This is a genomic window from Xanthomonas melonis, assembly GCF_020783655.1.
Taxonomy (GTDB): Bacteria; Pseudomonadota; Gammaproteobacteria; order Xanthomonadales; family Xanthomonadaceae; genus Xanthomonas; species Xanthomonas melonis.
This window is the reverse complement of sequence record NZ_JAJGQH010000021.1, coordinates 1-57,671: the sequence shown is the minus strand read 5'-3', so window position 1 is coordinate 57,671 and position 57,671 is coordinate 1. Positions and strand designations below refer to the sequence as shown.

Annotated in this window: 34 protein-coding genes and 1 pseudogene; 18 read left to right on the top strand and 17 right to left on the bottom strand. The window is 63.5% G+C overall.

Annotated elements, in window-relative coordinates:
• Nucleotides 1-90: 90 nt before the first annotated feature.
• Entirely contained in the window at nt 91-1,257 is a 1,167-nt protein-coding gene (locus LL964_RS18780; protein WP_104588224.1) for a class I SAM-dependent rRNA methyltransferase, read from the bottom strand.
• Nucleotides 1,258-1,521: 264 nt separating this feature from the next.
• On the opposite strand from LL964_RS18780, the gene LL964_RS18775 reads away from it, so the two are divergent.
• Nucleotides 1,522-2,478 carry a TerC family protein gene (locus LL964_RS18775; RefSeq protein WP_104588223.1) on the top strand — a complete coding sequence of 319 codons (957 nt, stop codon included), beginning with the start codon at nt 1,522-1,524 and terminating at the stop codon, nt 2,476-2,478.
• A gap of 331 nt (nt 2,479-2,809) precedes the next feature.
• A complete protein-coding gene (locus LL964_RS18770; protein WP_104588222.1) occupies nt 2,810-3,595 on the top strand; it encodes a rhomboid family intramembrane serine protease in 786 nt (261 codons plus the stop codon).
• Nucleotides 3,596-3,790: 195 nt separating this feature from the next.
• Here LL964_RS18770 and LL964_RS18765 read toward each other — a convergent pair whose 3' ends face one another.
• Nucleotides 3,791-4,891: a glycerophosphodiester phosphodiesterase gene (locus LL964_RS18765; protein ID WP_146092404.1), complete on the bottom strand. Its 1,101-nt coding sequence runs from the start codon at nt 4,889-4,891 to the stop codon at nt 3,791-3,793.
• A 227-nt stretch (nt 4,892-5,118) separates the two neighbouring features.
• Nucleotides 5,119-7,434 (bottom strand): TonB-dependent receptor, encoded by a 2,316-nt coding sequence (locus LL964_RS18760; RefSeq protein WP_104588220.1) that lies wholly within the window; start codon nt 7,432-7,434, stop codon nt 5,119-5,121.
• A 196-nt stretch (nt 7,435-7,630) separates the two neighbouring features.
• Here LL964_RS18760 and LL964_RS18755 point away from each other — a divergent pair, with 196 nt between their 5' ends.
• The 4 genes from LL964_RS18755 to LL964_RS18740 all read left to right on the top strand — a co-directional run bounded on the left by LL964_RS18755 (nt 7,631) and on the right by LL964_RS18740 (nt 15,311).
• Nucleotides 7,631-8,488 carry an acid phosphatase gene (locus tag LL964_RS18755; protein WP_104588219.1) on the top strand — a complete coding sequence of 286 codons (858 nt, stop codon included), beginning with the start codon at nt 7,631-7,633 and terminating at the stop codon, nt 8,486-8,488.
• Nucleotides 8,489-9,115: 627 nt separating this feature from the next.
• Nucleotides 9,116-12,175 carry a TonB-dependent receptor gene (locus LL964_RS18750; protein ID WP_104588218.1) on the top strand — a complete coding sequence of 1,020 codons (3,060 nt, stop codon included), beginning with the start codon at nt 9,116-9,118 and terminating at the stop codon, nt 12,173-12,175.
• A gap of 519 nt (nt 12,176-12,694) precedes the next feature.
• Nucleotides 12,695-13,864 (top strand): STY4528 family pathogenicity island replication protein, encoded by a 1,170-nt coding sequence (locus LL964_RS18745; protein ID WP_104588248.1) that lies wholly within the window; start codon nt 12,695-12,697, stop codon nt 13,862-13,864.
• A 583-nt stretch (nt 13,865-14,447) separates the two neighbouring features.
• Nucleotides 14,448-15,311 carry a phage integrase N-terminal domain-containing protein gene (locus LL964_RS18740; protein ID WP_104588217.1) on the top strand — a complete coding sequence of 288 codons (864 nt, stop codon included), beginning with the start codon at nt 14,448-14,450 and terminating at the stop codon, nt 15,309-15,311.
• Between the two features lie 54 nt (nt 15,312-15,365).
• Here LL964_RS18740 and LL964_RS18735 read toward each other — a convergent pair whose 3' ends face one another.
• Entirely contained in the window at nt 15,366-17,474 is a 2,109-nt protein-coding gene (locus tag LL964_RS18735; RefSeq protein ID WP_104588216.1) for a UvrD-helicase domain-containing protein, read from the bottom strand.
• A gap of 1 nt (nt 17,475) precedes the next feature.
• Nucleotides 17,476-22,362, bottom strand: coding sequence for a helicase-related protein (locus tag LL964_RS18730; RefSeq protein ID WP_228329501.1), 4,887 nt, complete (start codon nt 22,360-22,362; stop codon nt 17,476-17,478).
• Between the two features lie 189 nt (nt 22,363-22,551).
• Between LL964_RS18730 and LL964_RS18725 the strand changes: the two genes are divergently transcribed.
• Nucleotides 22,552-22,992, top strand: coding sequence for a hypothetical protein (locus LL964_RS18725; protein WP_228329499.1), 441 nt, complete (start codon nt 22,552-22,554; stop codon nt 22,990-22,992).
• Nucleotides 22,993-23,067: 75 nt separating this feature from the next.
• On the opposite strand, the pseudogene LL964_RS20185 reads toward LL964_RS18725, so the two are convergent.
• The 12 genes and pseudogenes from LL964_RS20185 to rpmH form a co-directional block, all read right to left on the bottom strand.
• Nucleotides 23,068-23,838: pseudogene (locus LL964_RS20185) on the bottom strand (DEAD/DEAH box helicase); the annotation flags it as partial.
• A gap of 27 nt (nt 23,839-23,865) precedes the next feature.
• Complete coding sequence (locus LL964_RS18715) at nt 23,866-25,764, bottom strand: ATP-binding protein (protein WP_104588214.1); 1,899 nt, start codon at nt 25,762-25,764, stop codon at nt 23,866-23,868.
• A gap of 23 nt (nt 25,765-25,787) precedes the next feature.
• The gene (locus tag LL964_RS18710; RefSeq protein WP_104588213.1) at nt 25,788-28,058 is read right to left on the bottom strand and encodes a KAP family P-loop NTPase fold protein; all 2,271 of its coding nucleotides are present in this window, start codon (nt 28,056-28,058) and stop codon (nt 25,788-25,790) included.
• Nucleotides 28,055-33,037, bottom strand: coding sequence for an Eco57I restriction-modification methylase domain-containing protein (locus tag LL964_RS18705; RefSeq protein ID WP_104588212.1), 4,983 nt, complete (start codon nt 33,035-33,037; stop codon nt 28,055-28,057). The genes LL964_RS18710 and LL964_RS18705 overlap by 4 nt, the downstream gene beginning before the upstream one ends.
• Nucleotides 33,034-35,952, bottom strand: a complete 2,919-nt coding sequence (locus tag LL964_RS18700) for a DEAD/DEAH box helicase (RefSeq protein WP_104588211.1) — start codon at nt 35,950-35,952, stop codon at nt 33,034-33,036. Before LL964_RS18700 ends, LL964_RS18705 begins: the two co-directional genes overlap by 4 nt.
• A gap of 65 nt (nt 35,953-36,017) precedes the next feature.
• Entirely contained in the window at nt 36,018-36,209 is a 192-nt protein-coding gene (locus LL964_RS18695) for a type II toxin -antitoxin system TacA 1-like antitoxin (protein ID WP_104588210.1), read from the bottom strand.
• Nucleotides 36,210-36,413: 204 nt separating this feature from the next.
• A complete protein-coding gene (locus LL964_RS18690) occupies nt 36,414-37,604 on the bottom strand; it encodes a tyrosine-type recombinase/integrase (protein ID WP_104588209.1) in 1,191 nt (396 codons plus the stop codon).
• A gap of 183 nt (nt 37,605-37,787) precedes the next feature.
• The gene (gene mnmE, locus LL964_RS18685; RefSeq protein ID WP_104588208.1) at nt 37,788-39,128 is read right to left on the bottom strand and encodes a tRNA uridine-5-carboxymethylaminomethyl(34) synthesis GTPase MnmE; all 1,341 of its coding nucleotides are present in this window, start codon (nt 39,126-39,128) and stop codon (nt 37,788-37,790) included.
• A gap of 161 nt (nt 39,129-39,289) precedes the next feature.
• Nucleotides 39,290-41,989, bottom strand: a complete 2,700-nt coding sequence (locus LL964_RS18680; protein WP_104588207.1) for a polysaccharide deacetylase family protein — start codon at nt 41,987-41,989, stop codon at nt 39,290-39,292.
• Between the two features lie 76 nt (nt 41,990-42,065).
• Nucleotides 42,066-43,787, bottom strand: a complete 1,722-nt coding sequence (yidC, locus tag LL964_RS18675) for a membrane protein insertase YidC (protein ID WP_104588206.1) — start codon at nt 43,785-43,787, stop codon at nt 42,066-42,068.
• Nucleotides 43,788-43,812: 25 nt separating this feature from the next.
• Nucleotides 43,813-44,250: a ribonuclease P protein component gene (rnpA, locus tag LL964_RS18670; RefSeq protein ID WP_104588205.1), complete on the bottom strand. Its 438-nt coding sequence runs from the start codon at nt 44,248-44,250 to the stop codon at nt 43,813-43,815.
• 38 nt (nt 44,251-44,288) lie between these two features.
• Nucleotides 44,289-44,429, bottom strand: coding sequence for a 50S ribosomal protein L34 (gene rpmH, locus LL964_RS18665; RefSeq protein ID WP_002805908.1), 141 nt, complete (start codon nt 44,427-44,429; stop codon nt 44,289-44,291).
• A 239-nt stretch (nt 44,430-44,668) separates the two neighbouring features.
• Between rpmH and dnaA the strand changes: the two genes are divergently transcribed.
• The 11 genes from dnaA to LL964_RS18610 form a co-directional block, all read left to right on the top strand.
• Nucleotides 44,669-46,000 (top strand): chromosomal replication initiator protein DnaA, encoded by a 1,332-nt coding sequence (dnaA, locus tag LL964_RS18660; RefSeq protein ID WP_104588204.1) that lies wholly within the window; start codon nt 44,669-44,671, stop codon nt 45,998-46,000.
• A gap of 275 nt (nt 46,001-46,275) precedes the next feature.
• Nucleotides 46,276-47,376 carry a DNA polymerase III subunit beta gene (gene dnaN / locus LL964_RS18655; RefSeq protein WP_104588203.1) on the top strand — a complete coding sequence of 367 codons (1,101 nt, stop codon included), beginning with the start codon at nt 46,276-46,278 and terminating at the stop codon, nt 47,374-47,376.
• A gap of 988 nt (nt 47,377-48,364) precedes the next feature.
• Nucleotides 48,365-49,471 (top strand): DNA replication/repair protein RecF, encoded by a 1,107-nt coding sequence (gene recF, locus LL964_RS18650; RefSeq protein WP_104588202.1) that lies wholly within the window; start codon nt 48,365-48,367, stop codon nt 49,469-49,471.
• A 112-nt stretch (nt 49,472-49,583) separates the two neighbouring features.
• Complete coding sequence (gene gyrB / locus LL964_RS18645; protein WP_104588201.1) at nt 49,584-52,028, top strand: DNA topoisomerase (ATP-hydrolyzing) subunit B; 2,445 nt, start codon at nt 49,584-49,586, stop codon at nt 52,026-52,028.
• A 67-nt stretch (nt 52,029-52,095) separates the two neighbouring features.
• Complete coding sequence (locus LL964_RS18640; RefSeq protein ID WP_104588200.1) at nt 52,096-52,932, top strand: CPBP family intramembrane glutamic endopeptidase; 837 nt, start codon at nt 52,096-52,098, stop codon at nt 52,930-52,932.
• A 181-nt stretch (nt 52,933-53,113) separates the two neighbouring features.
• Nucleotides 53,114-53,920: a M48 family metallopeptidase gene (locus LL964_RS18635; RefSeq protein ID WP_104588199.1), complete on the top strand. Its 807-nt coding sequence runs from the start codon at nt 53,114-53,116 to the stop codon at nt 53,918-53,920.
• Nucleotides 53,921-54,200: 280 nt separating this feature from the next.
• Nucleotides 54,201-55,397 (top strand): tetratricopeptide repeat protein, encoded by a 1,197-nt coding sequence (locus tag LL964_RS18630; protein ID WP_104588198.1) that lies wholly within the window; start codon nt 54,201-54,203, stop codon nt 55,395-55,397.
• Between the two features lie 152 nt (nt 55,398-55,549).
• Nucleotides 55,550-56,221 (top strand): energy transducer TonB, encoded by a 672-nt coding sequence (locus LL964_RS18625; protein ID WP_104588197.1) that lies wholly within the window; start codon nt 55,550-55,552, stop codon nt 56,219-56,221.
• A gap of 85 nt (nt 56,222-56,306) precedes the next feature.
• Nucleotides 56,307-57,068: a TonB-system energizer ExbB gene (gene exbB, locus LL964_RS18620; protein WP_104588196.1), complete on the top strand. Its 762-nt coding sequence runs from the start codon at nt 56,307-56,309 to the stop codon at nt 57,066-57,068.
• 46 nt (nt 57,069-57,114) lie between these two features.
• The gene (locus LL964_RS18615) at nt 57,115-57,540 is read left to right on the top strand and encodes an ExbD/TolR family protein (protein ID WP_104588195.1); all 426 of its coding nucleotides are present in this window, start codon (nt 57,115-57,117) and stop codon (nt 57,538-57,540) included.
• A gap of 3 nt (nt 57,541-57,543) precedes the next feature.
• Nucleotides 57,544-57,671: biopolymer transporter ExbD (locus LL964_RS18610; protein ID WP_228329500.1), on the top strand; the 128-nt coding region annotated here is incomplete at its 3' end.

Sequence of the window (57,671 nt, the reverse complement as noted above, 5' to 3'; positions counted from 1 at the left end):
TGTCTGCATTGATCCGTATTCGCCGGCGATGACGCTGCCAGGCGACATCGCGGCCTGCATACGGCAGACCGCGTCTGCTGCCTGGCGCAGCTACATCACGCGGCAGAACACCGCCTTCAGATAGCGCGATTCCTGCACGTGCGCCATGAACGGATGATCCGGGCCGGCGCCGGCCACCTTCAGGATCTGGATGGTGCGCCCGGAGAAGTACGAGGCGCGCCGCAGCATGTCCAGGAACTCCTGCTCGGCCACCAGCCCGGTGCACGAGAAGGTGGCGAACAGGCCGCCCGGCTTGACCACGCCCAGCGCCAGCTTGTTCATGTCCAGATACTTCTTCAGCGCTGGGATCACCTGATCGCGGTCGCGCGTCATCTTGGCCGGATCCAGGATCACCACGTCGTACTGCTCGCCGCGGTTGGCCGCATCGCGCAGCCACGGGAAGATGTCGGCCTGCACGAACTTCGGCCGCACGTTGTTGAGCTTGGCATTGCCCTTGGCGATGGCGATGACGTCTTCATCGATGTCCACGCCCAGCACCTCGGCCGCACCACGCGCGGCCGCATACACCGCAAAGCCGCCGGTGTTGCAGCACAGGTCCAGCACGCTCTTGCCTTCCACCTGCTGGCTCAGCCACTGGCGATTGTCGCGCTGATCGGCGAAGAAGCCGGTCTTGTGCGCACCGGCCGGGTCGGCGCGGAACCTGACGCCGTGCTCGGTGATCACCGCCGCTTCGGTGGTGGTATTGCCGTGGAAATCGAAGCTTTCCTGCTTCTGCACGTGTTCGTCGGCGAAGCTGTGGAAGCGGCAACCCGGGAACTGTTCGCGCAGCGCCTCGTAGATCCACTCGCGGTGGCGGAACATGCCGGCGGCGAAGAATTCCACCACCACCAGGTCGCCGTAGCGGTCCACCACCAGGCCCGACAGGCCGTCGCCTTCGCTATGCACCACGCGCCAGGCGTCGGACACGCCATCGAGCTTGAGCCAGTCGCGGCGCAGGCTCACCGCCGCGGCGATCTTGCGCGAGAACCAGCCCGCATCCACCGGCACCGAGGGGTCGGTTTCCAGGATGCGCACGGCAATGCGCGAATGGCCGTTGTAGAAGCCGCGGCCGACCCACTCCCCGTCCACGCCGACCACATCGACGATGGTGCCGGGTTTGGGCTTGGCGGCGGGCTTTTCCACCAGCTTCTGGAAGATCCACGGGTGGCTGGAGCGCCACGCATTCTTGAGACGGACGACGGGGGCAGGAATATTCATCCGCGCATTGTATCCGGCTGGATTGACGTGCCTGACGCCGGCCCGCAGAATCGGACCCCAGAAGGGGAGTAGCTCCCAGCGTTGTCGCCGTCATTACGAGCCCGCCATGTGCAGCGCTCCGGTGCAACGGCAACCGGCCCGCCCGGTTGCGAGCGAGACCTTCGCCGCGCAGGCGAAGGTCCGTCACCCGGAATCCACGATTTCCGTGTCACAAGACCTCAGCCCACGCGGCTGGTCCAGGTCGTTTCATTTTCGGGATTTCTCATGCAAACCATTGGCAATGTCTGGTTATGGGGTGGCTTCGCGGTCGTGGTGATCGCGGCGCTGCTGGTCGATCTGGTGCTGATGCGCCATGGCGGTGCGCACAAGGTGACCTTCAAGGAAGCCACCTGGTGGAGCATCGGCTGGGTGCTGCTGGCGCTGGCCTTCAACGCCGGCCTGTGGTGGTACCTGCAGGGCAGCATGGGCGATGTGGCGGCGGACCGGATCGGGCTGGAGTTCCTCACCGGCTACCTGGTGGAGAAATCGCTGGCGGTCGACAACATCTTCGTGTTCCTGATGGTGATGACCTACTTCGGCGTGCCCGAGGAACAGCGCCAACGCGTGTTGATCATCGGTGTGCTGGGCGCGATCGTGCTGCGCGCGATCATGATCTTCGCCGGCTCGATGCTGCTGGCCAAGTTCCACTGGCTGCTCTACGTGTTCGGCGCATTCCTGCTGCTCACCGGCATCAAGATGTGGTTCTCCGCCGGCAAGGAGCCGGACCTGGAGGCCAATCCCGTGCTGCGCTGGATGCGCGGGCACCTGCGTCTGAGCCCGCAGTACCACGGCAACCAGCTCAGCGTGATCAAGGACGGCAAGCGCTGGTTCACGCCGCTGTTCGTGGTGTTGATCCTGATCGCGGTGATCGACGTGATCTTCGCGGTGGACAGCATCCCGGCGATCTTCGCCATCACCACCGACCCGTTCATCGTGCTGACCTCGAACGTGTTCGCGGTGCTGGGCCTGCGCGCGATGTTCTTCCTGCTGGCCGGCATGGCCGACCGCTTCCACCTGCTGCCTTACGGGCTGGCAGTGATCCTGGTGTTCATCGGCATCAAGATGATGATCATCGATCTGTACAAGATCCCGGTACTGGTCTCGCTGGGCGTGGTGGTGGCGATCCTGATCGCGACCATCGTACTGAGCCTGCTGCGCCCGCCAAAGCCGGCCGGGCACTGAGGAGCCGGGATTGGGGAATCGGAAATCGTGGCGCAGCCTCCGCTGCTGGCAACCATGCACACCGACCATCTCGACTGGTCCTTGCCCGCCCACCGTCGCGGGACCTTACGCGGCATGGATGCTGCGTAAGAGCTTACAAGGACGTACTTGCAGCGTGTCCCGCGATGGTGGGCGGGCAAGAGCCCTGCTGCCAAGCCGCAGATCGTCCGTGATAACGCGCAGGCCGAGCCGCCACAGATCCGCGCCGGGGCTGGATTATCCCGTCGCCGGGTCTGCTTATCCCACGTTCGTTGGGCTTGTAAAAAACCTGCACGCCGCCATCCGTGAGTGCATGACAACGCATTCGCTCGCCCCCGATCCCGCCACCCAGAGCCGCCTGGACCGCTCGCGGGTGCTGCGTGCCTTCAACTTCAGCCTGGCGGCCGTGCTGCTGCTGGTGGCGGTGTTCACTGCCCAGGGAATGTTCGACTGGCGCGCCTGGGCGGTGGCGCCGCTGCAGGGCGACGGCCTGCTCGGCATCCTCACCGCACCGCTGCTGCATGGCTCGCTCGCGCACCTGGGCGCCAACGCGGCGGCGCTGCTGATCCTGGGCACACTGGCCGGCAGCGTGTATCCGCGTGCCACCGCCATGGCGCTGCCGTTGCTGTGGCTGGGCTCGGGGTTGGGCGCGTGGCTACTGGGCGAGCCCGGCAGCCGTCACCTGGGCGCCAGCGGGATCACCCACGGGCTGATGTTCCTGGTGTTCGTGCTGGGCCTGCTGCGCCGCGACCGCCCCGCGATCGCCACCAGCATGATCGCCTTCCTGTTCTACGGCGGCATGCTGATCACGATCCTGCCGCACGAGGCCGGTGTGTCCTGGCAATCGCATCTGGGCGGTGCGGTCGCCGGCCTGATCGCCGCGCTGCTGCTGCGCCTGCGCGATCCGCAACAGGCCAGGGCGCGCTACAGCTGGGAAGACGAAGACGAGGACGCCAGCTGGGAAGTGAGCCATCCCGACCACGCCATGCTGGAGCCGCCTCCGCCGCGGCAGGTGCCGGTGCTGTGGCAACGCCAGGACGATGGCTCGCAGAGCGTGGTACTGCATTTCCCCCCGCGCGAACGGCCGCCGGGTGCCTGAGCTTTTTCTCAGTCGATCGATCGTGTTGCCCTGCCCTGCGTAGATGCAGAGCCGATCCACGATACAAGCTCGAGGCTCAAGGAGCACATGGGCTTTTTGCATCTGCTCCGATGATCAGTCTGGAAGACATACCGCCGTTAGGCGGCCATGTCCAGAGACAAGGAGCGCGCCCGGGTGCGCTTCTACACGTGCTGCCTAACGCGATGCTGGTGCGCTCAATGCGCGCCGCGCCAGGCCGGGGTCGTCGGCGAACAACGCATCGATGCCGGTATCCAGATAACGTCGCAACTCCGCCAGCGCGCCGGCCTCGTTGCGTTCGGTTGGCGCACCGCCATCACGGTTATCGGCGGCCAGGAAGTAATTTTCCGGTCGAAAGGTGTACGGCTGCACCTGCAATCCAGCCGCATGCGCATCGCGCACCAGAGTGGTCGGTCGAGCCAGGCGCTGCTGCGCATCCAGCGGAATGATGCTGCGCGTGTCCGGCCCGATCGCGTCGGCGTAGCCGGCAATCTGCTTCAGCCCTTCCGGCGTGATCATCTGGCCATAGGTCTGCGGCGCGGCGCCCACACCTGCATCAGGCAAGGGTGTCTGCGCGCCACCCAGCAACTGCAGCAGACCGATGTTGCTGCTGCGCCCGATCTTGCTGCGCAGATAGCGCAGGTTGTTGGTCTCGAACGACTGGATGATCACCGGCGCGGTCCGGGTATAGGTATGCGCATGCACGGTGGCCAGCACCTTGTCTTCCATCGGCAGGCCGAGCGCCCTGAAATAGCTAGGATGCTTGATCTCCGGAATCAGACCGATACTGCGTCCGGTCGCTGCAGATTGCGCCGCGACAAAATCGATGATCTCGTCGAGGGTGACGATCTGGAAGTGCCCATCCCAGCGCGTACCGCGCAGTTGCGGCAGCCGCTCGCGCGCACGCAGGGTCTTCAACTCGGCCAGGCTGAAGTCTTCGGTAAACCAGCCTTCCATCGATTGGCCATCGATGCGCTTGCGGGTCTTGCGTGCGGCAAACTCCGGGTGATTCGCCACATCCGTGGTGCCGCCGATTTCGTTCTCGTGGCGCGCGATCAGCACGCCGTCCTTGGTCGACACCAGATCCGGCTCGACGAAATCGGCGCCATCGACAATGGCCTTGGCGTACGCCGCCAGCGTGTGTTCCGGGCGCAATGCGCTGGCGCCACGGTGCGCAAAGATCTGCACCGTCTTCGCCAGCGGTGCTTCGGCCACCACCGGGCCGCTCATGCCAACCATGATCGCGCCCACCAGCCAAAGACAATCGAATCGCATCATGCATGTCTCCACGAAAGCAGGTACCAGATCAACGGGTGATCGCAAGCCATGCCTTGCCGATGAGCGGTGCCGAATGACGACTGTACACTCCGCACCGCTCATCATCTGCACCGCCCGACACTCACGTGTGAGGTCTTATCACCCGCTGTGAAAATCGTCTACGTCGAAAGACGGTCCGAGATTCGCGCAACCGCGGCACCCGCTTTTGCGAATCCCGAATCCCATCCTCAGAACCTTGCATCCAGCGTCAAGAACACCTGCCGCGGCGCACTGGCGTGGAAGGCCAGCTGACGCCCATTGGGGTCGCTGTTGGCAAAGGCGGTGAGGTTGGAGGCGTAACGCTTGTCGGTCAGATTGGTGACGTTGAGCGAAAGCTTGAGCGCCTGCAACACGCCGACCTGCCCGAACGCGTAGCCGGCGCCGGCATCGAACGCGGTGTAGCCTCCGAAGCCCTGATCGTTGGTATAGGTGTAGAAGCGCTCACCGGTGTACTTGCCGCGCAGGTTGAGATTCCACGGCCCGTAATTGAAGGCCAGCTCGCTGGCGAACATGCGCTTGGGCGTGTCCACCGTGTATTTGCCGGCTGTGGGAATCACCACGCCGTTCTGCACGTAGTTGTCGTCGTAGGTGGAGCGGTTGATCGACGCCGAGTTGTACCACTGCAGATGGCTGGTCGGTTTCCAGATCACCGTCAGTTCGCCGCCACGGCTGCTGACCGAGCCTACGTTGAAGAAGCGCGTGGTGCAGGCCGGGCTGGTTCCTTGCTGGATGCTGGGACAGGGATTGAGCGACAGCAGGCGGTTGTCGAAGGTGACGTCGTAGCCGACCAGCGAGGCTTCGAAACGGTCACCCACGAAGCGGTAACCGGCTTCCAGGGTGCGCGATTTCTCCGGCTCCAGCGCGCCTACGCTGGCATTGAACGAGGCCTGGGTCACCAGCAACGGTCCGCCGGCGCCACCACCCTGGAACGCGGCGATGTTCTCGGCGTAGGAAGCGAACACCTCCTGGCCATCGGCGATCTTGAAGCCCAACCCGACCTGCGGCAGCACCGACTCGCTGGCCTTGAGCGAGCCTGTCGCCACCGGCGCTTCCACCGCAAGCCCCGGCGTGGCGCGCGCGGTCATCTCGGTGCTCGGGCTCTTGATGCCCAGGTCCAGGCTCAGGCGCTCGTCGAGGAATCTGAAGTTGCCCTGCGCGTAGACCTGGCGCGTGGTGATGATGTAGTTCTGCGAGAACAAACGTCGGTTGGGATTCTGAAGGAACTTGTCATCGCTCACCGGACCATCGATCCAGTAGAAATTGCGCTCCACATCGTGGTGGTTGCGCTCGTACCACAGCCCGGCTTCCAGATGGTGCGGGCCCAACTCCCAGCCCAGCGAGGCGATGCCGCCGGTGCGGTTGATCCAGTAATTGGTACTGCGGATGGAGATCGGCAACGCCTGCGGCGTACCCGGATTGGACGCCTGGCCCGGCGACCACCAATGGCCCTGGCCCTTGTTCTCGTGGTGATAGACCTGCGTGTGCAGGCTGATCGCATCGTTGGGCTGGAAGTCGCCGGCCACGTAGAACAGATCATCGTCGCGCAGGGCGCGGCTCTGGTAGTACGCATCGTCGATATTGTCCACACCGCCGCTGAAGCTGCAGCGAGACGGGTTGCGCGTGGCCGGTGCGCAGTACGCCGCCGCCAGGGCGCGGTTCCAGTCGGGCGCGTAGAGATTCCAGTCCCATCCCAGGCCGCGCGCCATGCCGCTCTTGGACAGGTACGCATAGTCCGCCTGCGAGGTGCGCGAGGTATCGGCGAAGGCGGTCAGCTTGCCGCCGTCGAACTGGTACACACCCTTGGCGTTGAACTGGCGCGTGTTGGTCGGCGATTCCGGGCGCGCCCACATGTCGGCCTCTGCATTGATGCCGGACAGATATGCCGAGAACCCGTTGTAATCGCCGGTGTCTACGCGCAGGAAGGTGCGGCGGTTGGCATCCGAACCCACGGTCTGCGCCACCTGCGCGCCGAACACGCTGGACGGATCGGCCGAGTAGTACTGGATGGTGCCGCCCAGGTTGCTGGTGGACGCGGTACCGAGCGCACCGATACCCGAGGCCAGCTCCACACCACCGAAGTTCTCTGCAATCAGCGCGCGGCTGATGTTGAGGCCGTTGTAGTTGCCATAGGCGTTGTCGCCTAACGGCAGGCCGTCCAGGGTGTAGCCCAGGCGCGTGCCGTTGAAGCCGCGCAGGCTGATCGTCTGCGACTCTTCGTTGGCGCCGAAGGCATCGTTGGATTGCACGTTCACGCCCGGCATGCGGTTGAGCAGCTTCTGGATGCTGGTGCCCGGCGGCAACACCGGGATGTCCTGCGCGGTGATGCGCTGCACCTGCCGCGTCTCGCCCTGCCCGATCACCGACACCGCATCGAGCTGCTGCACGGTTCCCGTGGCAGCGGAGGCATCGGCCGCGACATCGGCAGATGGACCGGCGGCCCTGACGACCGGCGACAACAGGAGCGCGGTGAGCACGGCGGCACTGAGTAGATGGGTCTTGGGCATGGGTGACGTGGGGGAGGAGTCAAAAGATGGCGGCAAGCGTGCGACAGCTGTCTTGCGTCGATACGACGGCCAGATGACAGTGCCGCGACACGCGATGCGCCTGCCGCGCCGCCGCTGCGTTGCGCTGGCATGCAGGTGTCATCTGTCCGTCGTAATCTGCGCGCTCTTCTGGTCGTGCTCTGTCGAGGATTTGCCCATGTCCCACCGTATCGCTCGCCACCGGCAACCGACGCTGGCAGGCGTCGCCATCGCCGCGTTGGTGCTGGGCAGCGGCTTGGCAGCTGCGCGGCAACCGGCAGCGCCGGCAGGCACGGTGCTTGCCACCGATGCCCGCGGCTATCTGGACAGGGAACAGATCCCCGACAGCCTGCAGCTGGTTCCGCCACCACCAGCGGACGACAGTGCCGCGCTCGCCAACGACGAGTCCATCGCCAAGGCCATGCTCGCCCTGCGCGACACACCGCGCTGGAAGCTGGCCACACAGGATGCGGTGCTGCGCTTTCCTGCTGCCGCCGGCGCCTTCAGCTGCGCGCTCGGCGTGCAGATCGACCAGGCCGGCACACCGCACCTGCTGCGCCTGCTCGAACGCAGCATGCGCGATGCCAGTACCAGCACCAGCGCCGCCAAGGCACGCTACCAACGCCCGCGCCCGTTCATGCGCAACGCACAACCGATGTGCACGCCCGCCGACGAACCCGGGCTGCGCAAGAACGGCTCCTACCCGTCCGGTCACACCGCCATCGGCTGGACGTGGGGTCTGATTCTCGCCGAGATCGCCCCCGCCCGGCGCGATGCGCTGCTGGCACGCGGCCGCGCCTTCGGCGACAGCCGCCTGGTGTGCAACGTGCACTGGCAGAGCGATGTCCTCCAGGGCCGCATCATGGGCGCCGCCACCGTCGCCGCCTTGCATGGCAATACCGAGTTTCAGAAGGATCTGGCTGCAGCACGCGGCGAGATCGACAAGGCGCGTGCGACGCGGGCCGGGTCACCGGCATCCCAGGCCTGTGATGCCGAAAACGCTGCCCTGCAGACCGTGTTGCCTGGTGTGATGTAAGCGGCAGCACACCCTCGACGCACTGAGCCGTTGCTTGCACGCGCAGTGACAACGACCTGACGGACACGCCTTCGACGCTGCAGGTGTGGGCCGAGCGCGCTGCCTCGGCCCACACCATTCGTTGCTGGGGGCGTCCACACCGCTCTGCCGTGCCCCTTGGCAATCAGCCAGCGCGGCGTCATGCCTGATCGCACTTGACTGCCGTTGTCACCTGGATCGCTCGCTTGCGCGTGCGATCCGCCTGTGCGTCTTCCCGCGTCTGATCACGCGTACCCGCGCCTGTCCCGTGGCACCTGCCCCAGGCTCGCTCAGGCAGTCGATCCAGCAGAAGAATCCCGGGTGCCGGCCACCACAGCCTCGGCCACAGAACCGACGGCGGGGTCAGCAGGCGCAATCGTTCGCTACACGGATGTGCTTGCCGATACCCGGCCCAAAAGCGCTCCCAGGCAAAAGTTCCCCGCTGATGACACGCTCGTAAATCCTGGGTTAATCTTCAGGCGGCCTTCAGAAAGATGACAGTGATTCAGCTTGCTGTGACTTGAAGCGCACCTCCCCCTCAGTTGCTGCAAGGCAGCTGGGTTCCACAGTCGAAGTCGTTGTGAGCGTAGTTCATCAGGAGAGAGAGGAATGACGCGTCCAGGAGTTCGTGGTTCGTTGTCCAGAAGTGTCGCGCGCAGTGCCTTGAGCCTTGCCTTGGGCATGTGCGTGGCAGGTGGCGTGCAGGCGCAGAGTGCGGTGGGTTCCATCTTCGGTAGCGGGCAGCCGGGCGGCACCGTTGCCATCCAGAGCCCGCAGACCGGCATCACCCGCTCGGTGACCGCCGCAGCCGACGGCAGATTCAGCTTCAGCCAGCTGCCGCCGGGCAAGTACGTGGTGACCGCCGGCGGTGTGACGCGGGAAGTCGAGGTCAAGGTCGGTAGCGGCTCGCAGGTCGTGTTCGGAAGCAATGCGACGACCCTCGACAGGGTCAACGTGATAGGCACCGGCGCGCTCAATCCCATCGACGTGTCGTCTGTGGAATCCACCACGGTATTCACCGCCGAACAGCTGATCTCGCTGCCGGTGGCCAGCGATGTCTCCTCGGTCGCCCTGCTCGCACCTGGTGCGACCAGAGGCGATAGCGGGCTGGGTGACGATGGTCTGGGCAACGGTAATCTTGCGTCGTTCGGAGGCTCGTCGGTCGCGGAGAATGGCTATTACATCAACGGCTTCGACGTGACGAACATGCGCACGTTCCTGTCGTTTGCGAGTGTGCCGTTCCAGGGCATCGGGCAGTTGCAGGTCAAGACCGGTGGCTATGGCGCCGAGTATGGGCGCTCGTTGGGCGGCATCGTCAGCATCGTGACCAAATCCGGTTCCAACGACTGGCACTACGGCGGCAGCGTTGAGTGGGCGCCTGACTGGGGTGCGGCAAGAGGGAAAGATGTACGCGACCGCGATCCCGATGCTGCGGATCCGCTCTACCAGTATCGCAGCGACAATCAATTCGACAGTACCATCTACTCTGCTTATGCCAGTGGGCCGATCGTCAAGGACAAGCTGTTCTTCTTTGTCATGGCCGAAGGCCGCGACGAAACAATCGATATCTTCAGAGCGCTCAACAGCGAACGTCGGCGCGATACCACGCCGCAAGGTCTGGTCAAACTCGATTGGTACATCAACGACAGCAATCTGGTCGAATTCACCGGCATCTACAACCAGGCCAAGACCAAGTACGCCACATACGAATACAACCTGGATGCCAACGGCGAGAATCGCTACAACGTCGGGCGCCACGAAGCGCCGATCGAACGCTATGAGATGGAAAACGGCGGCAAGGTCGGCATCCTCAAGTACACCGGCTACTTCACCGACAATTTCACCCTGTCGGCGCAATACGGCTATCTGAGCAATCTGATCAACTCACGTCTGCCGGCCAATCCCGCCGGTGGCGACTGCCCCTGGGCCTACAGTTTCGGCCTGACCACCAGCGTGGTTGATCGGTATATCGGCTGCAATCCGGGCACCATTTCCACCATTGCCGACCGCAATGCCGAACCGGACGAAGACATCCGCAAGGCGTTCCGCGTCGACGGCGAGTGGGTATTGGGCGATCACCGGCTGCGCTTCGGTGTGGACCAGGAGGAGTACGAATCCAGCCACCGCGGGCAGACCTATGCCGGCGGCATCAACTGGGCGTACTACAGGGTCCCCGGCAATTCCGTGGCCACCGGCGCATTCGCCGGCCAGCCCGGACGCACCGTCAACGGTCAACTGGTGCCGCGTGGAGCGCTCTATGCGCGTTCGCGCGTGTTCCAGAGCAGCAGCTCCACCTACGAGAACACCAATAACGCGTTCTACCTGGAAGACAATTGGCAGGTCACCGAAAACTTCCTCGCCGTGCTCGGTCTGCGCGGGGAGAAGTTCGAGAACAAGAACGGCGATGGCATTGCCTGGATCGAGTCCGATTACAAGATGGCGCCACGCCTGGGCTTTTCCTGGGACGTCCTGGGCGATTCCAGCCTGAAACTGTTCGGTACCGCTGGCCGCTACTACATCCCGGTGGCGAGCAACTCCAGTATCCGCGCCACCGGCGCCGAATCGACGGTGTCCAACTGGTACTTCGTCAATGGCTGGAGCGAGGCCGACGGGACACCGGTGGGCCAGGGCGCGCAGATCGGCCAGACCCAGACCAATGGCTCAATGGTCGCCCCCAACCCCGCTTCAGTGGCTTCCACCAATCTTTCTCCGATGTACCAGGACGAAGTGATCCTGGGTGGCCAGCTGCAGCTGACCGAACACTGGATGGCGGGCGCCCGCATGATCCGCCGCGAAGTGAAGTCCGGTATGGACGACACCTGCACGACCAATCCCTGGATCGACTGGGCGACAGACAACGGCTATCCGGATTTCGATCCCGGCTCGGTACCGAGCTGCTACTTCCTGAATCCAGGCAGCGATGTGACCATCAACGTCGATTTGAACGGCGATGGCGAACTGGAACTGGCAACCCTGCCGGCCTCGTATCTTGGCTTGCCGGAGTATCGCCGCCTGCATACCGCACTGGAATTCTTCTGGGAGCGCACTGGCGAGAAGTTCAACTTCCAGGGCTCGTATACGTTCGCCAGAACACGCGGCAACGTCGAAGGCTACGTCAATTCAACGCTGGAGCAGGAAGACGCAGGCCTGACCCAGGACTTCGACCACCGTTTGTTCACCGATGGCACCTACGGGCCGACACCGAACGATCGGCAGCACACGCTCAAGCTGTTCGGTGCCTACACCATCACACCGGAATGGCAGCTCGGTGGAAACCTGGTGTTGCAATCGGGGCGCCCGATCAACTGCCAGGGCTATATCCCGCTGGACGACATCCCGCAGCCTGACCAGGGCACGCTGACAAACTACAGCGGCTCAAGTTTCTATTGCCTCAATGCCCAGGGCGACCGCGTGCTACGCCAACGTGGCGACGAAGGCCGCACACCGTGGACCTGGACGTTCGACCTGGCGGCGGTGTACATGCCGAACTGGGCGGATAACAAACTGCGCATCAAACTCGACGTCTTCAACCTGTTCAACAACGACCGCGTCACCGAGTACAACGAGTTCAGTGAAGCATCGCGCGATGTGATCAGCCCGAACTACCTGAACGATCAGAACTATCAGACGCCCCGTTCGTTCCGTCTGACCGCTCGCTACGATTTCTAAATCGCTTCATGCGTCATCGACAGATCCGGCCTCGAACGAGGCCGGATCTGTTTTACGCCCGACCGACAGAGGAAGAGTGATGCCAGCGATTGTGCTTGGCGCATCACTTGCCGATACAGAAGCGGCGCTTCCTCTGCATGCCATTGATTTTCAATAGAGTTTTGGAAACCCCTCAACGCGCTTGGACCTATTCTTGGACCCAAGTACCAAGTGTGTCCCTTGGTAGCGGTGGATGGCCCATCTTGGACGCTCCCTGCACTCTCGTCGCCGGTACAGCACGCCAGCAAGCGGTCTGATCAAGGACGGTGAACATGGCCACCGGCGTTCAGCAACGTCCAATGACTGTAGCGGAGGCTCGTTTTCCCACCTCCTGACTCGGAACACCAAGGATGTTGCGCCCTGCTTCGGCCCGAAAAAATGGGAGGCGCGCAGTTCGGATTGATGGCTGCGGCAGCGGTGATGCCGGGGTGAGATGACGGCTCCTTTGGCCAGTTGGCCGATACCGATGGGAGCCTCGCCATGTCACACCCAACCTCAGACATCATCACCCCCAAAGCCCTGTTGCTCGACGAGCGGTTGACGCCACTGGAGCGTAACGCCTGGCTGACTTTTCGCTCGCTGGCCGGCAGCGACGGCACCGTGGTCCTCAGCTACGACGCGCTGCGTGGATACCTGCCCAGCGCGCCGGGCAGCAAGCGGGCGGCCCTTGAAACCGTGTCCAGGGCCGTGCTGTGCCTGCGGCTGTCCACGTGGATTGCGCTGGTCGAGTACCGCCGCAACCCGATGACCGGCTTCTCGATGGCCAGCCGCTACGCGGTGCGGAATCAGCCCCTCGCGTTCGACGACGCCTGCATGGAGGACGAGGACTACCTGCCCCTGCTGGAACGGGCGCTCGGCCATGCCAGTGCGACGATTCGCCAACTGGCACAGTCCATTCTCGATGAGGCCATGCGCCATCCGGACAGGTTGGAAAAGCTGCCTGCAACGACGCAAGAGCGGATGAGGCGCTTGCAACACCGTGGCGATGACCATGATCCGGGTAGTCCTGGTGGTTCAACTCCGCGCGATGCCCTTGTGCCCGAAGCCGGCGGCGACATTCCGAAACCCGTTCCGGCATCTGCGACAGCAGTACGTACTGTAGAAAAAGAAGTATTAAAAGAAGTACGTACGTACCGCTCACCACCCGAAGTGCAGGGGTCGGGGCCGGATGTGCCAGCCCGCTTCCGGCAACTGCCACAGGATCAGCAACGGGTTCTCACGGCACGTCTCAGGGGCTTGCCGCCGGAGCAACGCCTGGCGGTGCTGGCCGAGTGGGACGTGCGCTGCGAATCAGGTGGCGTGCACAACGCCATCGCCTACCTTTACGGGTTGATCAAGAAGGCCGTGGAAGGCGTCTTCAAGCTCTGGGCGGCACGCAAATCCACTCCGCAGCAGGCGCCCCCGCACGCCATCAACAACAGCCCACATGGCTCGCCACCTGCCCCTTCTCCATCGTCCAGCAGCCAAGCCGCAAAGCCTGCGTCGCGCGAGGTGGCGCAACGGCATCTGGATCAGATCCGGCGCATGCTGAAGACGTCATCGCTGCCCATCGGGCACATCATCGAGTGCATGACTGACAGCGGAATGCAGCCAACAGCCCCAGGAAACGCGCCCGCTGCTGTAAGGCTGGGGCCACTGGGGGCTACGTGAGACCGATGGGGCCGTCACTCCCCGCCGCAGTGACGGCCCGGCAAATTGCAGCAGCAATGCGGGTTGGCGCAGCATCGCATTGATGGCTGCGCACATGACGATGCCCCGGCACACTGGCCCAGCAACGACCTGCCGGTGGGTATGAACACCGGACCCCTGGCGCAGGTTCCTGCAAGCGCCACCCCGGTTCACCGGGCGGAACCACCCCAGGCACACCCAGGCTCGCTCCGTGTGCCGCCCTACCCATGGGCAGAGCCTTCCTCATCTTCGGCGTGGTTCGCCCTGCCATCGTCGCAACACACATCCGCCGCTCTAGGCACTCGTCACGGGTCGCCCGGCCTCACGCGGTCTGCCAACTCGTTTCCACCACTCCACTGGAGGTACCTATCCCAGCACATCGTGTTGTTGTCCCTTGCAACTCTTCCGCCCGGCCTTCCCACAGGAAGCAAGGCGGACGCCTCATTCGAGGCCACAGGTGAACTGAGCACCTGGCCCTTGCCCTTCGGGGATCTCGCCTTGGCGAGTTGGCAAAAACACTGACCGTTTGCTTCTCAGCCCCGAAAACCGATGGAACAGCACCGCGATGGATGACCTGACCTTTACCCTGCGCCAGCTCTGCCTGCGCAACCGCGACGGCAGCCATGCCACCCAGGCTGACCGGCAACGGTCACTGAATCTGGCCGCCCGCCAACTGCGCGAAGCGGGTTTCCGTCAGATGCAAGCCACCTCGCTCAAGGGCAAGCATGTCGAAGCCTTGTTGCAGCGCTGGCAAGCCGAAGGCCTGTCGGTTGGCACACTGAAAAATCGCATGGCACACCTGCGCTGGTGGGCCGAGAAGGTTGGCAAGGCAGGCATCCTGCCAGCGGACAACACCAAGTTGGGTATTCCTGAACGGCGCTATGTGACCAACGAAAGCAGGGCCAAGGAATTGGGCAACAGGCTGGATAGGATCACCGATCCTTACGTTCGCATGAGCCTGCGCTTGCAGTCAGCATTTGGCCTGCGGCGGGAGGAGTCCATCAAGTTCCAGCCCCGCTATGCCGACCGTGGCAACCACATCGCCATCAAGGGGTCATGGGCGAAAGGCGGGCGTGACCGGATGGTGCCGATCACCACGCCAGAGCAGCGGACGGTGTTGGAAGATGCCCACCGGCTGGCCGGTCTGGGCTCGTTGATCCCGGCGCACAAGACCTACATCCAGCAGCGGCATGTTTATGACGGCCAGTGCAAGGCGGCGGGGCTGAGCAACATGCACGGTCTGCGGCATCAGTACGCGCAGATGCGGTATGAGGCGCTGACGGGGTGGAAGGCACCGGTGGCGGGTGGCCTCAGTACGGTGCAATTGGATTCGTCCCAACGCCTGCTGGATCAGCAAGCCCGGCAACAGCTCAGCCGAGAGCTGGGACATGAGCGTGCGACAATAACAGCGATCTACCTGGGAACATGAGATTCCAATCAGACCACCTCTTGCAACACCAGCTATTCCCAGCAATTTGACGGATCAATCTTGCGAATCACCCCTGGCGAGCACAAACAGATGCCGTTTGGCGCGTGTTGCCGCAACGTGCAGTAGACAACGTTCGGAAACCTCCGTGTCGTCTGTGACACCGACATCTTCATCATGGCTGAACTGCTCGGCATACTGCCTGGCGCCGCGATAGCCAGCCAGGATGACGATGTCAAATTCCAGTCCTTTGACGCGATGCATGGTGGCCAGTCGGATACCCGTTTCCGCAGGATCATCCGTCGTGCCGTGATCCAGCCTGAGACAAGCCATACCGCGTTGCCGCAAGGCCTGTGCCAATGCATCCAGATCTTCATTGGTGCGGGCCGTGACGCAGATGCGCCGGGCCTCGATGTCGTCGGCTTTGCCATGCTCAACTATGGACAGGATGTGCTCCACGTCCTGTTGCAATGAAGCGGAGGGAAGGACTTCCGGCAAGTCGCCGTGGGTCAATGAGCGATAGCCGCGCAAGCTGTCGATGCTTCCATCCAGGTCGTCGATCTCGATACCTTCCAATTGTGCGCAGGCCCAACGTCGAATCTCATCGGTAGTCCGGTAGTTGACCTTGAGGGTACGGCTGCGACCTCTTACCTCAATCCCCACCTGTCCAAGCGTCACTTTGTGACGATAGATGCGCTGGTGGGCATCGCCGACGATGAACAAATCATTCTCGGCCTTGGGCACGGCCGCGCGAATCAGGGTATAGGCAGCGGCGCTGATGTCCTGCGCCTCATCCACCACCATGGCGCGAATGCCCAGTTGCGGCTTTTCCTGCAGTATCAGTTGGCAGGCTTCCCGGAAGGCTTCTTCCGACTCGCGAAGGTTGGCCGCGTGCAATTGCGCCCGGTATTCGGCAAACACCGGCCACAAGGCCTTGCGCTGCAAACGGCCCAATTGCCCGCCACGTCCGATGCGACGGGCACGCATGTAATCCTCCGCCGTTTCGCAACCTTGGGGCAGGATCACGCGCTCGTACTCCGCCCTCAGGAAAGCGGCGCTGTAGGCAGCGCCTGCGGGCAGCGCGGACAAGGCGGCTTGCCAGAAGCCACGTCGCTGTTTCTCGTCATAGAGCAGCGCGTAGGGATAGCCGAAGCGGCGCAGAAGGCCTGACGCCCATTGATCCAAGTTGACCACCTGAATCTTGGCCAATTCTTGCGGTGAGCACAGCAGAGACAGGTTGTGACGGATGTCTTCGGCTAGTGTGCGAGTAAACGTGGTGAAGATAATCGGGCGCCCCGGAAGGTCTGCGTATTGCTTGGCCAACCACCTTGCCCTATGCATGGCCACCACCGTCTTGCCGGTGCCGGCGCCGCCGGTGACCTTGACGGGGCCACTCTTGTTGCCTTCCACCAGTTTGCGCTGGCTCGGATGCAGGAACACGCGCCAGCGCTCCAGTGGGGCGGCCAGCAGAGCCTCCAGGTCACTGTCATCGGTGAGCACCACGAAGTGACGGCGCGTGCTGTCGCGCGCCAAAGCGGCGTCGAAATCTTCGGGGTCGACTGCTTCGGCAGGTGCCCGTTCGGCCAATATCTTGTCCAGCGGCTCGCCGGCGGCAAACAGATACAGGGCCTCGAAGGCTTCATCCGGCAACTGCGTTTCGAGGGCCTCCAGGTCGGCTTCCGATACAGCCGCTCGCACGGCTGCCAGCCGTTCTTCCGGCACCCCCAGGTTGCGGATCTCCCGGTCACGCAAATCCGCAAACAAGCCCTCGCTCGAGGAGGCTTCGGTCTGGGCTACCTCATTATTGGTCAGGGATTGCGTTTCCTGTACCGCATAGACTTGCAGGCTGCCCACGTCCGGGTGAATCGCGACGCGGTGGCGCCTGGCCCACTGATAGGCATCGTCGTGACGATCCACCCACAACAGGCAATACACATCGCCTGTTTCCGGTTTGAGGATGATGCCGCGCAGGTTGTCGTTGATGCGCACCGAGCGCATGTTGGCATCAGCAGCATCATTGATGCGCTCGTAGTTGATACCACTGGCCAGCGGATTCTGGCGGAACTTGGCGACGAAGGTCAGCACCGCCTGTTGGTTCTGGCGCGGAATCCGGGCGAACGATTTCAGAAAGTCGTCCGACATGGCAATCTTGGGTGAAAGGGCCATTTCAATGCTCCTTCAAGCTATCCAGAAGCGCCTGGGCTGGCGCGTCATCGGTTGCAATATGGACTGTCCAACCCTGTGTCTCGAAACGGGGCGTATCGTCCTGGTAATCAAGCAGTAATACAGCGATTTTCAGGCTAGGCCAGGCCAGTTCCGCTTCCGCCAGTACCCGCCCGCGTTCGTCGATCAGTTCGAAACCGACCTCTGGCAGAGGCGTTCCCGCATGCGCCAGCGCAAGCAGCCACGCCTGCATGTCCGGGCTGGCCAACTCCAGTACTGTTTGCCAATGACTGTCGAGCGTCTGTTCTGCCTGACGTAAAGCAGGACTGGCCTGAAAACCAGGCAGGCCGATCATTTCGTCATGGCCTGCCCAAAGATGGCGCAAGGGCAACAGTAGGTTCAGGCACTGCCAGAGATGGCGCCAGCGCAGTTGCAGATCGGCCTCCGGTATGTCGTCTGGTTGCCACTGCACCAGTACGACAGGCTCTGCGGATGCAGCAGCCTGGCCGGTCATCCATTGCTGCAACTGTTCCTGCGACAGGCCTGCCAGCCATTGCACGGCAGCGCTCCAGGTGCGATGGCCCCAGCGGTGCTTACTGGTGTCGGGCAATAAGCCATAGTCGTCGAGCCGCCGGCGGAAGGCGCCTTGCTTGAAGCCTTGCAAGGCGGCGTCATCGCCAGGTGGCACCGACATGGCCGCACCCAGTACGCCGGCGAGGCGGTGCAAGGCATCATGCCGCCCCTCCGCCAGCCGCCGATGCAGTTGGAGGAAAGGTGACAAACGGTGGAAGGCGGCCAGCGAGGCTATCCCCTGGGCCTCGCATAGACGTGTGACCACCTGATCGGCAGGCCTGAGCAGCAATTTTTCCCAGGCCGTGGAATCCGGGGTCGCGTCGGGACGCAAGGCCGCGTCAACGTCGTCCCAAGTCAGCGTCCACGCAGCGAACCGCCCACTCTTGGCTACCGCCATGCGCTTGGCCAAGTCTTCGGCCACGATGTGCTTGTGGTACTGCCAGCCATCAGTGAATACCGCGACCGGCATATCGTCCACGCCGTCGTCGGGCCAGAAAACGAAGTCCGGTTTGCATGGTGCGACGACTCCGTCGCGTTCTCCCAGCGTCACCTGCAGTTCCAGACGCCAGCGGCGACTTCCTGCCTGGACCAGGTATCCATGCTTGCCGCCGATGAGTTTGTCCTTGAGTGTGAAAGTCACGGCAGCATGCTCGCGCCGCAGTGCCTCAAGGAATCGTTTCTCCAGTGTGCTTTCCAGCAGGCTGTTGTCCGTTCGCTGGGAAAGGTTGCTGACGGGCTTTAGCTCTGTACGATGCTCCAGGATCTGTGCCAACAGCTTCTGTGCCACCGTGCGCGAGATGGCTTGGCGTTCATGGCTGTTGCGATAGCGGTACATGCACCGATAGCAGCCATCGGCGGTGTCGTCCTGGTTGCAGCTGCAGGTGTTCAATGCGGTTGCCGCCTGACTGAATACTTCGAACAGCGGGGCTGGGTCGCGCATCAGTTCCTTCAAATATCCGGTACCGCCGGGCACGCTGTCGTAGATCACCAGATAGGTCCGCGCCGACTCCGAGTCTGCCGCCATCCGTACGTCGGTAGCGATGCGCAGGTGCGCCACCGCCCCCTTGAAGCGTTTACTCAGCCCCAGTTCCAGCGCGGAGATGAAGCTCAGCAAGGCTTCCTTGGATTCGGCAAAGCCGACTTCGGGCAGGAACAGCCGGATACCTTCGCTGGCGAATTCCCGGTACAGGAAGATGCATTGCTGGGCGCTGGCCTCGGGTGTTTTACGGCGTGAGCACCAGGGGGCATGGTTACGATACAGCTCTTCTGCCTTGCGGCGACGCTGTAGCGTGCCGCATTCAGGGCAAATGGCGAAGCCCGGCCGGCTGAGTTCTTCGCCCGCGATGGTCATCGGCGTGGCATCCACCGTCTGCTCGCCGAAGTTCACCTCGCGGAATGTCACCCGGTCGAGAAATTCGAACCCGAACGGGAAACTCGGGTTGTCGATGGCGAACGCCTGGCGCACCGCTTCCGGCGGGCTGTCCACCAATGCCTGGCGCACGTAGAAACCACGTGTGCGCTCGTCGGAGTCGTCAGCGATCCGGCTTTCGCGGTCCAGCGTGCGTGCGAACACGGTGGTCAGGCGCAGCATTTCATGGACCCGCCCGGTATCGCGCCACTGGCCGTCGCCGCAACGTGGGCACTGGTGGTGTCGGTCGCCCGCCGACAAGGGCTCGGCATAGGAGCACTGGCGACACAGGCGCCAGGCTTCCGGTTTGACGCGGGAAACATCCACCTGATTGATGACCACCCGGCGACCTTCGGCATAGAAGGTGTTGTTGGGCGCCAGTTCGGTGATGGCGGTTGCGCCGGGGCGCTCGTATTCAAAGGTTAGTGGCTCGGCAGGCGGTCCTTCCCGGCGGGTGTCGCGCACGATGATCGAGCGCAGCAGCACGCCTTGTTCGGGGAATGCATAGTTGGGCAGCAGGCCTTCGTCGGTGAAAACGTTCAGGGTGGCCTTGCCCTCAATGCCACCGATCAGGCGCGCCAATGCCGCACGTTCCTGGCGCAGGGTTTTCAGTTCTTCTTCCTGTTCCTCGCCGCGCACTGGAAGCTGTTCCAGCTTCTCCACTTCCTTGGCGGTCTTCTCGCGCAGACGCTTGATCTGCGCCACGTCACGGGCGATACCCTGCAGCTTGCTGATGATCTTGAAGGTCAGGGAGCTTTCCTCGTCCTGCCTACCATTGACGAAACGTGCCAGCCACTGCCGGGTGGCTTCGGTCAGTATCTGCCCGCCGCCTCGCTGGAACAGCGTCAGGAAGCGATCCAGCAAGCTAGCCGGGTTTGCCTCCACATACTCCAGCCAAGGAAAGGGAAAACGCGTCGTCGCACCATTGTCCACCGCGCTGAGCACCATGCGGATCTCCTGGGGAATCGACGCGCTCCGACCCCGTTCGCGCACCCAGCAATCCAGCGTGAACGCCGTCAACTGGCGCTCCAGCACCGCCGAGGCATTGAGGAACACGCCCGGAGCCGGCACGCTGCCGGCGATCATTTCCTTGGGATCGGCCCAGAAATACAGGTCGTGTGGTTTGCTGGCAGCCATGGTCAGCAACAAGGCATTGCCGGTGCTGCGTCCCGCGCGTCCCGCGCGCTGGATGTAGTTCGCCTGCTGCGGCGGCACGGAACATTGCAGCACTGCCGACAGGTCGCCGATGTCGATCCCCATCTCCAGCGTCGGCGTGGCTGAGAGCACATTGATGCTGCCAGGAGCCTGGCTATCGGACTTGAAGCTGTGCTCCACTCGCTCACGTGTGCCGCGTGGCAGCAGGCCGGTGTGTTCGTGAGCGACCACGCGCTGGATGTCCGCACGCAGGTACAGGCTGCGGTAATAGTCGGCATCGCCTTCCGCCAGCGCTTCCAGATGCCCTCGGCAGCCGGGATGCCGGCAAGGCTGCCCGGCAAGCGAAACGTCAGTCCCGGTGCGCCACTCGCTGCGGCAGGTGTCGCAACGCCAGGCGCGACTGCCCAAGGAAACCAGAAAAGCGCCAGGCTCCAGCCCCCACACGCGAATCTCCGGCTTGCCGTCTGCCTGTTCAGCGCCGAGCAAACCCACCCCGGCCAGCGCCTCGAATGCCAGCTGGTACAGCGCCGGCAGCAAACTGTCAGCGCCCAGAGCCAACGCATGCAGCGGCGTCAGTGCCTTGAAGGCCCATGCGCGATACCACTTAGCATGGCTGCCCAACACACCGACGCAGCGCTGGTAATCGACCAGGCTTACGAAGCGTGGCGGACGCGGGCCGGACAGCATTTGGAACTGTACCGGATTGCGCTTGTAGACCCACGGCCGATTGCCGACCTGTGCATAGAAATGCAGTCCAGCGTCGCGCCAGGCCCCCAGTCGCTGCATGGATTGCACGATGCCTTGCAGGAATACCAGCAGGGCATCCGCCGGCACATCTGCCAGCGGTTCCAGCGTGGCCAGCAGGCGTGGCAACATCCACTGCACGGCCGATGTCAGTGCCTGCGGTGGCGGTTCCACGCTGGCGGTCCCGGTAACGGTCAGGCTGCGGCCGATATGGGCGTCCTGGCCAAACTCGGCATTCAGCACCCACGGCAGGATGCGACGCAAATCCTGCGGCAACTCGCTATTGGCTGGCAGCGACCCTTCGCTCATCAGCGTTTCAAAATCCCGCAGCCAGTGCAGTTGCGGCGGCAGGAAGTTGGCCAGGTAATGGCCCTGGCCCATTGCGGGCAGCCAGTGGCGTTCGAAGGCCTGCGGCAGTTGCGCCAACGTCAGCGGTTCCCCGGCCTGCTGCGCCGCGGCGATGACCTGGGCCACTGCCGGGCGCAAGTTCAAGCGCCAGGTCCGGGCCGCCAGGAACCCCGCACGGTGTGCCGCGTCCTGCACCGAATCGGAAAACGCGATCAGCTTCTTGTCCGGGTTGAAACGTGAGCCGAACAGTTGCGCCAGCATCACCGCCGCCAAGCTGGCCGCTTGCGAACCGACGATGGACAGCGTCTTGTGCCCGCCGCAGTACGGGCAGTCGTGATGGGAACGTGTATAGCGGGCACCGTTGCGCGTGCCTTCGCGCAGGTTGGCGGTCACATCGACATCCACCAGCGCGACCGGGTCCTCGGCACAGCCGCAGTGCGTTTGCCCCAGCGCATGCAGGGTACCGCAGCGCGGGCAGACCTTCTTGTGCTCGAACACCTTCGGATCCGCGCTTTCGCCATGGGGGAACAGAAAGCGGGTGCTGACATCCTCGGCGAAGAAGGCGCTGTAGAACTGCTGGATGTCCTGGTTGAACTGGTTCGGGCTGGTCCTGGGCAAAGTCGCACCCCAGCCGGTGGCGTGGCAGTCGCGGCAGTGGATCACCGGCAACCAGACCTGTGTCTGCTCGGCCTTGCCCAGATCGTCGTGATGGGTCAGTCGAGGCGGGTTGCCCAACGAAGCCACCATGCGGCGCAGCTCGCGCAGCCAGAGCTCCACCTTGACCTGCAGGAAAAAGGCCGTGTCCTGTTCGCCGCGCACCGCGTAGAGTGACACACCGCGAGGCTGGCGCGCGTGCGCCACCAGCGCCAGCAGGCTGCCCAGCCACAGCAGCGGATAACGGGCGTCGGCATGGGGTGGCAGGCGGCGCGCCAGTACCGCCAGCAGATCGTCCAACGCCACGGCGCGTGGCCCCAGGCGCTCCATATCGCGCAACAGGTTCTGGAAGGCGAAATGGCTTTTCAGCATCCCGCCCAAGCGACAGCGCCAGCCCGCATCGACTACTTTTTCGGCGCTGCATGGGGTGCCGAACCACAGTGGCACCTGGGCCGCCAGCCAGGACGGCAAGCCGTCATGGCCTGCCGGATCCAGCACCGATGTGGCGTCCGGCGGTGGAGACTGGGTGAACTCCACCACGGCATCCGCCAGATAGTCCGCCACCGGCTCGCGATCTTCGGCGATCACGGCGTGGTCATCCAGCGTCTCGCCGAAAATCTGGCCGGCAAACGCCAGTAAATCCTGTTCGCCATCACTGCCCAGCGTGGCCGAGGTGCCCATGCACACCAGTTGCCCCGGCGGGGTCTCCAGCCGGCCCTTGAGGCGGCGAATCAGGCAGGCCAGGTCCGTACCCTGGGCACCGTCGAAGGTATGCAGCTCATCGACCACCAGATAGCGCAGCGTATCCGGCTGTTGTCGCGCCCACAGTGGCGCATCGGCGGCACGGATCAGCAGGAAATCCAGCATCTTGTAGTTAGTCAGCAGAATATCCGGCGGGTTTTCGCGCAGGGCGTTTCGGTCGGTGATGATCGAGAAGCTGCCATCGGCCAGTTGCTGCACGCGGGAGGATTCCTCGGCCGGGGCCTCGCCCACGTACAGGCCCGCGCGGATACCGGCCAAGGCTGGTGTGCGCAGGATCTCCTTGGCCAAGCGGCTGGCCTGGTCCGAGGCCAGCGCGTTCATCGGGTACAGGATGATGGCCTTGATGCCCGACCGGCCCAGTTCCCGTTGTTCGCGGCAATGCTCCAGGATTGGATAGAGGAAGCACTCGGTCTTGCCCGAGCCGGTGCCGGTGGCCACCAGGGTCGATCGAGCCTGCTCTCCGGTCAGGCGTGCGAACGCCCGGCCCTGGTGGGCATGGGGGATGAAGCCCGGCGGCAGCCAGCCGAACGTGGGCTGGCCTCTATCGGCCTGCTTGCGGAACGGCAGCGGCAAGGTTAGGTACGGCCCCTTGAACACCCGGTCGCGGTCGGCCAGGAAGCGCTGGATCAGGCCGTCGAAGCCCGGCGTGGTGGCCGGGAAGGCCGCGCGCAGAAAGTCGGCGACGCCTTGGGTGATCTGTTGAGAGACGATCAGGGGTTGCATGCGGTGTCCGCTTTTCTCAGGCCGGTTTCATTCATCACCGGACTCCACTACACGCTCAACCGTGGCATAGGCCTGATGCGGGTGCTTCTCGGTTTCGGGGTACTTCAGGGCAAGCCGCCCTTCATCTCGCAAGGGACGCAGATAAGTACGGCGCAATTCCTTGGTGTCGCGGCGTCCAAGCACCTGGCACAACTCGGCCACGGTGTAGGGGCGCAGAGCACACAGCGTCAGGATCAGCTCACGAACCTCAGCCTGGCGAGGTTTCGGGCCGGCAGCCGTGATCCTTGCTTGTAGCTCGGGGGGAACGTCGGCGAGAACATGGGGGGATTCCAAAAATCCCCCCATGCGTGGCGGTAAATCCCCCCCTCCTCCGTCCGTCGATCCCACGGGGATTCCCAGCGGCAGCTCTGCCTGGCTAGCATCCCCAGCCGTCTGCCGCTCGACATCGGCCAATATGTAATAAGTGCGGCTGCCAGCTCCTTGCTTCTCCAACAGTCCCCGGTCGCGCAGCCGGCGCAGCACCAAGCTGGCCGCCAGCGTATCCAGCCCGCAGAAATCCCGGCAGGCCGTGTTGTCCACTGCACCTGTGGCGCGAACGTAGATCAATACCTTGGCCTCGTCGGCACTGACCGCCGGGCCGGCGAACCCCCGCAGCCAGGCGTGGTCGTCCTCGGTCAGCAGGTTGTGCAGGAACAGCGTGAGCCGGAACTCGTTGGCCTGCCGGTCGGAGTGGAATTCCGGCAAGGGCAAGCCTGCCTCGGCGGCCAGGCGGCGCATGGCGCGGATTCCGGTGCCCTTGGCTTCGGCCAGGTGCAGGTCGTGCAGCACGGCGGCAATGGCCGGGTTGCGCAGGCGCGACCCCGGCGTACCCAACTGCGCGGGTTCCTTGAGCGAATAGCCGACGTTGCGGATTTCGATGCGGTTGCTGTAGCGGATGATCTGGGTCGGGCTGTGCACGGTGTAGCTGCGGTGCATGGCGGCATTGGCCAGCGCCTCGCGGATCACCTTGCGCGGCAAAATCGGCTCCTGCACGCTGTGCAACTGTCCTTCGGGCAGACGAAAGCCCTTGGGCAACTCATCGATGATGCTGGCTTCGGCCTGAGGCAGCGCCAGCAGCAGCGGCTTGCGGATGTCGATGGACTGGAAGCGGTTTTCAGGGTCTTCCACCCATTCGTTGCCTGGTACGCGGATGTAATCGATGCGCACCATAGGCAACAATCGGCGCAGCGCCAGGGGTTTGCCGAACAGCACCATGCCGGCAAGCGTCGGCTGCAATCGACCGTCCACGCGGCGCAACGCGCCCAGGGCTTCGAGCAGGTCCTCGTCGCCGTAATCCAGCTCCTCAGCCTGGGGGTTGATGCGGGCACGTTCGCGCCGATAGGCGGCCACGGCGGCGGGGTCGAAGTCATCCACCCGGGCATCGGGCAGGATGCTGGAATCCGGCCCGTGCAACGGCTGGCTTTCGCCGCGCAGCACCCACAGGTCTTCATCCACGCAATGCTGGTCGCTGGAACCGATGCGGCGGTAGGCTCCGCGCGGCAGGCCGGTGGCCTTGAGGTAGACCGGCTTTTGCGTGACGTCGGCTTCGGGCACGTACACCACCAGCACCGTCTTGCCATCCACGGTCTCAGTCTGCATCTCCGGCCGCAAGGCGACATTGAGCATGGACGCGCACTGGCTGGCCAGGTCGCGCTGCACCTTGTCGGGGTCAGGCAGGCCGGCAGCCCGGTACACCGTATCGCCCTTGTCGTTGACGAACCAGTCCGCGCCCAGCAGCAGATAGCCGCCCTCCAGCCCAGGCTCATTGGCGAAGGCGATGACCGTCTGCATCACAGATTTGCCCAGTTCGCTGGCGCGCTTGGCCTCGATGCGGGTGGACTCATCGACCGAGTTGAGTTCCTCGAAGAGGTCGGTGGCATTACGCATGCTTCTTTTTTCTCGCATAGGTATTACTCATCATCGCCAGCACGAAGCGCCGCCAACAGATCCTTGGCTGAATCCGCGACTCGCCGGTCTGCCATATCCACCAGGGATTCCAAGCGGACCTTTACCTGCTCGACATCCATGAACCTGGAAAGGGAAGACATCTTCAGGGGATACGAAACAACGCCATTCGTCGCTTGCCAGCTACGCATGCCCTGCAAAAGATTCAGGAACCCTGAATCACCCTCACATATCTCTTCAACCTTCTTCTTTATTTCATCAATGGAATCTGGCGAATACTGTTTCCACGAATAAAGAACGTGCGCCACTTTCGGCAGGTGCGGAAGATCTTTGGCAGCCAGCTCCCGGTAACGCTGCAATAGCTGTTGCGCCACGACATCAAGCTCATCACGGGAAAACGTCCGTTCGTTCTCTGGCTTGGCTTCACTGCCATAGATCCCGTGGCCAAATATCTCGCTACGGAAAAGTCCCGTTAGCCATCCGATGGCACGCCTGTCTCCGAAGAGTTGCCTCAGTAGGGCGTTGCGATCGCTTTCAGACAGGCTCTCCCTCAGCCTGCCCCACAAGCCTTCGAATACCTTGTCCGCATCTCGCCATATCCAGTATTCGCCCCAATCCCCCCTGCCTGTTTTGAGAGCGGCAACGTCCATGCCCTCGGCAAGAGACGCCAATATTCCCGGAATCGCCTCATCAGGAACATCGTTGATGGCATCGCCTTTCAGGCGGTCCAACAACGCTTGAACGGATGATTTCCCCTGGGGATTCAATGATGCGGCAATTTCTGAAAATTGACGGACAGCAACTTCCGGGCAATCGCGGGCATTTTCGATGAACGCGGCGTATTCGCGGTCATGGATCGCACCTTGCGGTGCCGTCAGAGAAAAGTAGTAGCGGAAATGCTGAGGGCTACCCAGCCTTTTTCCTCGAATCTGCAAACTCACATCTTCGCGGCCATACAGGCTCAATACCATCTTGACATTCTGCTGGCCAGCCTGCCGTTCAAAGTCGAATTCGATCCCGGGCAGCTCCGTCAGGGCCAGCATTCTCGACTCACGGTTCGAGTCAATGCCAGGCAGGCCGTCGAGGATCGAATCGAGCTGTTGAAGCTCGGCTTTCTTTCCTTCGTCGCTGATTATTGCTCCTGCCTGTTTCGCAGCAAAGCCGATCAGGTATCCCTCAACCCATTCGTAGAGTCTTTCGGATTGCAGGCGGATCAGTTGCAGCCAAACCATGTCTGGAACGTCGATGTTCTCCAGTACAGGCGTGGCGTGGAAGCGCAATGCATTGACTGCCCTGACGACATGTCGCGGCGTCAGCAGTGCCCGTCCACCTTCGGTGTCGATGACTTGAGCAAGCCGCTCCATCAAGGCCTGTGAATGTGCTCCGTCCCCCTCCAGCAACTCCGGATACAGCAGTTGCAGATCATGGCGGAACATGCGGCGCAGATCGAAAGCTTCCGGGCGCGGCACAGAAAAGCTCACCTGGACGATCTTCTCAAGGAATTCTTCGCCCTTCTCGATATGCAATGCTGTCGACAGGTTCTTGGCGATGATGTCCCGGGAGTAACACAACACGTAGATCACGTTCGGGAAGTCCACGACAGCCCGCACCAGACGAAGGACTTCCACCACTTCATTCGGCTCCAAGCGGTCGAGATCGTCGACGAAGACCACGATCTTCCGCTCCAGCCGGCGAAGCTCTTCCTGTATCTGCGCCTTTTCCTTTTCAAGCGAGGTGTTGCCCAACCATTCTTCGGCTGCACGTTTTCCCGCCTCCATGGCGGTTCCCGCCCCTGGCAGCCCAAGGAGCTCGGCCAGCTTTCCGACTTGCACCAAGCGCGATGAGAACCGCGAGAAGAGTCCTTTTATCTTCCTCTTTCGAAGTGCCTGCGCCGAGTAACGGCTTGGCCAGATATGACCGCGGAGCTTTTTCCATCCATGAACCTGCACGTTCCCGGCATCGATGCGAAGCGCGGCCTTGGTGATCTCCGTGAAAAGCTCCTTGAGCAAGCCTTCGCGTGAGCTGATCAGCCAGGGAAGGAAGCGGACAATTTCCGGCGCACGCCCTGGTTTACGCAGCGCATCCGATACCAGGTTGATGAAGCTCGACTTGCCCGACCCCCACTCTCCCTCGATCCCAATCACGAAGCCGTCAGGTGACGCCATCTTGTGAATTGCTTCGGCGACATGACCGGCCGCCGGTCCAAAACCCAATCGATCTTCAGATGGCGCTTCGATGGGACGGTCGCCGTGGAAGGATTGCTCGCCCGCTGTCATAGTGTCCTCCCACCTTCAAAGTACATCCACGCCACGCGGTAATCCGTCTCCCTATCAGCCAGGGTGAAGGGTGCGACGTAGCGGATGGTGCGGTCGATGGGGCCGCCGGGTTGGGTGGTGTCGGTGATGGGGCGTTCGATCACCGTGCCGTCGGGGACTTGGGGGTGCAGGGTGCCGTCGGGCATTAGCTTGGGCTGGATGTCTTCCCAGCCGGGACGGCGCGGTTTGCGGATGCCGTCGGGGGTGACGACGGTGCATTCGGCGTCCTTGCGGTTTGCCTTGCGGGGCAGGCCGACGCCGACCAGGCCTTTGCTGGCGGTGAAGACGATGCGGCCGGTGGCTTCGTACCAGGTGTCGAGTTCGTACTGGCGCATGACGGGGAACTGCACGCGGTAGATGGTCAGCAGTTCGTCGAGCGTCAGGCCCAGGGCTTGGGCGGCGAGGACGTCGATTTCCACCAGCGCCTGGCGGCGAGCGTAGTCGCTGCGCAGGGCGTTGTGGCGCTGCCAGTCGGGGGTGAGATTGGCGAAGAAGTCCTGCGGCAGGCGCGGGTCGGTACTGGCCCAGCGGTCTTGACGGAATTCGGGTTGCCAGCAGGCTTGCCAGAGGTCGGCGTAATGGGTGGTAAGGCAGTTGAGGGCGAGCGCGCGCAAGCAAAGGTTGGAGCCCAGCGAGGAGTCAAGGGGCAGCAAGGGCAACTGACTTATTAGAGTCGTATTCGCGTGCCCCATGCCGGTGCTTTTGACGCGATAGTCAACGGGCACTGACAAGCAGAGGGCGTGATAACCAATCAACTCCTTCTTATTTCTGAAGACACTGGCAAGTACGGTGTTGATGTGCCCCTCCCCGGCTGGAATCAAGGCAGGAATCAACGACCGTTCCGCCGAAGGGCTGATCATCTCCCGATTGACGTGGCGGTAATACGCCGTCACCGGTTTCGCCTCGGTTTCTCCTTCCCCCACCCAACTGACGCGCGGCACGCGGCGGGCGTATTCGGTGGCGCTGCACGCGGGGCGGTAGTTGCTGCGCGGCAGGTAGTGGTCGGGCAGGTGTTCGAGGTCGAGCTGGTCGTAGGCCTTGTTGGAGTCGCAAACGACGCGTGGGGTCTTGTTGAACGGGTTGCCGACGTAGAAGTGTGGGCCGGAGAGCACGAAGTCGGCAGGCGAGGCGACGAAGCCCGTTTCGCGGCGGATAGTTCCGTCCGTCTGTGCAGTGGATTCGTTCCAATGCTGCGTGCAGTAGATGTCGTTCCCCAGATCGCCCAACCGGCGCGGTACGTCAGCGAACTTTTCCAGCACCGAGACCAGTTCACGACTGTGGACGGCGGGAAGCCGGGCTTGCAAGGGCGGCGTGCCGGGGGTGTCGTAGAGCTTGGCGAAGGTGGCGAGCAGGGCTTCATCCACCACAATGATGCGGTGGGCGTGGCCCGCCAGCTCCCACTTCCCTTGCTCGGTTTTCATGCCTGGCATCAAATCAGCGCCGGTGTGTTCTAGGCTGCGAGAAAGCGTAGATGGATCAAGCAAACTGGCAACCGTTACAAATTGCAGTGTTGGGCGGTTTGAACCATAAACATTGATGCTGTATCGCGTGTGGTTATCTACCTCTGCGAAGAGCAAGCGTTCGTTTGCGAATTGGTAATGCGCCTTCAATCGCGGATACAGCGCCATCCGTAATTCACCGCCCTTGGGATCGTCATACGGCCCTTCCGGATGCAACAGTGCCTGTACGCCACTGCCCACGCGCCACACCAGCGGCAAAAAGCATTTGTACAGGTTGGCCTTCTGCCCCGCGAGCAGCGGGTAGTTCTGCATCGCATTGAGAAACTCGCCCATGCCTTCCGTTGCCACGCATTCGGCCAGGTAGTCGGCACGCGCCTTCGGCATGGCGGCGAACACCGCCTCGCGCTGATCGGCGGTCTGCTTGGCGCTGAGCTTGCGGATGGCAAAGCGCGGATCGAAGTCCGACAGCAGGCTTTGCTCGTTCCATTCCACCTTGATCCACGGCGGGTTGCCCAGCACCACGTCGAAACCGCCGCGCTGCTGGAAGATGTCGGCAAATTCCAGCTCCCAGTGCAGGAAGCGCTGCTGCCGGACAACGGCTTGCGCCACTTGCAGTTGCGGCAGGGCGCCGATCAGCGCTTCGATATCCACATGGCCGTAGCGGTCGCGCTCGGGGGTGAGGTTCAGCGCGATCTGCGGCACGGTATCCGGGAACAGATCGGCGCCACCAGCGGGGGCGGCCAACGCAGCATTGCCGAGCAGCACGGTTTCCAGCACAAACCACCATTCCTCGCGGCTGGGCAGGTCGTCAGCCTTGTCCAACGGCCAGAACCAGAGCGCGCACCAATAGTCCATCACCAGCTTGAGGCGGCGGTAAGGGCTGGCGTTCTTCTGCGCCTCGCTGAGCATTTCGCGCTGGAAGGTGGCGTCCTTCTGCGCGGTGGTGGTGGGCGCACGGTTGGCGTCGGTACTGGGCCAGACGTGCAGTTCGTCGCTGGTGGCGCGGCGCACGCGGGCCAGTTCCTGGGCGTGCTGCTGCCAGAGCGCTTCGGCGGCCTGGGCGATGGCCTGCACGCGGGTGATTTCGCTGCGTTCCAGCGGGGCGGTGAAGGCCTTGCGCCATTGCTTGAAGCGTTCGAAGGCGGCGGGTTCCAGTGCCTTGACCACCTTGTCGGTGACGGCGCCCATGCCATCGGCGGGCAGCAGGAAGTGGAAGATATCGGTGGCGGCAGGTGTCTCCGAGAGCGCGAGGGCACGCGGCACGGCGCAGCGCCAGTCACGCTCGGGCATATCCTTCTCGCCCCGGCCGGGCGACAGTTGCGCGGTGCTGAAGACGTCGCGCCGCACGCCGACCAGGGAATTGCCGGCCGCCAGTTGCAGGCCGAACCAGGGCACATGGCCGCCCTTGAAGATGGCGTTGAGCCAGAGCGAGACTTCGGCCAGTTCCACGGCCACAGGGTTGAGATCGACACCGAACACATTGGTATCGGCGATGTACATCTTGACCCGCTGTTTTTCCGCCGCGTAGTCGTCGTGGGGAATGCTCTGGCCCAGTTCCTTCTGTTTGGCCTGTAAATAGGCTTCGGCAAGCTGGCTGACGGCTTCGTTCAGGAAGGCCGCGCTGCCCATGGCGGGTTCGCAGACGGTGAGGCGCAGGATGTCGTCGGCGGATTTGCCGGGCAGGATTTCACGCAGGGCGTGTTCCACCAGGCAACGGGTGAGGATTTCCGGGGTGTAGTAGCTGGCGGATTTCTCGCGGGCGCGGCCAGCCAGGCGGTAGATGAAGCGGCCCTTGGGATACAGACGCGGTTCGCCGCCGAACAGGCGTTCGGCGTCGCTGTACTGGCCGATGGCGCTGACAGGCACGAAGTAGGCGGCTTCCAGCGGGTCGAGTTCGGCGTCCTTGCGTTTTTCGCGGGCGCTGGCGGGCGGGGTGTCGTCGTCATCCGTGGCGTCGCTGTCATCGGTGCCGTTGTCACTGGTGGCGGCTTCGTCGTCTTCGATGCTGCTGGCCTTTTTGGCCTTGGGGTCGCGGCGCACTTCGTACAGGTCTTCTTCGGCGAAGAAGCCTCGGAAGGAAAGCAGCGCCTCGTACACGGCGCCAAGCTGGTTGATGCCAAGAGTGGCGTAGCTGATGCGGCCACGGCGACCGTTCTTGCCGCTGCCGCCGCGCGAGAGGGACATCAGCTCGATGACGCGTTGCAAGACGTGGTTGCGTAGCTTGACGCTGTTCAGCAGCCGGGTGCGTTCCGGGTCGAACAGATGGCCTTGCAGAGGGGCGATGGTGAAGCCACTGCCTTGCGCGATATCGCCCTGTGCAAGCTCAAGATCGCTGCCCAGTTCTTGCTGCCCGCTGCCGGCATCGCGGCGCGGGAAGCCCTGCCAGATCAGGCCGAAAAGTTGTTGCAGGCTGTTATGAAAGTAGAAGCCATTGCGGGCTTCGTCGGTGGTGAGTGGGGTCTGTTCCAGCTCGCGCAGGTGTTCGACGCTGTAGCCCTTCAGATAGGCTTCGGCCTGGATCGGGGCGTAGCCCAGTTCTGGGCGGGCCTCGATGTAGAACAAGAACAGAAGCCGGTACATGTAGCGCAGGCTTTCGCGGCTGAGCTGGTCGGCCAGGTCGGTATCGGTGCGCTCAAAGAGCTTTTCCTTGCTGACTTCGCGCTTGTAGCGGATGGCCTCGTTGGCGATCAGTTCGATGCACTCGCGCAGGGCGTACTTGAGGTCGGTGGAAACCTCGAAGGCGTGCTTGTGGGAGCTGTCGTCCAGGCTGTCGAGCAGGGCCGCGCCGCCTTCCGCCGGCATGACGGACTGTTTGCCCAGCAGGGCGCAGAAGGCGCGCAGGCTGTGTTCGTCGCGCGGGCCGAACAGTTCCGGCAGGTCGAAGCGCAGCAGGGCCTTGCGGCCCCATTTGCTGCGTTCGATCAACAGCCATTGTTCGTGGTGGACCAGCAGCACCCAGCGTGGCGGGGTGTCGTCGGCGAACAGGCGGCGAGAAAGGGTTTCTTCCCAGTCCGCCTGGTGACGGCCGGTCTTGGCGCCTTTGCCGTCACGCGGGGGCAGTTGCAGCGGCGCGGTGTCTTCGTCGCCTGGCAGGACCAGCGCTGTGGCGATGGCCAGCAATGGGTGGCCCTTGGCGTCACGGTACAGCGCCAGCAAGGGCAATTCGCCTTCGCGGCCGGCGTCGGCCAGGGCCAAGGTTTGCGGCTGCAATTCGTAGTCGAGCGCGGCCAGCAGCGGCTGGGCCAGTTCATGCAGCAGGCGTGCGCGCGCCTCGGGGCGTTTTTCACCCAGGAAGCGCTCGCGGTCGCGGAAATAACCGTTGGCACCGCTGGCGCTTCTGAGGCGGGCGACGGGGCTGTTGCTGCCCTGCTCCTTCCACTGCTCGAACAGCGGCTTGAGGTCCTTGACCAGGATGTCGTCCAGGTAGTGCTGGCTGTAGAACTCGTTGGCGTTGCTCAGGCCGTTGATGGTGAAGCTCATTGGGCCGCTCCTTGCGCCACGTCCTGTCGTGCTGCGTCCTGTTGGGAAACCAGGGCGGCAACGACGGTGAATTGGGCGCGGTCGTCCAGTTGCAGCGTGTCGCGCACCCATTGCTGGTATTGGCCGAACAAGTCGGCGGTGGCGCTTTCACGTTGCTGGCGCTGGGCGGCGCGGACTTGTTCGATGCCGCCCTGGGCCAGTTCCAGTTCCATCTGCGCGAGGTGCTTGTCACGCAGGGTGGCCAGCTTGGCCAGCTCCCGGTCCAGACGCTGGCGGCAGTCGGCATCGAATGCCTGCTTGATGGGGCGCAGATGCGCTTCGGCGGCGCGGATGGCGGCGGGCAGGGCTTGCTGCCAGAGGCGGCTGTCGGGGGCATGGCCATCGTTGGCCGGAGCCGGGTTCTGGCCGCCGTCTAGCCCGGTGCGATGCAGGGTATCGGGCAGGCCCAGCACGGCCTGCACCTTGCCCCGCGCATCGAGTTGCACGCTCAGCCATTCGGCCAGCATGGCCTGGCCACGCCGGTTGGGCACCTGGGCCAACACAAGGACGATGGCTTCACCCGCTTGCAGGCCTTGCGGCACGCGCAGCAGCGGAGCTCGCTGGCGGCCGAAGGCGGCCATCAGCTTGTAGTCCAGCCACTGGGCGATGGGGTGCAGCGGCCACAGGTAGTGCAGTTGCGGCCAGTCGCTGCCGTCGCGGGACTGGGTGATGGCGGCTTCGACCGTGCGCTTGTCGGCGCAGAGGGCAAACGTATTGTCGGTGGGCCACATTTCCGGGGCGAGGTCGCGCTCCAGAATCTGCGTCAGGTCACGCCCGGGCTGGAAGCTGAGGGTGTGGGTGGCATCGTCGGCTTGCACGGCAGGTTGTTGCTCGGGCTGGTGCTGGCGCAGCCAGCGCAGGCCGTCGCGGGCGTAGTGGTAATGGCCGGCGAATAGGCTGGGCAGTGTGGCGGTGGGGGATGGCGCGGTGGAGGGCGCAGGTTCGCTCACAGGTGGCGTCGCGCTGTTGGCGGCGTCGCCCCAGAGCAGTTCGAAGGGATCGATGTCGCCGCCCGCCAGTTGCTGGGCGAAAGCTTCGGCAGTGGTGTTGCCTTCGATGGCCTTGGCCACTTCCAAAGTTTCGGCGTCTTCGTCGTACAGGCCCATGAAGGCAGAGGGGTCGCCAATGTTCTTCGCGGCCTGCTCGTCCTTTTCGATAAGGATTTTCAGGTAGCGCAGGTCGCCACGGACACGCTCGTTGCGGGGCTGGGTGTAGAGATAGCCGATCTTGGGCGGCTGCGTCTGGCCATAGCGGTCCACACGGCCGTTGCGCTGCTGGAACACCATCAGCGACCAGGGGATGTCGAAGTGGATCAGCCGGTGCGACTGGTAGTGCAGGTTCAGACCTTCGGAGGCCACGTCGGAGGCGATGAGCAGGCGCAGCGGCGAATGGCTGCGGCCGAAATCCTCGACCGTCTGCTGGATGTCCTGGTCGGGTAACTGGCCGTGCAGGATGGCGACGGCGTCTGCTTTCAGGCCCAGTGTGGCAGGCAGGTGCTGCTGCAGGAATTTCAGGGTTTCGATGCGCTCGGTGAAGAGCACCACGCGGTCATCGGCGGCACGGCCGTCCCAGCGCCAATGTGGATCGTCCTTGAGCTGGGCGATGAGATGTTGCAGCTTGCTGAACTGCGCGGGTTCGATCTGCTGCACAAGGGTCTGTAAATCACGCAGCGGAGCCAGATCGGGATGCGCTGCATCGCGGGCTTCCAGGCGGCGGATGCGCTCCTTGAGCGTTTGCAGGCAGGCGGCGGGCGAGGAGAACAGGGCCTTTTCCAGCACGGTGCGAAACAGCATGGCGCCGTCGCGCGCGCCGCTGCCATCGCTGGCAAGCTTGAGTTCGGCCAGGGTATCGAAGGCGAGGTTCTCGGCGGCGCTGGCCTGGGCGGCCAGCCTGAAGACCTGACGCTCGGGAAAATCATGCTTCATCTGTTCACGCACGTCGCTCTTGAAGCGGCGGATGAACAGGTGCTCCACGTCGCTGCGGGTGTAGTCGGTCCTGGGCGGCAGCACGGTGGGGTCAAGCATGCGCACTAGGCTGGCGAAGCTTTCCTTCTTGCCGTTGTGCGGTGTGGCGGTGAGCAGGATGAGCGCGTCGGAGCGTTGGGCCAGCAGGTCGGCCAGACGGTTGCTCTGGGTGCGATTGCCCTTGTAGGAGACGTTGTGGGCCTCGTCGATGATGATGAGATCCCACCACGCGCTTTCCAGGTAGTGGCGGTATTCGCTGTCGCGTTTGAGCGTATCGACAGAGATGATGGTGCGGTCGTAGTAGCTGAAAGGGTTGTGGTTGGCCGGTATCTGGCGGCGGATGCGCTGGATGCCCGTCGAATCCAGGCGCGTCAGGGCGATGGTGAAGCGGTTCCAGAACTCCTGCTGGAACTGGCGCATCATGCTTTTGGTGGTGACCACGAGGATGCGCCGGGCACGGCCGCGGCGGATCAGCTCTGCGCTGAGGATGCCCGCTTCAAGGGTCTTGCCCAGGCCGACGGTATCGGCAATGAGCAGGCGTGGCCGCAGTTGCTGCAGCACATGGTGGGCCGGGTCGAGCTGGAAAGGCAAGGTGTCCATCACGGCCTGTTGCCCCAGCACCAGGGCATTGCCCTGGACGGCGGATTGGCGCAGACGGGCTTCGATCGCCAGTCGTGCGGCCATGAAGCCGGGAGAGTCGTCGAACACCAGCTCGGTCTGTGCCGGGTCGATCAGGGTGACGTCATCGAGTGCCGTCAGGAACAGGGCGTGGCGATTGCGCACGGTTTCCGACACACCGATGCAAGACAGTTGCCAACCACCCTGGGCGCATTGATCGGCATGCTGGACGAGCCATTCTTCGTCGCGGATCAAGGCACGGGAACCGGGGGCGGGAGGCTGGGAAAGAGGCATGAAATTTCTACGCTACGCTCGGGTGGATGGACGGGGCACAGGGAAGCAAGCCAACGAACACGCCATCACGCCGACGACTCCGAGGGTCGTCCATCCTGCGCAGGTACCTGCAGCCCGTGCTTGCGTGCGTATTCGATCACCAGCACCTCCACCATCGAGGCCACGGAGCGGTGTTCACGTTCCGCTGCGGCCCGCAACAGTTGCTTGACGTTTGGCGACGTCCGAATGGAGAGCGTTTCAACCTTCAAGCGCGTCATTGCAAGACCTTTGGACAAGTCATATTTACTTGCAAATGTACTGCGCTTTGCATGGCACGAAAAGCGCATGTGTTAAACGCATGCGGATCGACGGCTTGGCAACTTCTATTACGAAAGGCAAGGGCAATAAGCCGAAGGGGAATGGCGCCAAGGGTCAACGGCCCTATCCAGAAAAGGAAAAGGTTGCCTCGGCCCCGGACGGACTCACACCACCAAATTGGCCGATGGTGCCAGCCTGTCGATGTAATCCGCCCACGCCTGAAGCATCTCCCGCCGCTGTTCGGCATACTCGGCCCGGTTGTAGACCCCGCGCACCCCGCCAATAGTGTGGTTCAGCGCCTTCTCCACCACATCCGAAGGCCAGCCCTGCTCGTGCAGCAACGTCGATGCGGTGCGCCGCAGGTCGTGGATGGTGAAGGCCGGGATCTCCTGCCCCTGCAATGACACCTTCAGCGCCTGGTTCAGCGCGTTGTTGGCGAAGGGTTTGGCCAAAGTGCCACGGCCTGGCAACACCCAGATACTACTGCTGGCCAGCGGCTTGAGTTCCTTGAACAGCGTCTGCGCCTGGGTGGACAGGTAGACGATATGCGGCTTGCCGGTCTTGGAGTTTTCCACCGGGATGTGCCATTCGCCTTCGTCCAGATGCACGTCCTTCCACTGCGCCAGCATCAGTTCGGACTTGCGCACCAGGGTCATCAGGATCAACTGGAAGGCGATCTTGAACTGGCGGCGGATGTTGGAGCTCTGCATGGCGCGCAGAAACTGCCGGATTTCGTCCGGCGTCAACGCCCGGTCGCGGGCGGCAGCGCGGTAGACGTGGCGCATTGGCAGAGCCATGACCGGGTTGGCCTGGATCAGGCCGCAGGTCAGTGCGTAGTCGAACATGCGCTTGAGCAGACCGCGCACCTGACCAGCAGCGGCGTCGAAGCCTTGTTCCTTCTTGCGCCAGATGACGCCGCGCACGTCCTCTGCGGTGATATCCCTGACCGGCTTGTTGCCGATGTGCGGCAGGATGTCCTTTTCCAGGTAGCGGCGCGGCATGGTCACGTCCTTGCGGTCGCGTGACTGGATGTCCTTGAAGAAGCGCTCGGCGAAGTCGGCCACGGTAGCGCCTTCTGCTCCAGCTACTTTCTCCTGCTGCTTCTTCTTTGCCGGCGACTCTCCCATCGCCACTTGCTGGGCTGCCTCATCCCGCTTCAGGCGAGCGTTCTTCAACGTCAGCGCGGGATACTTGCCCAGCGTCAGTTTCTCGTACTTGCCATTCAGCCGGTAGCGGTAGCGCCAGACGATGCCCCCGGTCGGGAACACTTCCACATGAAGCCCCCGATCGTCGCTGACCGTGTAGGACTTGTCCCTGGGCTTGAGCGCCTTGAGTGCGGTGTCGGTCAGCGCCATCTCATCCTCCGTATGTCCAAGTAGAAGGAAGAAAGCAATCATCCAGCTACTTGGAACTAAACTTGGACATAAAAGTGAGCGGCTCTGACTGTATCACCGAATCCGTTAGTAGACAAAAATCCCTTTGTTTCCGCGGCCTAAAGCCACATCAGAAGACTTCAGTGGACGTTTCTGGATCCCACATCACTTCCCGATACAGAAGCTTGAAAAGATCTTCCCGAGGAGATCATCGGCGCTCAGCTTGCCGGTGATCTCACCAAGCGCGTCCTGCGCCAGGCGCAATTCTTCGGCGGCCAGTTCGAGCTGTTCGAAACGCAACTCCAGATCGGCGGCATCGGCGTGCTGTTCGGCGCGGCGTAGCGCATCCACGTGGCGAGTGCGAGCGGAAAACTCGCCGTCCACGCCTTCGCCTGCATCTCCAAGTGCCAGTTCACGAAGCCGGGTGTGCAGCTGCTTCAGCCCTTGCCCGGTGATCGCCGAGACCGCGATCGCATCGTCGTCCAGCGGTACGTCACCGCTCAGTAGATCGCATTTGTTGTGGATCCACAGCTGGCGCGGTACCGCAGCGAGCGCATCGCCAATGGCCTCGCGTGCCGCCTGCGGATCGCGTGCATCCAGCACCACCAGCGCCAGATCGGCGCGCTCGAGTTCTGCGCGTGCGCGGCGCATGCCTTCACGCTCGATCGCGTCGCCACCCTCGCGCAGGCCGGCGGTATCGACCAGGGTCAGCTCGAAGCCATCGAGCCGAATCGCTTCGTGCAAGGTATCGCGGGTGGTACCGGCCACATCGGTGACGATGGCACGGTCGCTGCCGGCCAGGGCATTGAGCAGCGAGCTCTTGCCGGCATTGGGCGGGCCGATCAGCACGGCATGCAGGCCATCGCGCAGCTTGCGGCCGCGCTCGGCATCGCGCAGCAACCGGGCCAGCAAGGCGCGGGCCTGCTCCAACCCTGCGCGCACCTGCGCTCCACCCAGGGTATCGAGCGGCTCGTCGGCGAAATCGATCGCTGCTTCCACGTGCACGCGCAAGCGCGTCAGGTGCTCGCTCACCGCCTCGATACGGCGCGAGAACACGCCGTCCAGCGAGCGCCGTGCGGCACGTGCGGCGCGCACATCGCCAGCGGCGATCAGATCGGCGATCGCCTCGGCCTGCGCCAGATCGAGTTTGCCATTGAGAAAGGCGCGCTCGCTGAACTCGCCCGCGCGTGCCTGCCGCGCGCCCAGCGCAACGCAGCGCGCGACCAACTGCCGCAACACGACCGGGCTGCCGTGGCCCTGCAGCTCCACCACATCCTCGCCGGTGAAGCTGCGCGGCGCCTTGAACCACAGCGCGATGCCATCGTCGATGACCTCGCCCTGCGCGTCACGAAAGCGCGCGTACTGCGCCTGCCGTGGCTCCAGTTGCGCAACGCCCAACCCGGTAGCGATCTGCATCGCACGCGGCCCGGACAGGCGCACGATACCGACGCCACCGGCTCCGGCGGCACTGGCGATGGCAACGATGGTGGAGGTGGAAGACGACATGGGCACTGCTCTGACGTGGATTGAAGAAGACCGGCGCGGCGACGCATCGACCGCGCGGCCGGCGGTGGCATCCAGCCGGTGCCCGTCCTTGGCGTATCACGCCTCCATCCCGGGGCGCGCTCTGCTGACAGGCTTCGCTGCAACGCGTCAGCCGTATGGAATCACAGCGACTGCAGCTGGGTACGCGCCTGCTCTGCACCGCTGCCTTGCGGTTGCAGTTCCAGATAGGTGGAGTACGCCTTGCGCGCCTTTTCGCGATCACCGGCCTTGGCATAGGCGTCGCCGAGATTGAGATAGGCCACTGCACGCGAGGGGTCGATCTTCAAGGTGTTTTCCAGCCAACGCGCCGCTTCGGCATAACGTTGCTGACGGTAATACACAAAGCCCAGGTTGTTGGCAGCCAGCGCGAAGTCCGGACGCAGCTTCAATGCTTCGGCAAATTGTTCGGCGGCGTCGGCATAGCGCTTTTCCTTGTACAGCTGCAGGCCACGTTCGTTGGCCAGCTGTGCGCGTTGGCGGTCGCTGCTCTTCACCGCCGTCGGCAGTACCAGCTTGGCTTCGCCGCCTTGCAGCGTCTTCACCGTGACCGGCGCCGCGGTGGCAGCGGTACCGGCCGGGGCCGGCGCGGGACGTGCAGCATCCACGCGCCCGTTGAGCGCGATGGCATCGGCCGACAGCTGCGCGGTATCGGCAGTGAGGAATTCCTCACCGCTAGGCACCTGAAACACGAATTCGCCGCCCTGCGATCCGGGCAGGCTGCCGAACGCCGGCGTCTGCGCCGAGACAGCCGACACCGCCGGTGCCACATACGCGGCCAGCTCGGTGCCGGTGATCAGGCCATCGCCATTGAGATCGCCCTTGCCGGCCAGCGCCTGCAACAGCACCCAGGTGAACACCGAATGCCCATTCGGCCCGCTGTCGGCCACCTGCTGATCGGCTCCACCGGCGGTGAGCATCTGGCGCGCGATGCGGCGCGCGTTTTCGCGCAGATAGGCAGTGGAGGTCGGCCCGCTGCGCGTCAGGCCCAGCCCGCTGTAACACGCATCCATCACGAACAACACGTGCTTGGCCTGCAGACTCTCGGCGATGTTCTGCAGATCGCTCATTGCGATCGCGTCGCTGGCCAGATGCTGCGGATCCGAATCGACCGGAATGATGTAGCCAAGGTCGCGCCCAGATGCGAGCCGACGGGTAGCGCCATGCCCGGCGAAGAACACGAACACGCGATCGTTGGTCTGCGCGCGGCCTTCGCCGAGCCGATCATGGAACGCGGCAAGGATGTTGTTGCGCGTGGCCTGTGCGTTCTTGAGCACGATCACCTGCGAGGACGGAAATCCCAGCGGCCCGGTCAAGGTACTGGCAATCGCTTGCGCATCGTTGGCCGCGTATTCCAGCTTGGGCCAATGCGCGTAATCGTCGATGCCGATCACGATCGCCCAGGATTTCGCGTAGCCGGTGGTCACCGTGGCATCGGCCACCGCGCTGGGCGCACGCGCCACCGAGAACTCGCGGCCATTCCAGCCGGCGAACTGGTAGCCGTCGGCGATCAGTCGATCCAGAATCTGCGGCAAGGCCTTGACTGCGCGGTCGTGGATGTCATGGAACAACACGATGCCGCGCTGTTCCCTGTTCACCTGGTCCAGCACGCGTTGCACGATCGATTCCGGTACCGGATCGGCCCAGTCCAGCGAGTCGATGTTCCACATGATCGACTTGAGCCCGGCCTCTCCCAGCAGCTGCAAACCTTCGGCGTTGCGCGCGCCATACGGGAACCGGAACAGCGGCGCGCGCTTGTCGTCCACTGCGCGCAGCAAGGTATCGGCATCCAGCACCTGGCTGCGCAGCGCAGCGCCGGTGGTCTTGGACAGCTGCGCATGGGTCAGGCTGTGATTGCCCACCGCATAGCCTTCTTCCATCAGCGTGTGGCTGATCCTGGACAACGGCGCGAGTTGCGGCTTGCCGTTGGCATCCAGGCTACCGAGGTTGCGTCCCACTTCGAAGAACACGCCGGGCACGTCGTAGCGCTTGAGGATCGCCACGATCTGTTCGGTGTAGGCCTTGTGCGGGCCATCGTCGAAGGTGAGCACCACGGTCTTGGGCGGCAGGTCGCGGCCGAACACTTCGCTGTCGCTGTCGCGCGCGGAGAACGGATACGGCTCCACCACGCCGTGGTCGCGCAGGATGGTCTCGCGCGTGTACAGCGTGCGCAGGTGCGCCACGTAGTCGTCCCACTTCTCACGCTTGGGCACGATCGCGCGGCTGCGGTCGAAACGGCTGAAGATCTGGGTCAACTCGGCGTTGTAGCTGCGCTCGATCTCCTCCAGTGCGTCGAGATCCTCGCCGATACGCTGGTGCAGCTTGACCGCCGGCAGTGCCGAGTCCTTGCCGATACGCGCATGCAGATCGCGCAGTACTTCAGCAAATGCCAGGCGGTCGGCATCGTAAAGGTCAGGCGCGGATTCCACCTCGTCCAGTACCGTGGCGATGGTGGCGAGCCGGGTCGGGGCCCTGGACGCCAGCACCGTATCGAAGGCTGCGGCAATGCGTTCACGCTGCTGCAGATTCTCATGGAACAACTGCTGCCCTACGCTGCTGGAGGTGGCGCGATCGCGCGGGCTTTGTCTGGCTTCATCGGCCAGCAACACGATGATGCGGCGATGGCGATCCAGCTGGTCGCGCAGCTGTGCAATCAGCGCTCGCGCGTCGGCGCCGTCGCCTTGCACCGGTGTGCTCGCCGCGCCGTCGGTCGCTGGCGTTGCCGCGGCAGGGTCGCTGGTGTGCTGCGTGCCGCAGCCAGCCAAAGCCAGCAGACCGGCGCAGCTTGCGCGCAGCAGCAGGCGATGCAAAGGCGGTGAGGTCACGGCAGCGTCCTTGGCGATGACGAAGGCAGGGCGGATCGTATGCAGAAGGCCCGCCTTGCGGCGGGCCTTCTCGAACTTACTTGGTGTTGGCCTGGATGATCTTGCTCGGCTGCTCGCCATGCTGGCGGATCATCCACCACTGGATCAGCAGACCCAGGCCGCCGTTGACCACCCAGTACAGCACCAGGCCGGCCGGCATGAAGGCCATCATGACGCCGAATACCAGCGGCATGAACTGCATCATCTTGGCCTGCATCGGGTCCATGCCCGGGGTCGGGGTCAGCTTCTGCGTCGCCCACATGATGGCGATGTTGAGCACCGGCAGGATGAAGTACGGGTCGCGCGCGGTCAGGTCCTGGATCCAGCCCAGCCACGGCGCCTGGCGCAGTTCCACCGATTCCACCAGCACCCAATACAGCGCGAAGAAGATCGGCATCTGGATCAGCAACGGCAGACAGCCGCCCATCGGGTTGATCTTTTCCTTCTTGAACAGCTCCATCGTCGCCTGCTGGTACTTGACGCGATCGTCGCCGTAGCGCTCCTTCAGCTGGGCAAGGCGCGGCTGGAAGCGGCGCATCTTGGCACCGGACTTGTACTGCGCGGCCGACAGCGGATACAGCGCCAGACGCAGCAGCACCACCAGGCCGATGATGGCCCAGCCCCAGTTGTGCAGGAAGCTGTGCAGATGGCTCAGCACCCAGAACAGCCCCTGGCCAATGATGGCCATCAGCGAAAAGCGGCTGTAATCGACCACGCGGTCCAGGCCTTTGACGTCTTCCTTGGCGATCTGGCTGACCAGCTTGGGACCGACCCACAGGCGCGCTTCGGTGGTCGCGGTCTGGCCCGGCGCCACGGTGAAGGCCGGCCCACGCAGCTCGGCCACATCGCGCGGACCGTCCTGGGCCAGCACATACAGCGAGGCCTGGTCCTTCTGCGGGATCCACGCGGTAAAGAAGTGGTGCTGCAGCAGGGCGACCCAACCACCGGTGATCTGGCGATTCAGGCCGCCGTCGTCCATGTAGTCCTTGAACGCACGGCGCTCGTAGCCTTCCTGCGGGCTGTACCAGGTGGCCCCATTGAAGCTGAAGGAATCCGGATTGGTCATGCCGCGGCTGAGGATGGTCGGCACCCGGCTCAGCTTGCGGAACACATAGCCATTCCAGGGCGCGCCGCTCTTGTTGATCACCTCGTCCTTGATCGCGATGGCATAGCGGCCGCGTTCCAGGGTGAAGGTGCGGCGAATCGAGACGCCGTTGGGGCCATTCCAGACGAACGGCACCACCAGCATCTTCTGGCCGTCGGCCAGCTCGAAGCGCGTCCCCGGTTGCTCGGCGCGGAAGCCACCGACGCCCGGCACCGGCGACTGTTCGCTGGCCCAGCCGCTGACCGCGCTATAGGGATGGGCCGGATCTTCGGTCAGCAGACTGACCGGTGCGGTGCCGTCCTTGGTCTGCGGGAACTGCAACAGCTCGGCATCCAGCACGCTGCGTCCGTCCAGCTTCAGGCGCAACACGTCAGAAGTCACGGTCAACACCGGTGCGGCGCCCGCGGTGGCCGGCGTGGTGGTGGAGCTGCCGGTTGCCGGCACTGCGCCCGGAGCGCCTGCCTGCGGAATCGCCTGTGCGTTGGGCACAGTGACAGGTGTGGCTGCCGCATCCGGATCCCGCGCGGCCGGCACGGCCTGGGTCGTGACGGACGCCGGCGCGTTGGCGGCCGCCTTGTCCTTGCCCCACTCCATCCACAGCAGCGCCGCGACCATCAGCCAGGCAAAGATCAGAAAAACACGGGTCTGGTTCATCGGGCAGCAACTCGCTCAGTCGGAACTAGCGTTCCGGCTCGGTCGGGGAAAGGGACGATGGGCACACCGTCGTGGCGGGCGGCATTGTGCCGGGCGCGGCAGGCAGGGGCAATGCGCCGGCGCGGCGTAACAGCCGCACGAAAGCGTCGCGGATCTGTGGATTGGTTGCCTTGGCGGCTGCCGAACGCGCCACGATCACATAGTCGCCGCCCGCCAGCTCGGGCAGCAGGTGGCGCATCGCATCGCGCAGCACGCGCTTGATGCGATTGCGACCCACCGCGCGCGTATCGACCTTGCGCGATACCGCCATGCCCAGACGCGGCGGCGTATCGCCAGTGCGCCAATGCAGGCTCAGCAGCGGGTCGGAGGTACAGCGCGCGGTGTCGAAGACAACGGTGTATTGCGCACGCGTACGAACCCGCGCAGAACGAGGAAATCGCCTGCACGGGTTCGATGCGTTCACGTTAGGGACTGCCTCGGCCGCAGGGAGCGGCGCGGCAATCAAGCGCTCAGGCGCTTGCGGCCCTTGGCGCGGCGGCGAGCCAGGATCTTGCGGCCGTCGGCGGTCGCCATACGTGCGCGGAAGCCATGGTCGCGTGCTCGCTTCAGGTTGCTGGGTTGGAAAGTACGCTTGGTGGCCATGGGGCCCTCTGCATGAATGGAAACGGTGAACCGGCAATTTTATAGGTTCGTTCCATGCCAGGTCAACTCCTTGTGAGTTTCGCGCCGTGCCCGACGCTCGCGCCCTGTGGATGGCCCTGTGAATAAGTCTGGGAAAAGCCGGCCTGCGATGCTAGTCTGGCCCATCCTCTTTTCACTTCCGGGCTGCGTGCACGGCGCCCTGCTGCGCGCCGCAGCCAGCAACAGATGATCACACTTTGATGGATGCTTGGCCCCGCTGTCTGGAACGTCTCGAAGCCGAATTCCCGCCCGAGGACGTCCACACCTGGTTGAAACCCCTGCAAGCCGAGGATCGCGGCGACAGCATCGTGCTGTATGCGCCCAATGCGTTCATCGTCGATCAGGTCCGCGAACGCTACCTGCCGCGTATCCGCGAGTTGTTGTCGTATTTCGCCGGCAATGGCGAGGTGGCACTGGCCGTCGGCTCGCGCCCACGTGCGCCGGAGCCGGCGCCTGCACCGACCGCCGCGCCCAGCGCGCCGGTCGCCACCGCCCCGATCGTGCCGTTCGCCGGCAACCTGGATTCGCACTACACCTTCGCCAACTTCGTCGAGGGCCGCAGCAACCAGCTCGGTCTGGCCGCCGCGATCCAGGCCGCGCAGAAGCCCGGCGACCGGGCGCACAACCCCTTGTTGCTGTACGGCAGCACCGGCCTGGGCAAGACCCACCTGATGTTCGCGGCCGGCAACGCGCTGCGTCAGGCCAATCCGGCCGCCAAGGTGATGTACCTGCGGTCGGAACAGTTCTTCAGCGCCATGATCCGCGCATTGCAGGACAAGGCGATGGATCAGTTCAAGCGCCAGTTCCAGCAGATCGATGCGCTGCTGATCGACGACATCCAGTTCTTTGCCGGCAAGGATCGCACCCAGGAAGAGTTTTTCCACACCTTCAACGCGCTGTTCGATGGCCGCCAGCAGATCATCCTGACCTGCGACCGCTATCCGCGCGAGGTGGAGGGCCTGGAGCCGCGGCTCAAGTCGCGCCTGGCCTGGGGCCTGTCGGTGGCGATCGATCCACCGGATTTCGAAACCCGTGCGGCCATCGTGCTGGCCAAGGCGCGCGAACGTGGCGCCGAGATTCCGGACGACGTGGCGTTCCTGATCGCCAAGAAGATGCGCTCGAACGTGCGCGACCTGGAGGGTGCGCTCAACACGCTGGTGGCGCGCGCCAACTTCACCGGGCGCTCGATCACGGTGGAGTTTGCCCAGGAGACGCTGCGCGACCTGTTGCGTGCCCAGCAGCAGGCCATCGGCATCCCCAACATCCAGAAGACCGTGGCCGACTACTACGGGCTGCAGATGAAGGATCTGCTGTCCAAGCGCCGCACCCGCTCGCTGGCGCGTCCGCGCCAGGTGGCGATGGCGCTGGCCAAGGAGCTCACCGAACACAGCCTGCCCGAGATCGGCGACGCCTTTGCCGGTCGCGACCACACCACCGTGCTGCACGCCTGTCGGCAGATTCGCACCTTGATGGAGGCCGATGGCAAGCTGCGCGAGGACTGGGAAAAGCTGATTCGCAAGCTCAGCGAGTGATGCGGCGCGCCAATGTTTGTCGGGCTTGGAAAAAAGCGTGGATGAGTTGGTGCCAAATGCGGGAGAATCTGTGGATAAATACGGCTGCAGTGGCGGGCGGAAAACTATCCACAGGTTTTCCCACCGCTCCAGGCAGACTAGTCCAACGACTTTTCCGGCTAGAAAAACGATTTGAAACAATGGCTTAGAGTGGTTGTCCGCTGAAAACAGCCCTACCATCACCACCAAGCTTTTGATTTATTCCACATCTTTAAAGCATAGGGGCACGGAACCACATGCGTTTCACACTGCAACGCGAAGCCTTCCTCAAGCCGTTGGCCCAGGTGGTCAATGTGGTCGAACGGCGTCAGACATTGCCGGTGCTGGCGAATTTGCTGGTGCAGGTAAACAACGGGCAACTGTCGCTGACGGGTACTGACCTGGAAGTGGAGATGATTTCCCGCACCCAGGTCGAAGATGCGCAGGACGGAGAGACCACGATTCCGGCCCGCAAGCTGTTCGACATCCTGCGTGCCCTTCCCGACGGCAGCCGTGTCACCGTGTCCCGGAGCGGGGATAAGGTCACCGTGCAGGCCGGGCGTAGCCGGTTCACCCTGGCGACCTTGCCTGCCAACGACTTCCCGTCCGTCGACGAAGTGGAGGCCACCGAGCGTGTGGCGGTGCCCGAGGCCGGCTTGAAGGAACTGATCGAGCGCACGGCGTTCGCGATGGCCCAGCAGGACGTGCGTTATTACCTCAACGGGCTGCTGTTCGACCTCCGCGAGGGCTTGCTGCGCTGCGTGGCGACCGATGGCCACCGTCTGGCGCTGTGCGAAACGGAGCTGGAGAAGGCCGGCGGTGCCAAGCGCCAGATCATTGTGCCGCGCAAGGGCGTGACCGAGTTGCAGCGCCTGTTGGAAGGTGCGGATCGTGAGGTCGAGCTCGAGGTGGGGCGCAGCCATATCCGCGTCAAGCGTGGCGATGTCACGTTCACGTCCAAGCTGATCGACGGCCGTTTCCCGGATTACGAAGCGGTCATCCCGATCGGTGCGGACCGCGAGGTCAAGGTCGATCGCGAGGCCCTGCGTGCGTCGCTGCAGCGTGCAGCCATCCTGTCCAACGAGAAGTATCGCGGTGTGCGCGTGGAAGTGTCGCCGGGTCAGCTGAAGATCAGTGCACACAACCCGGAGCAGGAAGAAGCCCAGGAAGAGATCGAGGCAGACACCAAGGTCGACGATCTGGCCATTGGCTTCAATGTGAATTACCTGCTGGATGCATTGTCCGCGCTGCGCGATGAGCACGTCGTCATCCAGCTGCGCGATGCAAATTCGTCGGCATTGGTGCGTGAGGCCAGCAGCGAGAAGTCGCGACATGTGGTGATGCCGCTGCGTCTCTGACGTTGCGTTCCACGTGGAACACGGAAGCCCGGCGAGAGCCGGGCTTTTTTGTGCGCGGGGACAAGACCTGGACACTTGCAGACGAAGCCGAGCTCGGGCAGGGGAAGAGGTCCAGCGATCGATTGGGTCTGCAGCACACATCGATGCGCTCAAGGCATCCGCAATTGGAGGTTTGGGGCTTAGCAGGGGGTGCGCCCATTGATCGATGAGCACTTCCGACTCGCTATGGCGTCGACAGACAGCACACGGTTGGTCTCGCCATGGCTGTTGCAGGACGCCCTTGGCTGCTGTGCGAGATATCGCTGTCGCGGTATGCAATGACGAGACGCGTCAGCCGTGGAGACCCGGTTTCCCGGAGAAGTGACCGAGATTCAATTCGTTGGAAGAGTGAAGCTGCCTGTTAGCGCCGAATTCGATCGCATTAGACATGGCCAATCTACAAGCAAAGGCGACATAAGAGAGACCAGGTCTCAGATATTTACTTGCGGTGTCAAATGGGCTGCCAACATAAATGACGGGTGTCGAAGTGGATCGAGGTCAACCAAGTCTCAGAAGCGAAAGAGACAAAACTGTCGCGTCCGTCCTCAGTGTTCCCTCGGACATTGGGTTGAAGATCCCGCCCGCCGCCTTGCGCTTGGCCGTCCCGAGAATTTGCCGGTTTTGACTTATGCACATCTGCTTTTGCTTTTAAATCTATAAATAACTTAAGAGCTTTGTGGTGATGGTAGGGGCAGATTTCGCCGAAAAGTAGGTCAAGTAACTGTTTTAATTGTGATTTTTGGTATCGAAACCCTGTGTTTTGAGGCGGGTTTTTGGCCTGATAGCTTGTAGATAAGTGCTGAGAGGGTTTGCAGCTGCTTTTTTGTCCCCAAGTTATCCCCAGGCCATCCTCTGGCGATCGCCGGCGCCGGCTGCGCGTAAACTGTCCAATCACGTATCCTCCGCTGCGACCGGGAGCGCCGGATCACAGCCCGGAGTACACCGATCGATGCACGTAGTGCGGTTGTCCATCCATCGACTTCGTCGATTCGAGACGGTCGAGCTCTACCCTGCCTGCTCGCTGAACCTGCTGACCGGCGACAACGGTGCAGGCAAGACCAGCGTGCTCGAGGCACTTCACCTGATGGCCTACGGCCGTAGCTTCCGTGGCCGGGTGCGCGATGGATTGATCCAGCAGGGCGCTGGTGATCTGGAGGTCTTCGTCGAATGGCGGGAGGGCAGCGGCACGACGCAGGCCCGCACGCGGCGTGCGGGCCTGCGCCATAGCGGACAGGAATGGACCGGGCGACTCGATGGGGAGGATGTCGCCCAGCTGGGCACCCTCTGCGCGGCGCTTGCGGTGGTGACGTTCGAGCCAGGAAGCCACGTTCTGATCAGTGGGGGCGGCGAACCGCGTCGGCGCTTTCTGGATTGGGGCTTGTTCCACGTGGAACCTGACTTCCTGGCGCTATGGCGCCGCTATGCGCGTGCACTCAAACAGCGCAACGCCCTGCTCAAACAGGGAGCGCTGCCTCGGATGCTGGACGCTTGGGACCATGAACTTGCCGAGTCGGGAGAATCCCTCACCTCCAGGCGACTGCACTACCTCGAACGACTGCAGGAGCGCCTGATTCCGGTCGTCACTGCCATCGCCCCGTCCCTCGGCCTGTCTGCGCTGAGCTTCTCCCCGGGCTGGAAACGTCACGAGGTGTCGCTTGCAGATGCCTTGCTGCTGGCACGCGAGCGCGATCGTCAGAACGGCTATACCTCGCAAGGGCCGCATCGCGCCGACTGGGCGCCGCAATTCGATGTGCTTCCCGGCAAGGATGCGTTGTCGCGAGGTCAGGCCAAGCTCACCGCCCTGGCCTGCCTGCTCGCTCAGGCGGAAGACTTTGCCCACGAACGCGGCGAATGGCCAGTGATCGCGTTGGACGATCTGGGGTCGGAACTGGATCGACACCACCAGGCCAGCGTGCTGCGGCGTCTGGCGCAGGCGCCCGCGCAGGTGCTGATCACCGCGACCGAGACTCCGCCAGGACTGGCCGAAGCGGGCGGGTTGTTGCACCGGTTCCACGTGGAACACGGCGCGCTCATCCAGCAGGCGGCGCTGTCGTGACCCAACGGCCCATGCGGGCCGACTGGTATAATTCGCACGCTATCCCCCTTTTCCCACGGTGCGAAGCGGCTCCCGCCGCCTACGCCCGTGTTGTGGAGCCAACGGCACGCGCATGACCGACGAACAAAACACCCCGACGCCCCCCAACGGCACCTACGACTCCAGCAAGATCACCGTGCTGCGTGGCCTGGAAGCCGTCCGCAAGCGCCCCGGCATGTATATCGGCGACGTCCACGACGGCACCGGCCTGCATCACATGGTGTTCGAGGTCGTCGACAACTCCGTCGACGAGGCGCTCGCTGGCCACGCCGACGATATCGTGGTCAAGATTCTGGTCGACGGTTCGGTGTCGGTGTCCGATAACGGGCGCGGCGTTCCGGTGGACATCCACAAGGAAGAAGGCGTCTCTGCGGCCGAGGTCATCCTCACCGTGCTGCATGCCGGCGGCAAGTTCGACGACAACAGCTACAAGGTATCCGGCGGCCTGCACGGCGTGGGTGTGTCGGTAGTCAACGCGCTGTCCGAGCAGCTCTGGCTGGATATCTGGCGCGACGGTTTTCACTACCAGCAGGAATATGCGCTGGGCGAGCCGCAGTACCCGCTCAAGCAGCTGGAAGCCTCGACCAAGCGCGGAACCACCTTGCGCTTCAAGCCCGCGGTGGAGATCTTCAGCGACGTCGAGTTCCACTATGACATCCTGGCCCGCCGTTTGCGCGAACTGTCCTTCCTCAATTCCGGCGTCAGGATCACCCTGATCGACGAACGCGGCGACGGGCGTCGCGACGATTTCCACTACGAAGGCGGTATCCGTAGCTTCGTGGAGCATCTGGCCCAGCTCAAGACCCCGCTGCACCAGAACGTGATTTCGGTGACCGGCGAGCACAACGGCATCGTGGTGGACGTCGCCCTGCAGTGGACCGACGCCTATCAGGAAACCATGTATTGCTTCACCAACAACATTCCGCAGAAGGATGGCGGCACCCATCTGGCCGGTTTCCGCGGTGCGCTGACCCGGGTGTTGAGCAGCTACATCGAGCAGAACGGCATCGCCAAGCAGGCCAAGGTCTCGCTGACCGGCGACGATATGCGCGAAGGCATGATTGCCGTTCTGTCGGTCAAGGTGCCCGACCCCAGCTTCTCCTCGCAGACCAAGGAAAAGCTGGTCAGTTCCGACGTGCGCCCCGCGGTGGAGAATGCGTTCGGAGCACGCCTGCAGGAGTTCCTGCAGGAGAATCCGAACGAAGCCAAGGCCATCACCGGCAAGATCGTCGATGCCGCGCGTGCGCGCGAAGCCGCCCGCAAGGCACGCGACCTCACCCGCCGCAAGGGCGCGCTGGATATCGCCGGCTTGCCCGGCAAGCTGGCCGACTGCCAGGAAAAGGATCCGGCGCTGTCGGAACTGTTCATCGTCGAGGGTGACTCGGCAGGCGGTTCGGCCAAGCAGGGGCGTAACCGCAAGAACCAGGCCGTGCTGCCGTTGCGCGGCAAGATCCTCAATGTCGAACGCGCGCGCTTCGATCGCATGCTCTCCTCCGACCAGGTGGGCACGCTGATCACCGCGCTCGGCACCGGCATCGGCCGCGACGAATACAATCCGGACAAGCTGCGTTACCACCGCATCATCCTGATGACCGACGCCGACGTGGACGGTTCGCACATCCGCACCCTGCTGCTGACCTTCTTCTACCGGCAGATGCCGGAGCTGATCGAGCGCGGCCACATCTACATCGGCCTGCCGCCGTTGTACAAGCTCAAGCAGGGCAAGAGCGAGCTGTATCTGAAGGACGACGCGGCGCTCAACGCCTACCTGGCCAGCAATGCGGTCGACGGCGCGGCACTGATTCCGGCCACCGACGAGCCGCCGATCACCGGCGAAGCGCTGGAGAAATTGTTGATGCTGTTCACCAGCGCCAACGAAGCAATTGCGCGCAACGCACACCGCTACGACCCGGCCCTGCTCACTGCGCTGATCGACCTGCCGCCACTGGATGTGGACAAACTGCAGGCCGAAGGCGACCAGCACCCGACCCTGGATGCGCTGCAGGCAGTGCTCAACCGCGGCACACTGGGTACCGCGCGCTATCAGTTGCGCTTCGACCCGGGGAGCGACAACGCGCCTGCCACGCTGGTGGCCATCCGCCGCCATATGGGCGAAGAGTTCACCCAGGTGCTGCCGATGGGGGCCTTCGAAAGCGGCGAACTGCGTCCGCTACGTGAGGTCTCGCTGGCCTTGCATGACCTGGTGCGCGAAGGCGCGCAGATCGTACGCGGCAACAAGAGCCACCCGATCACCAGCTTCGCGCAGGCCCACGCCTGGTTGCTGGACGAGGCCAAGAAGGGCCGCCAGGTGCAGCGCTTCAAGGGCCTGGGCGAAATGAACGCCGAGCAGTTGTGGGAAACCACGGTCAACCCCGACACGCGCCGTCTGTTGCAGGTGCGCATCGAGGATGCGGTGGCCGCCGACCAGATCTTCAGCACCTTGATGGGCGATGTGGTGGAACCGCGTCGCGACTTCATCGAAGACAACGCGCTGAAGGTGTCCAACCTGGATATCTGAGCCGCCGTTGTCGCTGCGGCGGGGCACTGCGGTGCGACGCCGCAGCCCCGGTGCTGGCAGGACGACGATGAGCACACAACCTTCTCCCTTGCCGGCGCCGCCCGGCGTTGCCGGCAAGCGGCCGCTGGCCCCGGTATTGCTCGGCTTTGGCGTCGATGTGCTGATCGCCATCGGGCTGTTGCTGACCCTGAGCGTGGCCGGCTTCGCGCTATGGGGCGCACTGCGCGGGATCGCGCATGTGCAGGCCGCCAAGGCGCAGGGGCTGACGCCCTCGCCCGCCGAGGTCATGGCCGCAATCGGCCAGCCCGGGGTCATGGTGCAACTGCTCGTCGCGCTGGTCAGCACCGCCACACCGGCGCTGGTGCTGTACTACTGGCGCAGACGCGCCACCCCCGCCGAGCAGGCCGCCTCGCGCAACGCCGCATGGCGCGTCTCCACCTGGGCCTGGACCGGGCTGATTGCCGCTGCCGTGTTCCTGTTCAGCAATCTGGTCAGCGCCGTGGCCTCGGCGCTGGGAATCAAACCGGTGCCGACCAATCTTCCGTTGATGGAGGAAGCCATCCAGCAATGGCCATGGGCGCTGGCCGTGTTTGCGGTGCTGATCGCTCCGGCGTACGAAGAGCTGCTGTTTCGGCGGGTATTGTTCGGCCGGCTGTTGGCCGCCGGGCGTCCATGGTTGGGCATCGTGCTGAGCGGTGCGATCTTCGCATTGATACATGAAGTGCCCGGCATCAGCGGCAACGGCCCGGCCGCCATCGTCCAGCTGTGGCTGGTGTACGGCAGCATGGGCGCGGCCTTCGCCTGGCTGTACTGGCGAACCGGCACGCTATGGGCTCCGATCGCCGCCCATGGCATCAACAACGCCACCGCCCTGGTCGCGCTGTACTTCTTCGGCGGCGCCTGAAGCCCCCCGCCCGCCGGCAGTTATCCGTTGCACGGCGCCACCCCTGCGCTCACGGGAGCGGTCCAGGCGGTGCACACTGACCATTGCCAATCGCTCGTCCGGGATTTCGCGCAGGTTCGGCCCGTTTGACGAAAAGTTAAGACGGGCCTGCCAAAATAGCGAACGGGTAGAGGGGGATCTGATGAAATCCAGGCTGTTGATCGTTGTCGCTGTCCTCGCACTGACGGCATGTGCCACCACCACTTCGCCAACCGGCCGCCGACAGGTGGTGGGCGGCGTGTCGCAGGAACAGTTGGACCAGCTCGGCGCGCAGTCGTTCGCGCAGACCAAGGCCAAGGAAAAAGTCAGTACCGACAGCAAACAGAACGCCTACGTGCAATGCGTGGTCAACGCGCTGGTCGCGCAGTTGCCACCGCAGTGGCGCGAAACCAACTGGGAAACCGCGCTATTCGTTGACAGCGAGGCCAATGCGTTCGCCCTGCCCGGCGGCAAGGTCGGGGTGAACACGGGCATCTTTACCGTCGCCAAGAACCAGGATCAACTCGCTGCCGTCCTCGGGCACGAAATCGGCCACGTGATTTCGCGCCACCACGAAGAACGCATCACCCGGCAGTTGGGCACACAGACCGGTCTGGGCATCATCGGCGCCCTGGCCGGTGCGGCCTACGGCGAAGGCGCGGCCAGCGCCGTGAACCAGGTCGGTGGAATGACCGCTCAGACAGTGTTCCTGTTGCCCGGCTCGCGTACTCAGGAAAGCGAGGCCGATGTGGTCGGTCAGCGCCTGATGGCGCAGGCCGGGTTCGATCCTGCGCAGGCGGTGGCCTTGTGGCAGAACATGATGGCCGCCAGCGGCAACCGCCAGCCGCAGTGGCTGTCCACCCACCCCGATCCCGCCAACCGTATCCGCGAGCTGGAGGCCGACGTCGGCCAGCTTCAGCCGGTGTACCAGCAGGCACGCCTGGCAGGACGGCAACCCAGGTGCGGCTAGGTCCCGCGCCGGGCGGCGCTGCGGTCACCGATTCGGCCCAGGTCAGCCCCGGCGAACCGAGACGTGGACCGGTTCTGCCCGGATCACCTCGCACGCGCCGACCCCAAGCCGGCGACCGTTAGTCCTGCTCCACAACTGTCCGCGGCTCGATTGTCGCACCACAACATGGAAACCGTTTTCGGGAACTGGGACTTTCTGCTAAGTTTGCCGGCTCAGATTTTTCGTACAGCTTCCATTCCGCTTTTCGTACCGCCAGACGGCGGCTCGTCCGAGGTGAATCATGAAACTGCTCAACCGCAAGCAAGCCTTGTTGTCCCTGTTCATTGCCGCGTCGCTGGGTGGGGCTGTCGTCGCCGATGCGGTGGCGCAGTCGGATCGTTCCTCCGAGCGCGCCAGCCGCAAGTCCAAGAACAGCGGCAAGGCTGAGGAACTGTATCCGCAGTCGACCCGCCAGGCGCCCACGGTCAAGCCGTCCTCCAAGCTGAGCAGCAAGCTGCAGAAGCTGATCGAGACCTTCAACAAGGGCGAGGATTACGCGGCGGTACGCACGCAGGCCGACGAGATCCTGGCCAACAGCGCGGCTAACGAGGCCGACAAGGCGCTGGCCGGCCAGCTGGCTGCGCAAGCGGCCTACAACCTGGACGACACTGCCGCTGCCAAGACCTATCTGCAGCAGGCCATCGCCCTGAACGCACTGGACAACAACGGCCAGTTCCAGTCGATGCTGATGCTGGCCCAGCTGCAGATGCAGGACGACCAGCAGGCCGAGGGCCTGGCCACGCTGGACAAGTATCTGGAAGAGAGCAAGTCGCAGCGTCCGGAAGACCTGATCCTCAAGGGCCAGGCGCTGTATCAGGCAGAACGCTACAAGGAAGCGATTCCGGTGCTGAAGCAGGCCATCGCCGCGTCGCCCGAACCCAAGGACACCTGGAACCAGTTGTTGATGGCGTCCTACGCCGAAGCCGGTCAGACCGGCGAAGCGGTGGCTGCGGCCGAAGCGCTGGCAGCCAAGACGCCGAACGACAAGAAGGCCCAGCTCAATCTGGCCAGCATGTACATGCAGGCCGATCAGATGGACAAGGCGGCCGGCGTCATGGACAAGCTGCGTGCATCGGGGCAGTTGACCGAAGAGAAGGAATACAAGCAGCTGTACTCGATCTACGCCAATACCGAGAACAAGGAAAAGGACGTCATCGCGGTCATCAACGAGGGTATGCAAAAAGGCATCCTCAAGCCCGATTATCAGACATACCTCGCTCTGGCGCAGTCGTATTACTACAGCGAGGACGTGCCCAAGGCGATCGAGAACTGGCAGAAGGCCGCTCCGCTGTCCAAGGACGGCGAGACCTATCTGAATCTGGCCAAGGTGCTGCATTCGGAAGGGCGCATTCCGGAGGCCAAGCAGGCCGCGCAGCAGGCAATCGCCAAAGGTGTCAAGAAGCCCGAAGACGCCAAGAAGATCATCAACCTGAAGTAAAAAGAAAAATAAACCCCCGAAATCCCTGTGTTTTTAGTGGTTACAGGACTCGGGATTGGTATAAGCTTGGGAGTTCCTGCGGTGTCAAAGCCGTCCGAAAACCTGGGGATCATCACAGTGATCCGGGCCCCCACTGAAAGAGCCATTGGCGCATGACGGAACAACTCGTTATCCACAGGCATGACTATGATGCCGGGAACCAGGGTCTGAGCTGGGCCCGCATTATCGGTATTGCTTTTGTAATTGCCCTGCACCTCACTGCACTGATGATGTTGCTGATCCCTGCAGTGGCGCCGAAGGCTCCGGCAGAGAAGGAGCGCACCACCATGGTCACCCTGGTGGATGCACCGCCTCCTCCCCCGCCACCGCCGCCGCCGCCGCCGCCGGAAGACAAGCCGCCACCGCCGGTCAAGAATCTGTCGCCGCCGAAGCCGTCACCGGTTCCGCCGCCGCCGGAAGCGCCGGTCGTCGATGTTCCCGAACCGCGTCCGAGCGATATCGTCACGCCGCCGAGCCCGCCGGCTCCGCCGCAACCGCCGAGTGACATCGGCGCCAGTGTCGATATCTCGTCCAAGAACATGAACCCGCCGAAGTACCCGCCGGCTGCATTCCGTGCCGGTATCCAGGGCGAGGTCATCCTGATCGTGGATGTGGATGCCAACGGCAACGTGACCAACGTGTCGGTCGAAAAGTCCAGCCGCAACCGCGACCTTGACCGTGCCGCGATGGACGCAGCACGCAAGTGGAAGTTCAACGCGTCCACCGTCAACGGGCAGAAAGCCGCCGGCCGCGTCCGCGTCCCGGTCAACTTTGCTCTGAACTGATCCCACGGGCCGGCCACGGCCGGCCCAGGATCCTGTCTTCCTTTCGCTCCACCCTTCATCACCACACACAACAAAGGTAAGCGTCATGCTGCAGGAATTCTTTATCGCCGCCGCTGCAGGGGGCTCCAATCCGTCGGCCGCTCTGTCGCAGATGGGCTTCGAGCACTTGATCACCGAAATGACCTCCAGCCCCGGCGACTTCGCCGTGTCCTGGGTCGTGTTGATCACCCTGGTCGCCATGTCCGCTGCCTCCTGGTACTGGACCGTCATCAACATCTTCCGCGCCACCCGTCTGAAGAGCGCGGCTGACCGCGTGACCACCGCGTTCTGGGAAGCCCCGAATGCACAGGACGCCATCCGCGCCATGGAAGAGCAGCCGGCTTCGGAGCCGTTCTCCAAGATCGCACTGGACGCTGCGCAGGCTGCTGCTCACCACCAGCGTGCCGAAGGCAATACCGGTGGCCTGGGCGAGAGCCTGAGCCGTTCGGAGTTCGTCGACCGCGCCCTGCGTCAGGCCGTGACCCGCGAAAGCACCAAGCTGCAGTCGGGCATGACCCTGCTGGCCACCGTCGGTGCGACCGCGCCGTTCGTCGGTCTGCTCGGTACCGTGTGGGGCATCTACGGCGCGCTGATCAAGATCGGTGCGACCGGTTCGGCCTCCATCGACGCCGTTGCCGGCCCGGTGGGTGAAGCGCTGATCATGACCGCGATCGGTCTGTTCGTCGCCATCCCGGCCGTGTTCGCGTTCAACTTCTTCTCCAAGGTCAACAGCTCGGTGATCGCCAAGTTCGACACCTTCGCTCACGACCTGCACGACTTCTTCGCCACCGGTTCGCGCGTTCGCTAATCCGGTCGCCAAGAACGCCTTCGCAACGATTTAGACGGAGCCCGTTATGGCCTTCAGTAGTGGAAACAGCGGCGGCCCGATGGCCGACATCAACGTGACGCCCCTGGTGGACGTGATGTTGGTGCTGCTGATCATCTTCATCATTACGGCACCGCTGATGTCCCACAAGGTCAAGGTGGAGCTGCCCGAGGCCAACCTCATCCAGAATCCGGATGAGGCCGAGAAGCGTTCTGCGCCGATCACCCTTGCCGTCAAGGAAGACGGGTCGCTGTACTGGAACGACGAGCCGATTTCCAAGGAAGCCCTGGAGTCGCGCCTGTCCACCGCTGCACAGCAGACCCCGCAGCCGCCGCTCAACCTGCGCGGCGACCGCACGACCAAGATGCGTACGATCAACGAGATCACCAAGATCGCGCAGGGTCAGGGCATGCTGGACGTCGGCTTCGTTGCAACCAAAGAGAAGGGGCAGTAAGCCATGGCATTCAGTACCGGTGGAAACCGCGGCCCAATGGCCGACATCAATGTCACGCCCCTGGTGGACGTGATGTTGGTGCTGCTGATCATCTTCATCGTGACCGCGCCGATCATGACCTACCCGATCGC

Coding starts and splice junctions, on each gene's coding strand:
- LL964_RS18780 (WP_104588224.1), bottom strand. CDS start 1,257: ATGAATATTCCTGCCCCCGTCGTCCGTCTCAAGAATGCGTGGCGCTCC.
- LL964_RS18775 (WP_104588223.1), top strand. CDS start 1,522: ATGCAAACCATTGGCAATGTCTGGTTATGGGGTGGCTTCGCGGTCGTG.
- LL964_RS18770 (WP_104588222.1), top strand. CDS start 2,810: ATGACAACGCATTCGCTCGCCCCCGATCCCGCCACCCAGAGCCGCCTG.
- LL964_RS18765 (WP_146092404.1), bottom strand. CDS start 4,891: ATGATGCGATTCGATTGTCTTTGGCTGGTGGGCGCGATCATGGTTGGC.
- LL964_RS18760 (WP_104588220.1), bottom strand. CDS start 7,434: ATGCCCAAGACCCATCTACTCAGTGCCGCCGTGCTCACCGCGCTCCTG.
- LL964_RS18755 (WP_104588219.1), top strand. CDS start 7,631: ATGTCCCACCGTATCGCTCGCCACCGGCAACCGACGCTGGCAGGCGTC.
- LL964_RS18750 (WP_104588218.1), top strand. CDS start 9,116: ATGACGCGTCCAGGAGTTCGTGGTTCGTTGTCCAGAAGTGTCGCGCGC.
- LL964_RS18745 (WP_104588248.1), top strand. CDS start 12,695: ATGTCACACCCAACCTCAGACATCATCACCCCCAAAGCCCTGTTGCTC.
- LL964_RS18740 (WP_104588217.1), top strand. CDS start 14,448: ATGGATGACCTGACCTTTACCCTGCGCCAGCTCTGCCTGCGCAACCGC.
- LL964_RS18735 (WP_104588216.1), bottom strand. CDS start 17,474: ATGGCCCTTTCACCCAAGATTGCCATGTCGGACGACTTTCTGAAATCG.
- LL964_RS18715 (WP_104588214.1), bottom strand. CDS start 25,764: ATGCGTAATGCCACCGACCTCTTCGAGGAACTCAACTCGGTCGATGAG.
- LL964_RS18710 (WP_104588213.1), bottom strand. CDS start 28,058: ATGACAGCGGGCGAGCAATCCTTCCACGGCGACCGTCCCATCGAAGCG.
- LL964_RS18705 (WP_104588212.1), bottom strand. CDS start 33,037: ATGAGCTTCACCATCAACGGCCTGAGCAACGCCAACGAGTTCTACAGC.
- LL964_RS18700 (WP_104588211.1), bottom strand. CDS start 35,952: ATGCCTCTTTCCCAGCCTCCCGCCCCCGGTTCCCGTGCCTTGATCCGC.
- LL964_RS18695 (WP_104588210.1), bottom strand. CDS start 36,209: ATGACGCGCTTGAAGGTTGAAACGCTCTCCATTCGGACGTCGCCAAAC.
- LL964_RS18690 (WP_104588209.1), bottom strand. CDS start 37,604: ATGGCGCTGACCGACACCGCACTCAAGGCGCTCAAGCCCAGGGACAAG.
- mnmE (WP_104588208.1), bottom strand. CDS start 39,128: ATGTCGTCTTCCACCTCCACCATCGTTGCCATCGCCAGTGCCGCCGGA.
- yidC (WP_104588206.1), bottom strand. CDS start 43,787: ATGAACCAGACCCGTGTTTTTCTGATCTTTGCCTGGCTGATGGTCGCG.
- rpmH (WP_002805908.1), bottom strand. CDS start 44,429: ATGGCCACCAAGCGTACTTTCCAACCCAGCAACCTGAAGCGAGCACGC.
- dnaA (WP_104588204.1), top strand. CDS start 44,669: ATGGATGCTTGGCCCCGCTGTCTGGAACGTCTCGAAGCCGAATTCCCG.
- dnaN (WP_104588203.1), top strand. CDS start 46,276: ATGCGTTTCACACTGCAACGCGAAGCCTTCCTCAAGCCGTTGGCCCAG.
- recF (WP_104588202.1), top strand. CDS start 48,365: ATGCACGTAGTGCGGTTGTCCATCCATCGACTTCGTCGATTCGAGACG.
- gyrB (WP_104588201.1), top strand. CDS start 49,584: ATGACCGACGAACAAAACACCCCGACGCCCCCCAACGGCACCTACGAC.
- LL964_RS18640 (WP_104588200.1), top strand. CDS start 52,096: ATGAGCACACAACCTTCTCCCTTGCCGGCGCCGCCCGGCGTTGCCGGC.
- LL964_RS18635 (WP_104588199.1), top strand. CDS start 53,114: ATGAAATCCAGGCTGTTGATCGTTGTCGCTGTCCTCGCACTGACGGCA.
- LL964_RS18630 (WP_104588198.1), top strand. CDS start 54,201: ATGAAACTGCTCAACCGCAAGCAAGCCTTGTTGTCCCTGTTCATTGCC.
- LL964_RS18625 (WP_104588197.1), top strand. CDS start 55,550: ATGACGGAACAACTCGTTATCCACAGGCATGACTATGATGCCGGGAAC.
- exbB (WP_104588196.1), top strand. CDS start 56,307: ATGCTGCAGGAATTCTTTATCGCCGCCGCTGCAGGGGGCTCCAATCCG.
- LL964_RS18615 (WP_104588195.1), top strand. CDS start 57,115: ATGGCCTTCAGTAGTGGAAACAGCGGCGGCCCGATGGCCGACATCAAC.